Source organism: Pontibacter cellulosilyticus (genome assembly GCF_014306105.1).
Taxonomy (GTDB): Bacteria; Bacteroidota; Bacteroidia; order Cytophagales; family Hymenobacteraceae; genus Pontibacter; species Pontibacter cellulosilyticus.
The window spans coordinates 1-57,671 of sequence record NZ_JACRVF010000005.1 but is presented as its reverse complement, the minus strand read 5'-3'; the positions used below and the strand labels follow the sequence as shown (position 1 = coordinate 57,671).

Annotated in this window: 40 protein-coding genes (1 of these 40 running past the window's edge); 23 read left to right on the top strand and 17 right to left on the bottom strand. The window is 45.8% G+C overall.

Features of this window, described 5'->3' with window-relative positions; translation table 11 throughout:
- From H8S84_RS15765 to H8S84_RS15750, 4 genes are all read left to right on the top strand, one after another.
- Positions 1 to 1,202, top strand: the 3' portion of a protein-coding gene (locus tag H8S84_RS15765; RefSeq protein WP_187068340.1) for a S41 family peptidase. The gene continues 1,984 nt to the left of window position 1, outside the view; the window shows 1,202 of its 3,186 coding nt (coding positions 1,985–3,186); its start codon lies beyond the left edge, outside the window; it ends in the stop codon at positions 1,200 to 1,202.
- 356 nt (positions 1,203 to 1,558) lie between these two features.
- A complete protein-coding gene (locus H8S84_RS15760; RefSeq protein ID WP_187068339.1) occupies positions 1,559 to 2,062 on the top strand; it encodes an RlpA-like double-psi beta-barrel domain-containing protein in 504 nt (167 codons plus the stop codon).
- A gap of 100 nt (positions 2,063 to 2,162) precedes the next feature.
- Complete coding sequence (locus tag H8S84_RS15755) at positions 2,163 to 3,008, top strand: potassium channel family protein (protein ID WP_187068338.1); 846 nt, start codon at positions 2,163 to 2,165, stop codon at positions 3,006 to 3,008.
- A gap of 58 nt (positions 3,009 to 3,066) precedes the next feature.
- Complete coding sequence (locus H8S84_RS15750) at positions 3,067 to 3,630, top strand: HD domain-containing protein (RefSeq protein WP_187068337.1); 564 nt, start codon at positions 3,067 to 3,069, stop codon at positions 3,628 to 3,630.
- Positions 3,631 to 3,659: 29 nt separating this feature from the next.
- Here the strand turns inward: H8S84_RS15750 and H8S84_RS15745 are convergent, their stop codons facing one another.
- The gene (locus H8S84_RS15745; RefSeq protein ID WP_187068336.1) at positions 3,660 to 4,325 is read right to left on the bottom strand and encodes a carboxypeptidase-like regulatory domain-containing protein; all 666 of its coding nucleotides are present in this window, start codon (positions 4,323 to 4,325) and stop codon (positions 3,660 to 3,662) included.
- Positions 4,326 to 4,498: 173 nt separating this feature from the next.
- Positions 4,499 to 4,690, bottom strand: a complete 192-nt coding sequence (locus tag H8S84_RS15740) for a hypothetical protein (RefSeq protein ID WP_187068335.1) — start codon at positions 4,688 to 4,690, stop codon at positions 4,499 to 4,501.
- A gap of 219 nt (positions 4,691 to 4,909) precedes the next feature.
- Here H8S84_RS15740 and H8S84_RS15735 point away from each other — a divergent pair, with 219 nt between their 5' ends.
- Positions 4,910 to 5,866: a sterol desaturase family protein gene (locus H8S84_RS15735; RefSeq protein ID WP_187068334.1), complete on the top strand. Its 957-nt coding sequence runs from the start codon at positions 4,910 to 4,912 to the stop codon at positions 5,864 to 5,866.
- Positions 5,867 to 5,925: 59 nt separating this feature from the next.
- Here H8S84_RS15735 and H8S84_RS15730 read toward each other — a convergent pair whose 3' ends face one another.
- Entirely contained in the window at positions 5,926 to 6,366 is a 441-nt protein-coding gene (locus H8S84_RS15730; protein ID WP_187068333.1) for a hypothetical protein, read from the bottom strand.
- Positions 6,367 to 6,473: 107 nt separating this feature from the next.
- Complete coding sequence (locus tag H8S84_RS15725) at positions 6,474 to 7,523, bottom strand: nucleoid-associated protein (RefSeq protein WP_187068332.1); 1,050 nt, start codon at positions 7,521 to 7,523, stop codon at positions 6,474 to 6,476.
- A 242-nt stretch (positions 7,524 to 7,765) separates the two neighbouring features.
- Between H8S84_RS15725 and H8S84_RS15720 the strand changes: the two genes are divergently transcribed.
- Positions 7,766 to 8,446 carry a porin family protein gene (locus tag H8S84_RS15720; RefSeq protein WP_187068331.1) on the top strand — a complete coding sequence of 227 codons (681 nt, stop codon included), beginning with the start codon at positions 7,766 to 7,768 and terminating at the stop codon, positions 8,444 to 8,446.
- 163 nt (positions 8,447 to 8,609) lie between these two features.
- On the opposite strand, the gene H8S84_RS15715 is transcribed toward H8S84_RS15720, so the two are convergent.
- The 3 genes from H8S84_RS15715 to H8S84_RS15705 form a co-directional block, all read right to left on the bottom strand.
- Positions 8,610 to 9,260, bottom strand: coding sequence for a hypothetical protein (locus tag H8S84_RS15715; protein ID WP_187068330.1), 651 nt, complete (start codon positions 9,258 to 9,260; stop codon positions 8,610 to 8,612).
- A 250-nt stretch (positions 9,261 to 9,510) separates the two neighbouring features.
- Complete coding sequence (locus tag H8S84_RS15710) at positions 9,511 to 10,209, bottom strand: response regulator transcription factor (RefSeq protein WP_187068329.1); 699 nt, start codon at positions 10,207 to 10,209, stop codon at positions 9,511 to 9,513.
- A gap of 101 nt (positions 10,210 to 10,310) precedes the next feature.
- Complete coding sequence (locus tag H8S84_RS15705) at positions 10,311 to 12,485, bottom strand: sensor histidine kinase (RefSeq protein WP_187068328.1); 2,175 nt, start codon at positions 12,483 to 12,485, stop codon at positions 10,311 to 10,313.
- A gap of 263 nt (positions 12,486 to 12,748) precedes the next feature.
- Here H8S84_RS15705 and H8S84_RS15700 point away from each other — a divergent pair, with 263 nt between their 5' ends.
- Complete coding sequence (locus H8S84_RS15700; RefSeq protein WP_187068327.1) at positions 12,749 to 13,852, top strand: T9SS type A sorting domain-containing protein; 1,104 nt, start codon at positions 12,749 to 12,751, stop codon at positions 13,850 to 13,852.
- 90 nt (positions 13,853 to 13,942) lie between these two features.
- On the opposite strand, the gene H8S84_RS15695 is transcribed toward H8S84_RS15700, so the two are convergent.
- The gene (locus H8S84_RS15695) at positions 13,943 to 14,170 is read right to left on the bottom strand and encodes a hypothetical protein (protein ID WP_187068326.1); all 228 of its coding nucleotides are present in this window, start codon (positions 14,168 to 14,170) and stop codon (positions 13,943 to 13,945) included.
- Positions 14,171 to 14,304: 134 nt separating this feature from the next.
- Here H8S84_RS15695 and H8S84_RS15690 point away from each other — a divergent pair, with 134 nt between their 5' ends.
- The gene (locus H8S84_RS15690; protein WP_187068325.1) at positions 14,305 to 15,054 is read left to right on the top strand and encodes a DUF547 domain-containing protein; all 750 of its coding nucleotides are present in this window, start codon (positions 14,305 to 14,307) and stop codon (positions 15,052 to 15,054) included.
- Between the two features lie 92 nt (positions 15,055 to 15,146).
- Entirely contained in the window at positions 15,147 to 15,512 is a 366-nt protein-coding gene (locus H8S84_RS15685) for a hypothetical protein (protein ID WP_187068324.1), read from the top strand.
- A 52-nt stretch (positions 15,513 to 15,564) separates the two neighbouring features.
- Here the strand turns inward: H8S84_RS15685 and H8S84_RS15680 are convergent, their stop codons facing one another.
- On the bottom strand, positions 15,565 to 15,981 hold the full coding sequence (locus tag H8S84_RS15680; protein ID WP_187068323.1) for a response regulator: 417 nt from the start codon (positions 15,979 to 15,981) through the stop codon (positions 15,565 to 15,567).
- 2 nt (positions 15,982 to 15,983) lie between these two features.
- A complete protein-coding gene (locus tag H8S84_RS15675) occupies positions 15,984 to 19,337 on the bottom strand; it encodes a PAS domain S-box protein (protein ID WP_187068322.1) in 3,354 nt (1,117 codons plus the stop codon).
- A 268-nt stretch (positions 19,338 to 19,605) separates the two neighbouring features.
- On the opposite strand from H8S84_RS15675, the gene H8S84_RS15670 reads away from it, so the two are divergent.
- Both H8S84_RS15670 and H8S84_RS15665 read left to right on the top strand, forming a co-directional pair.
- Positions 19,606 to 21,843: a heavy metal translocating P-type ATPase gene (locus tag H8S84_RS15670; protein ID WP_230407216.1), complete on the top strand. Its 2,238-nt coding sequence runs from the start codon at positions 19,606 to 19,608 to the stop codon at positions 21,841 to 21,843.
- A gap of 48 nt (positions 21,844 to 21,891) precedes the next feature.
- Entirely contained in the window at positions 21,892 to 22,104 is a 213-nt protein-coding gene (locus H8S84_RS15665; protein ID WP_187068321.1) for a heavy-metal-associated domain-containing protein, read from the top strand.
- Between the two features lie 44 nt (positions 22,105 to 22,148).
- Here H8S84_RS15665 and H8S84_RS15660 read toward each other — a convergent pair whose 3' ends face one another.
- From H8S84_RS15660 to H8S84_RS15650, 3 genes are all read right to left on the bottom strand, one after another.
- Positions 22,149 to 22,538 (bottom strand): transmembrane 220 family protein, encoded by a 390-nt coding sequence (locus tag H8S84_RS15660; RefSeq protein ID WP_230407215.1) that lies wholly within the window; start codon positions 22,536 to 22,538, stop codon positions 22,149 to 22,151.
- Between the two features lie 122 nt (positions 22,539 to 22,660).
- Positions 22,661 to 23,683: a PorP/SprF family type IX secretion system membrane protein gene (locus H8S84_RS15655; RefSeq protein WP_187068320.1), complete on the bottom strand. Its 1,023-nt coding sequence runs from the start codon at positions 23,681 to 23,683 to the stop codon at positions 22,661 to 22,663.
- A 9-nt stretch (positions 23,684 to 23,692) separates the two neighbouring features.
- Positions 23,693 to 30,913 (bottom strand): gliding motility-associated C-terminal domain-containing protein, encoded by a 7,221-nt coding sequence (locus H8S84_RS15650; RefSeq protein WP_187068319.1) that lies wholly within the window; start codon positions 30,911 to 30,913, stop codon positions 23,693 to 23,695.
- Positions 30,914 to 31,984: 1,071 nt separating this feature from the next.
- Here H8S84_RS15650 and H8S84_RS15645 point away from each other — a divergent pair.
- The 8 genes from H8S84_RS15645 (at position 31,985) to H8S84_RS15610 (ending at position 40,402) form a co-directional block, all read left to right on the top strand.
- Entirely contained in the window at positions 31,985 to 33,379 is a 1,395-nt protein-coding gene (locus H8S84_RS15645; protein WP_187068318.1) for an undecaprenyl-phosphate glucose phosphotransferase, read from the top strand.
- The gene (locus tag H8S84_RS15640; RefSeq protein WP_187068317.1) at positions 33,369 to 34,181 is read left to right on the top strand and encodes a WecB/TagA/CpsF family glycosyltransferase; all 813 of its coding nucleotides are present in this window, start codon (positions 33,369 to 33,371) and stop codon (positions 34,179 to 34,181) included. Before H8S84_RS15645 ends, H8S84_RS15640 begins: the two co-directional genes overlap by 11 nt.
- A gap of 247 nt (positions 34,182 to 34,428) precedes the next feature.
- The gene (gene rfbF, locus H8S84_RS15635; RefSeq protein ID WP_187068316.1) at positions 34,429 to 35,232 is read left to right on the top strand and encodes a glucose-1-phosphate cytidylyltransferase; all 804 of its coding nucleotides are present in this window, start codon (positions 34,429 to 34,431) and stop codon (positions 35,230 to 35,232) included.
- A gap of 46 nt (positions 35,233 to 35,278) precedes the next feature.
- Positions 35,279 to 36,370, top strand: coding sequence for an NAD-dependent epimerase/dehydratase family protein (locus tag H8S84_RS15630; RefSeq protein ID WP_187068315.1), 1,092 nt, complete (start codon positions 35,279 to 35,281; stop codon positions 36,368 to 36,370).
- 8 nt (positions 36,371 to 36,378) lie between these two features.
- Complete coding sequence (gene rfbC, locus H8S84_RS15625; protein ID WP_187068314.1) at positions 36,379 to 36,924, top strand: dTDP-4-dehydrorhamnose 3,5-epimerase; 546 nt, start codon at positions 36,379 to 36,381, stop codon at positions 36,922 to 36,924.
- A 64-nt stretch (positions 36,925 to 36,988) separates the two neighbouring features.
- On the top strand, positions 36,989 to 38,341 hold the full coding sequence (locus H8S84_RS15620; RefSeq protein ID WP_187068313.1) for an NAD(P)H-dependent oxidoreductase: 1,353 nt from the start codon (positions 36,989 to 36,991) through the stop codon (positions 38,339 to 38,341).
- Positions 38,342 to 38,406: 65 nt separating this feature from the next.
- Positions 38,407 to 39,183: a nucleotidyltransferase family protein gene (locus tag H8S84_RS15615; protein WP_187068312.1), complete on the top strand. Its 777-nt coding sequence runs from the start codon at positions 38,407 to 38,409 to the stop codon at positions 39,181 to 39,183.
- Positions 39,184 to 39,190: 7 nt separating this feature from the next.
- Positions 39,191 to 40,402 (top strand): glycosyltransferase family 4 protein, encoded by a 1,212-nt coding sequence (locus H8S84_RS15610; protein WP_187068311.1) that lies wholly within the window; start codon positions 39,191 to 39,193, stop codon positions 40,400 to 40,402.
- 20 nt (positions 40,403 to 40,422) lie between these two features.
- Here the strand turns inward: H8S84_RS15610 and H8S84_RS15605 are convergent, their stop codons facing one another.
- From H8S84_RS15605 to H8S84_RS15595, 3 genes are read right to left on the bottom strand one after another with little or no spacing between them, the layout of a single operon-like run.
- Positions 40,423 to 41,667, bottom strand: coding sequence for a glycosyltransferase family 61 protein (locus H8S84_RS15605; RefSeq protein WP_187068310.1), 1,245 nt, complete (start codon positions 41,665 to 41,667; stop codon positions 40,423 to 40,425).
- Positions 41,668 to 41,724: 57 nt separating this feature from the next.
- Positions 41,725 to 42,840 (bottom strand): alginate O-acetyltransferase AlgX-related protein, encoded by a 1,116-nt coding sequence (locus tag H8S84_RS20325; protein ID WP_187068309.1) that lies wholly within the window; start codon positions 42,838 to 42,840, stop codon positions 41,725 to 41,727.
- A 27-nt stretch (positions 42,841 to 42,867) separates the two neighbouring features.
- Positions 42,868 to 44,340, bottom strand: a complete 1,473-nt coding sequence (locus H8S84_RS15595; RefSeq protein WP_187068308.1) for an MBOAT family O-acyltransferase — start codon at positions 44,338 to 44,340, stop codon at positions 42,868 to 42,870.
- 351 nt (positions 44,341 to 44,691) lie between these two features.
- On the opposite strand from H8S84_RS15595, the gene H8S84_RS15590 reads away from it, so the two are divergent.
- The 4 genes from H8S84_RS15590 to H8S84_RS15575 all read left to right on the top strand — a co-directional run bounded on the left by H8S84_RS15590 (position 44,692) and on the right by H8S84_RS15575 (position 56,613).
- Positions 44,692 to 49,218, top strand: a complete 4,527-nt coding sequence (locus H8S84_RS15590) for an Ig-like domain-containing protein (RefSeq protein ID WP_187068307.1) — start codon at positions 44,692 to 44,694, stop codon at positions 49,216 to 49,218.
- A 6-nt stretch (positions 49,219 to 49,224) separates the two neighbouring features.
- Positions 49,225 to 50,220, top strand: coding sequence for a PorP/SprF family type IX secretion system membrane protein (locus H8S84_RS15585; RefSeq protein WP_187068306.1), 996 nt, complete (start codon positions 49,225 to 49,227; stop codon positions 50,218 to 50,220).
- Between the two features lie 308 nt (positions 50,221 to 50,528).
- The gene (locus H8S84_RS15580; RefSeq protein ID WP_187068305.1) at positions 50,529 to 52,856 is read left to right on the top strand and encodes a LamG-like jellyroll fold domain-containing protein; all 2,328 of its coding nucleotides are present in this window, start codon (positions 50,529 to 50,531) and stop codon (positions 52,854 to 52,856) included.
- A gap of 214 nt (positions 52,857 to 53,070) precedes the next feature.
- Positions 53,071 to 56,613, top strand: a complete 3,543-nt coding sequence (locus H8S84_RS15575; RefSeq protein ID WP_187068304.1) for a PQQ-dependent sugar dehydrogenase — start codon at positions 53,071 to 53,073, stop codon at positions 56,611 to 56,613.
- A gap of 67 nt (positions 56,614 to 56,680) precedes the next feature.
- Here the strand turns inward: H8S84_RS15575 and H8S84_RS15570 are convergent.
- Positions 56,681 to 57,671: Ig-like domain-containing protein (locus tag H8S84_RS15570; RefSeq protein ID WP_187068303.1), on the bottom strand; the 991-nt coding region annotated here is incomplete at its 5' end.

Below are 57,671 nucleotides of genomic sequence, written 5' to 3'. Positions count from 1 at the left end.
ATACCTTTAACCTGGATGGCAACAAAGTGGAGAAGATTGAGGTGAACCATACTTTCCGCAAAAACCTGAAGGATGAGTTTAACCAGATGTTCTATGAGATGTGGGCAGGCGTGGAGGAGAACTTCTACGACGACGCCTTCCATGGCATTGACTGGACGAAGAAGAAAGAGACTTATGCCAAACTGTTGCCATACGTTTCGAACCGCGCTGACCTGCGTACCTTGCTGAACGACATGTTGGGTGAGCTGAACTCCTCGCACATGGGCTTTACCTCCAACGGCACCGAGGAGCAGCCATACTATAAAACCCGCTCATTGGCTACCGGCTTACTGTTTGAAGATGATAAGCCCTACCAGGTAAAGGCGGTGGTGCAGAAAAGTGCGCTGGATGTGAAAGGCAAAGATGTACAGCCGGGCGATGTGCTGGTAAAAGTTGATGGACAGCCGGTAGACCAGAAGCAGAACCGTGAGTTTTACTTTATGAAGCCATCGCTGCAGGAAGAAACAGAGCTTACTTTTGCTCGCAGTGGTAAAGAGTTTACAGTAAAAGTGCACCCGCAAAGCTATGGCAGCCAGCGCGAAAACCTGTACGACGAATGGGTGGCAACTAACCAGAAGTATGTAGACGATGCCTCTGGAAACAAGATAGCTTATGTGCACATGAAGAACATGAGCACGCAGGCCCTGGAGCAGTTCCTGATTGAGATGACCACTGAAGGCTACCAGCGCAACGGACTTATACTTGACCTGCGCTACAACACCGGTGGTAACGTGCACAACGATGTGCTGCGCTTCCTGGCGCAGAAACCATACTTGCAGTGGAAATACCGTGGCGGCGCTTTAACCAACCAGCCTAACTTTACTCCGGCTGCCGGCCAAATGGTGCTTCTCATGAACGAGCAAACCCTGAGCGACGGTGAAATGACAGCCACTGGCTTTAAAGAGCTGGGGCTGGGCAAGATCATCGGCACCGATACTTACCGTTGGATTATTTTTACATCGGGTAAAGGATTAGTAGACGGGTCTTTTTACAGGCTTCCGGCCTGGGGTTGCTATACGTTGGACGGCAAAAACATAGAGCGAGAAGGCGTGCAACCAGACATCTACCTGAAGACTACGTTCAAGGACAGACTCGAGAATAAAGACCCGCAGTTGGAGAGGGCTATCCAGGAAATTATGAACGCCCCACAGACAAAACGCTAATAAATTTAATTAAACAACAATAGCCGGCTATAATTAGCCGGCTGTTGTTGTTTATAGTCCTTTGTGTCAATTCTTTAAGAAAACATATTTCTTTCTCAGGCATCAGTTTTTTAGGTAATTGCTCAGTTTCGGTAAATATACAGCAGGGTATACCTATATAGAAGTTTAAAATTGCACTGGTTGACTGAGCATCAGTAAGTAAGCAAACTATTAATTAGTATAATTATATAAAACATAATTTAAATTAAATTTATGCGAATATAGCTAAATTATATACTTTCGAAAACCATTCTGTGAAGGCACCGTTTAAGCCTGTTGTTATTACCTAAATCGATGTTTCACGAAATGGACTGCTTATGTTTAGGATCAAATTACTCGCTGCCATGCTCTCCATGACAGTAGCAATGGCTGAAGAATTTTCCTTTTTTACTGCTGATTCCCACAATCCGAAAATCGAAGAAAAAGAGCTAGGCTGGCCTCCTGAAGAAACAAGCCAAACAGACTTAGAATTACCTGCTCCCCCTGCCACCATAACAGTTAAAGCTTCTATTTACCATCCCGAGCCGGGCCAGACTGACACAACCCCTTATATCACTGCAGACGGCTCACGTATCAGCAAGCGCAATCCTAAAAAACACCGCTGGATTGCCGTATCCCGAGACCTGCACAGCAAATGGGGCGGAAGCCTCAGCTTCGGAGACTCTCTCTGGGTTACCGGCATTTCTGATGAACTGGATGGCGTGTACGTTGTACGAGATATCATGAACCGCCGCATGCGCAAACAGATTGATCTACTTGTTGGGAGAAATGACCACATCATGGGTATCTGGAAAAACGTTCAGGTAGCCAAACTGGACTAAAGATGAGGCTTCTTTGCTTTTAAACGAACAGGCGCTGCATCCGTACCCTATGCAGTAAAGTATAGCAACAGCAGGCTATGCCAGGTGGAAACAAGCGCCAATGGGAAAAAGTAACTTAAGAAAGAATGCAGAAAAGCGCCTCCTGAACAGGGAGCGGTACGAGCTGCTTAACCGGTTACAGGATGCCCTCGAGACGCCTCTGGTAGTGCTGGGCTTTATTTGGCTGGTGCTGCTTGTAATCGAGTTTATCTGGGGGCTTAACTATTACCTGCAGCTTTTAAGCCTGGTTATCTGGGCAATTTTTATACTTGACTTCGCAGTTAAGTTTATACTTGCGCCGCATAAGCTCAACTTTCTTCGGAGCAACATCCTTACCACCATCTCCCTGATCGTGCCTGCGCTGCGGGTTTTCAGAATTACCAGGGTGTTTCGGGTGGTCAGGTCTGTGAGGGCAGTAAGAGGGTTGAGGCTGGTAAAGGTGGTGGGCTCCATTAACCGGGGCATGCGCAGCCTGGGCAAGACCATGCAGCGCCGCGCGTTCGGGTATGTTGTGGCCTTAACCGTAGTGGTAACAGTAGCCGGTGCCGCAGGCATGTATGCCTTTGAGCAGGAGCATGGGTTAAAGACTTACGGCGAAGCTCTCTGGTGGACGGCTATGCTGCTCATCTCCATCGGCAGCGATTACTTCCCGGTTACGCCTGAGGGCAGGGTACTGTGCCTGCTGCTTGCCTTGTATGGCTTCGCTGTGTTTGGGTATGTAACGGCTACACTGGCAACTTTCTTCATTGGCCAGGACGCTGAAAGCAAAGACGCAGAGCTGGCCGGCGCAAAACAGCTTCAGGAACTGCACCATGAAATTAAGCAGCTGCGTGCCGAGTTAAAAACAGCTAATGCTACCCCACAGCCAGATCGGTTACCACCAGATCAAAACCCCAACCAGGTATAGCACCTTTTGCTAGTTGCCACAAAATGGATATCTTAGGAAGTATAAATCATACTTTATTATGACACGCCAGGAAGCAAAAGACATATTGCATAGCATGACTACCAGCGAAAGCCTGCTGCGCCATGCCCGCACTGTAGAGCTTGTAATGGAAGCCTATGCAGCCAAACTAAACGAAGACACTGTTAAATGGAGCATTGCCGGCCTGCTGCACGATGCCGATTACCAGGCCTACCCGGACCTGCACCCAAACGTAATTTTTAACCTGCTACAGGAAAAAGGAGAAGGCGAAATAGCACACGCTATATCGGCACATTATACAAAGTGGGGCAAAAGCTACGATACCCTGCTGGACAAGGCACTGATAGCCTGTGATGAAATAACCGGTTTTATAGTGGCCTGTGCACAAGTACGGCCGCAGCGCCTGGAGGGGCTTGAGACAAAATCTGTTATGAAGAAGCTGGGCCAGAAAAGCTTTGCAGCTTCCGTAGACCGCGAGGAGGTAAGCAAAGGCGCTGAGCTGTTCGGAGTAGATATGAGGGAGCACATCAGCTTTATTATAGAAGTGCTGCAGAAGCACCAGGAAGAACTACAGTTATCGCCGCAGGTAACAAACCAAGGATAAACGAAAAAAGGAGGCCGCAGCCTCCTTTTTTAATAAGTTATAGTTAGTGGGGTTGGTGTAATGTGATTTACAAAGATGGAGTCAACTTTGGTTTGGCTTTTGCCGTTTTCCTCTATCGTATAAGTATAGCGGGTATACTTATTTGCCGTGGCATCAATTTTATAATCTGTCAGTCCTGTACCTTCAAAGGCTTGAAAATTAAGGGAATGGAGCTTCTTACTCATGTTCTCCAGTTTTAGAGTCAGTTTTCTGCCATTTGGCTGCGGGTGCGCTACATTTAAAACTATTTGTCCTATAGGCTCCATGTCTATTACAAATTCCTGTTTCTTCTTCAGACTTTCTAACAGCTCGTAGTCCGTTACAACAGGAGACAGATTTGGGAAGAGTTCGTTGTATGTTACGCGAGAATATATATAGTTCTGCTTTTTAAACTTAATAGTATAAGGACTATCTTTCCACTCAAACTTAAAGACAAATTTACCGCTGGCGTCAGTCTGTTGTTCAGCAATTACTACTGATCTTCCAACCCATCGATCATCGTCTTCAGTTAAAGTAACTGTAACACCTGATAGAGGTTTGTTAGTTATATGATCTACCACAATGCCCGTGGCCTCTGTGGTAGGATCCAGCATACTGTCTTCGCAGCCGCTAAAAAGTACAGCCGCAAAAAGAGCAGCCCAAATCCTCTTTGTCATAAGTATAAAATGATGTATGCAGTTAGTAGGGGCTAAGCTTCGGGTTTGAAATCTTTACCGAAGTACAGCCTTTCTGCTATAGTAGATGCAAAGATGGGCAAAACAGTTGTACAGGTTTTTAATACGAAGAAAATAAATTTGCTAGGGGCAGTTACTGAGACAGGCGCCCTATGTTATGCGCTATAATCTTTTAGTATTTCAAGGCCTTCCTTATCGTCTTTGGCCTCTACTACTTCGTCAATTACATACTGTACTTCCTGCTCTGTCCAGTTCTCCTTCTCAGCAGCTTTTACAAACGCATCTAAGGCGGCAAATCTTGAGCCTTGCAGTGGCATCTCTGTTCTAACTTTTTTTCTGATGTTCATAAGTCGGACATTTAAGCTACAAATGTATAAAACTTTCTGAAGTAGAATCACTCCAAATTAGATGCCAGTTTTAACCAGAAGCCGTTTAGGGTTAGCCAGTTCATTCTGTCGCTTCGCTTGCTTATCCGGCTTTTTTGCACCTTTTAAGCAGGATGGCAGCCTAACCCTTTGCCAAAACGGCCGTTGATATGGCTAAGTGCAACACCCCCGCCAGTGCCTATGGAAAAAGAGAAGATTACGCTTGAACAGTTACGAGGACTTGACGACCTGACAGTGATGCACTATGCCGTGCCTATTATTGTGCTGTCGGTGGTGGTGGAGTGGCTGGTAGGGGTTTATAAAAAACGGGACTATTACCATAAAAAGGACTTTCTGGCTGCGCTTACCATTGGGGCGGTGAACACCATACTTGGCGGGGCCTTAAAGATATGGCTGTTTGCAGTGGCCATGGTGGTGTACAATTTAGTGCCATGGTCGGTGCCGCGTGTGTGGTGGGCGTTTATACTTTGTTTTTTCGTAGTGGACCTTTGCCGGTACTGGGCGCACCGCATCTCACATGAGCAGCGTTTCTGGTGGGCTACCCACGTTACACACCACTCCTCCGAAAAAATGAACTTCTCTGTATCCTTCCGCACCGGCTGGACGCAGCATATTAAGTTCGTGTTCTTCTTGCCAGTGCCTTTTGTGGGTTTAGATCCATTTACATTCTTCATCTGCCACCAAGTGGCAGTGCTTTATCAGTTCTTTGTGCACACGGAACTGGTCAAAAAACTACCGGCACCCATAGAGTACTTTTTTGTTACGCCTTCGCATCACCGGGTACATCACGGCTCCGATGTAAAGTATCTGGATAAAAACTATGGCTCTACATTTATTATCTGGGATAGGATGTTTGGTACGTTCCAGCGGGAGGAGGAGCATCCTACCTATGGCCTGACTACACCTATTAAATCTTTTAATCCGGTTTACCTGGTTTTTCATGAGTGGGTAGATATTTGGGAGGATCTGAAGCACGCCAGATCGGTGAAAGAAGTATGGGGAATACTCTTTAAGCCACCAGGTGCAGTGGTTACGGAGCACCAGCGCAAGCGACTGCAAAAAACAGAGCAGCCCTTAAGAAAAGAAGAAACAGGAGGGGTAGAAATAGAGCAGATGGGCACTGCAGGTGCCGCCTGAATACAAGAAGTATAAAAGCAGAAAAGCATGGACTACACCATGCTTTTCTGCTTTTATACTTAGTAACTTTCTTGGCTCATTGGCCCTTGCTTTCGCTGGTTAGGGTTACTTTTTGCTTCGTTAGGCACCCCCATTTTCTCTTCGCGGCGGTCCTGGTACTGCTGAAACTGCAGCGGCGTTAGCACATCTTTTATCTGGGATAACCTGGTCTGGCTGATAATGTCAATCTGCTTCACTACCATACGGGGATCATCTTTATACTTTACTTTCGCTTCCTCTACCTGGCGCATGCCCGTAAGGTTAATAGCTTTAACTTTTGCAGTTTGCTCTGGCGTAAGACGCAGGTTTTTGGCCATACCGGCCGTAATGTCGTTGGCGCGTTGTTCCAGGGCTTTATCAGCGGGTGCCTGAGTGGCGGTATTCTGTGTTGCTGCCGTGGTTTGCGCATAGGCTACGCTACCGGCAAAGGCAAACATGATAGCTACAATTAATCTCTTCATACTTTGGGCTTATTTTCTACTGCTTCTAAGAGCAAGTATCGTTCCTGTTTATACTTTGTTTCAAGGTTTGTTAACAACAGCGCCTGGGCTATAGTTTCTGGTAAACGTTAGCTCTCGCTGTAAAAGTATACTTTATAAAAGTGCATGCCGCGTTCCTGGTCAAAGCCGCGCTCTACATACTGCTCGCTTTGCTCTGGGTTATAGCCGCTAAACTTGATCTCGATCTGGGTGTCTAGTTTAATAAAGTTGCGGAATTTGCGCTTCATGTTCTTTACGGTATTCTTATTGATAGTAAAGTCTGTGAAGCCCTCAATGTCACGCTCTTCGGCATAGGACTGACTATAGTTCATAAACCGTTCCTTGGTCTCCGGCTCATCGATCACGCTGCTGGTAAACTCCTCCAGGTCAAAAGTCTCGCTTTTTGAGAAGTAGTCTACCGAGCGGCTGATAAAATCTACCTGAGCTTTCTTGCTCTCCTTTTGCGCAAACACCTCTTCTGAGAAATCTTTACAAAGGTTAAGCACCGCTTTAGTGTTAAAATTTGTGTCCTTTAACTCTGTAACGTTAAGGAAGTCTTCTTTCCAGAAAGCAGCATCATAGCCATTGGCATCTACCAGTTTCACCCTAAAGCCATCCTCAGCCTCGGTGTTAAAGATCATGCAGCCTTTGTCAACACCCTTTAAGTTCACTCCGAAATGGTAGTTCACGTTCAGGTCGTCCTGCTCGTCCTGTATGGTAAGAAAGGTGTCCTTGTTCTCCGATTTAAAAATACCCACTGCATCTACAATGTCGTCCTCCATCAGGCAACCAGAGAAGTGCACCACGTACAGCTCACCGCTTTTAACTTTTGGATGGTCCGACTGCTCGTAAAGGTGGTTAAGAATGTGCACCGAATACTCATGAAACTTGCTTGGCTCGGTAAAAATAAGCGCAGCATAGGCAAACATCTCGTTTAGCGTAAGGTCGGAAGTATGGGTAAACCTGAAAAACTCCTCTTGCTTGAACGGCGACAGAAAGTAATTCAGCAGCAGGTCCGACAGCTGCTCATCGCGCAGTTCTACCAGTTCTTTCGATACCACTACTCCCTCATCTTTTGATTTGTTTCCTACCCTGTGTACGGCCAGTTGTTTCAGGCGCACCTCTAATCTATCCTTCATTATACTTCGGCTTTCAGTTGCAACTGCAAAGGTATGGAATTGATGTTAAGAGAAGTATAAATCGGGTGTGTTCTAAGGAAATCTAAAAATTATTAAGAGGTATTATTCTGATTATCAATAATATATTTAAAAACAAATGAACTTTTTTGAAAAGAGTAAATCTTTTTGGCATGGTTTTTCCATTGTGCAAAAGCAAGCAGCGCAGCTTACTTAATCCAGACGGAACATTAAAGATTACTACCATGAAAAAGATATTTTTACTTATAGCTGTTGTCTTGGGCTTTGTAGCCACAAAAGTAAATGCGCAGCAGAAGAGTCCAGTTAGGTTTGGTGTAAAAGCCGGTGTAAACCTTGCAGAGTGGCAGGGCGAAACAGTAAACAGTGCCCAGGATCTGATAGACCTTACAGATGGCTCTGTGAGCCGCAAAATGCGTGAAGGCTTCCATGTGGGAGGCTATGTAACTATACCTGTTGCACCAGGTTTCGAGATCGAGCCAGGCCTGCAATACTCACAAAAAGGTACCCGCCTGATAGGCAAAATACCTATTGAAGAAGTGGAGTTCCTGAATGCCAACCTTACCCTGACAAACAAAGCCGAGTACATCGACATGCCTATTCTGGCGAAAGTATACGTAGGAGAGGGGTTCCATATTTTTGGTGGTCCGCAGGTTTCTTACCTGGTGTCTAATAAAATACAGGCCGAAGCAGGTGCCCTTGGTTTTAAAGCCCTTAACAGAGAGTGGGATATGAAAAGCGGTTTTAGAGAAGTTGACTTTGGGGTGACAGGTGGCCTTGGTTACAGGTTTGCAAGCGGCTTTAACATAAGCGCAGGGTATGATTACGGTTTAAATACAATCGACTCTAACGGCAGCTTTGAAACTTACAACCGCGTTGTTAAGGCCTCTGTTGGCTTTAGCTTCTAAATAATGAATAATTGAAAGTTTAGATAACTGTGTTTTGGTGATTTAGGGCAGGCTGCTACTTCTGGTAGTAGCCTGTTGTTTTTAAACACAGCGAGCAGCTAACTGATATGTTAGCTGCCCGCTGTGTTTAAGTTTTAAACTATTTGTGCTATCCGGTTAGGTATTAAGATCTTTTGTAAGGGAATTTCTTGGAAGAGTTGCGCATTAAAGCATTTGTAAGTGACTGTCTGCTGCTGCCGATGCTACCAGAAGCCTGGTAATCATATTTCCACATTAGGTCACCTGCGGTGGCTTCGTGTATTGTGATGGTTGTGTTTACGGTGTTTGTTCTTCCCCATACACCTGCACCCATTGCAGAAGTTACAATTCCAACAGCAATAGCTGCACCATCAGACATAGGTTTATACATGGATGTTTTACCGGAAACAACGGCATCCACACCCAATAACTGGCATATCTCATCTTTTGACTTTGAACGCAGCTCATCATACGTGATACCATAGCTGTTCAGGATAGCATTTGTTTTGCTCACATCCTGGAAGTTTACAGTATACTTGTTTTTGCTCATCTCCTTCAGGAAGTAACCATAAACATCGCTCTGTATCCCATAGCCATAGTCGCGCTGCTGGTCCTGGATCATTTCCATAGTTACACCTTTTGGCAATTTTCTGGATTCAATCGTCACTTCAAAAGGCATAACTGCTACCACTTTGTGGTTGTTTTTAACCTCCTTGAAAGAGGCTGCCTGGTAAATTTCTGGGCCACAGCTTGCCATTGTGATACAAAGCAGGGCAAAAAGTAAAAATTTTTTCATGGGCTAAAAGTTGTTTTTCTATATTATTTCCGGAAAGCTCAATTTACTAAACACCTAAATAAGTATAGGCGCAAAAATCCGGTAAATATAATAGTAAAATCGTGATAGTCAGAGCAGATAAACCCTGACTTAAAGAAAAAATTTGCGAAAAATTACAGCCCTGCATTTGATGTTATAGCAACCTATATAAAGCACATATTAACGGTGCAAAACAGGTGCTGCAATAGGGCAGCTTAGAAGTGAAGTAACACTACATCATAACACCGTTGTGCACACATAACCTGTAGCCGCGGCCATGTATGTTTATGATTTCCACGGATGGGTCTTGCTTTAAGTACTTGCGCAGTTTGGCAATGTATACATCCATACTACGAGCCGTAAAGTAGGTATCTTCGTGCCAGATCTTTTCCAGGGCAAGGTCGCGGGGCAATACGTCGTTCAGGTGCAGGCACAGCATCTTAAGCAGCTCAGCCTCTTTAGGAGATAGCTTTACCTCACTGTCGGGGTGAGAAAGAATGCGCAGGTTCGACTGAAACTTGTACTGGCCAATCGTGAAATCATTTTGCTCTTTCTGCTCAGGCTGTACCGGAGATTTTCTGTTTAGAACTGCCTTTATTTTATACAGCAGCACTTCCGAGTCGAAAGGCTTTGTAATGTAATCGTCTGCACCAATCTTAAAGCCTTCCAGCATATCTTCTTTCATAGCCTTGGCCGTCAGGAAAATAAGAGGTGTTTCGGGATTTAACTTCTTTATCTCACGGGCAAGCGTAAATCCATCTTTTTCAGGCATCATCACATCCAGAATGCACAGGTCATACTTGCCCTTCCGGAAAGCAGTTATGCCCAGGCAGCCATCCTTGCAAAGCGTTACATTGTAGTCGTGTAGCTCCAGGTAATCGCGCAGCACAATCCCAAAATTAGGGTCGTCTTCGGCAAGTAGTATGTTCATGGCTTTGTTAGTTGCTGGTTGTTGATTTATTATTTGTTTAGTTAGTTGTACTTCGCTTCTTCGTAGCGTGTAAGACGCTAAAGACTGCATCTGTACCTCGCTCAGCTTAACGGTAAAAATATTTCGAAGCGGCTTCCTTTGCCGGGCTCACTCTTTAAGCGCACGTTTCCTTTATGTGCCTGAACAATGGCTTTAACATAGCTTAGGCCAAGGCCAAAGCCTTTTACATTGTGCAGGTTTCCTGTCGGCACTCTGTAAAATTTATCAAATACGCGCTGCTGTGTTTCCTTGCTCATGCCCATGCCTTTATCCTCAACAGCTATTAACAGGCCACCCGCTACGTTCTGCGTCACAAGCTTAATATCAGGAGAAGTAGGGGAGTATTTGTTGGCATTGTCCAGTAAGTTACAGATTACGTTAAACAAGTGCACCTCATCCGAGTTGAGTTCGTGCTGCAGCGCATTCAGCTGTATATGAATCTGCCCTAATCGCTCCTCAACCTGTAGACGTATACTTTCAATGGCTTTTGTGATAAGTATATGCACATCAACCGGTTTAAAGTCGAGTTTAAAGTCATTCTTTTCCAGCCGGGCAATTTGCAGTACGTTCTCTACCTGCACGTTCATGCGCTTGTTCTCTTGCTTTATAATGCCGGTGTAATGCTTAATCTTTTCCGGATGCTCATAAATCTTCGGATTGGCTATGGCATCTGTGGCAAGCGAGATAGTGGCTATTGGGGTTTTAAACTCATGCGTCATGTTATTGATGAAGTCATTCTTCATCTCCGACAGCTTTTTCTGCTTATAAATAATATGGATGGTGGTGCCAAAGGTGGCAATCATTACCAGCGTGAACAAGGCAGACAAAGACAACATACCCCACAGCGATTTAATGGCATAGGTACGACTATCTGCAAAGTATAAACCAAGGTAATCGGGCTTGTCAAAGATATCGTTCGGGAAAAGGCTGGCTTTATACTTTGGCACATCAAGCTTTTTTAGCGGCTGTAAATTGTTGGTGGCTACGGTGTCGTTTTGGCCGGATACTACCCAATATCCAAAATCAAGGTTAATGCCTTTGTTCTCAAGTTCAGATTTAAGCAGTTCCGGGAGCGTCTGCAGGTTCAGTCGCTTTTGCAGCGGCTCGTCCTTTACAACATATTCCACTACCATTTTCTGTACTACATCATTTAGCATGTCCTTTTTAACCTCGATCTTGTTTATAGCAGAGGTCTTTATGTTCTTATTTGGTGCCATTGACGGCTTCAGAGGTGTAACGGCAGCCTGCATAGAATCTTTGTACACAAATCGTCTAGTTGTGCCGGGCGAGGTGCTCGCAGATGTCCGAAAGCTGAAGATATGGGTTTCCGGCTGCCCCGCCGCATGCTGCAGTTCCCGTGTCTTGTTTTTAGTAAGTGGTGTGCCGTTATGTTGAGCCGAAGGGTTATGGGTCACATAAACTGGCTTTTCCCTTTCACCCTTAATGATGAAGATACTGTCATTCCGTACGTCTATGGAGGCTATCTCTACCGGGCGAAAGCGTTTAGGTTGCTTACTTAGCCGAAGCAGGCTATCCATTCTTACAGCCATATTCTTCAGGGTATCCACAGAAATCCTCACGGGCCTCTTGTCAATCCTGAAAAATTTGATCGTATCGGTTACCGGCTCCAGTTGGTAAATGCCGCCCTTGCGCAGGTGGGCAACGCTAAGCGATTCCGCTGCAGCAGGTGTAAGGCGCTGGTACTGCATAGCATCGCCGTGTATGGTAGACGGAACAATGGTAGTCTTGGTACCGCTTATTCTGCTTATTGCCTGCTTTACCTTAGCAGAGTCCGCCTTGCTGAAGTATAGCTGAATTTTTTTAGGGGGAGATGAAGTGCTGCCCCCATTCGCAGAATTCCTGGTAAATTGAGATACGTTTTCTGCTTTACGGATTTGATGCCCAGCTACATCTGTATTTTTAGAGGCAGCTATACTTGTAGCAGGGGCAGCTTTGGCTGCGACTACTTCCTGTTTTACCGGTTTAGCTGGTGCTGGTTCTTTTTGCAGGGCAGCAGAGTCGTTTTGCAGCGACGAAAACTGGTTTGCCACCACATTGGCTGCTTCCTGGGTTTCCAATTTCTCCACTACTTTGGCCAAGGCTTCGTTCACGCTGCGGTCAAACTCTTCCTGCTTTACATGTATGGCATCGGTTATCCAATAGAGTTGCAGCCCCACCACACCTAGCAGGGAGATGCTCATCAGCACCAACACTCCGATTATTACATTCTTGCTCACTTAACAAATTTATACTTTTGAAACGGTAAGTGCTCTAATTTTAACTTTTCTTTAACGCATTTTAACTCAATTTAACTATTCTATTTATATTTTATAAGTGTCTGTTTATGATTGTCTTGTAAACCCATATACCGTTGCAGGGTAGGAGCGGGTGTGCCTGTTGTTAACTTTAACTTTTCCTTAACACACTTTAACGAAGCCTTAACTATAACCGGTAGGTTCTGAGCGTACCTTTGAGTATCAGAAATCAAAAACCAGATGTTATGGACGTTGTTACTGCAATTCAGAATTTTATCAAGTTTGTTCTTGGCCTGTTGTTGGCCTTGCTGCCACTTTATACAACAATAGCCCAGGACGCTACAGGCCCCGAAAAGAAAATCAGGTTCCAGTATTTTAAAATGGAAGACGGGAAGCGTGTTATGGTTGACACCACCCTAACAATAACAGATCACGCAAGTCTGGTACAGGGGTTGAAGGGTTTAAAAGTGGATACAGCCGCTTTCAGGAGGCTAAGTTCAGCAAAGTTTAACAGCATCACATTTGATACAGCTCCTTTAAACACAAATGATAAGGAATTCAGGGTGATGCGCTTAAACGGGAATCTGACAAAAACTGAAAAAGAAGAGCTTGTAAAAAAGTTAAACAGAATGGAAGGCGACTCTATTGTACAGGAACTGATTCGTACGGGGACACTTAAAACTGCTGTGTTAGACACTTTTACAATACGTAGGGGCGCGCAGTACAGAAGGCTGAACGCATCTGTTATTGCAAGCAGCAGCACCGACTCTGTACGCGTTTTCCGGTTTGAACGTGGAGATAGTATTGCCCATATAAAACCAGCCAGAATTGAGCGGGTTATTGTTGACAAGACCCACGGTGACGCCTTAATACTGAGGCCTGGTAAAGTTTATGGTGACACCACCACAAAGAGGGAAGTGATCGTTTACAAATTAAAAGAAAGTAAAACAGACCAGCAGTTCAAAAGAACGGAAGATGGAGAGGTAACAATTATACTTAAGAGAATTGTTACAGTAAAGGATTTGACTACAGAGGATGTTTCTGCTCTTAAAAAAACAGGCACACCCGTAGAAACTAAGCCTAAGGAAGAACTGGAACTGGAGCAGATAGAGTATTATCCAAATCCGAATGATGGCAGGTTTAACCTGCGATTTAAGCCGGAAAACAAAGGTACTACTGTAGTCCGCGTGCTCGACAGCAAAGGGCAGGAGGTTTTTGTGGATACTATCGAAAAGCTCAGCGGCGAATACGAGAAAGAGATAGATCTGAGACCTTTCGGCAAAGGCTTATACTTTCTGCAGATCGCGCAGGGCAAGCGCTACCACACCAAAAAGATTTTAGTCAGATAATTGTTTAAGTGAATTGATTTGAAAGGCCTGCAGACTATCTGCGGGCCTTTTGCTTTGTACAAGCTTGAAAATATAAACTTAGTATAGCTGTTAGTGGTGGTGGTGGTGATCGTGGTCCCCGGGTTTGCTGTTATAGTTGGCTATGGCGCCAAGTATAAAAAATACGGTCCAGCAGGCATACAGCGCCATAAAGTTCTCAATACTCTTACCGATCAGCATCAGGATTATATGTGCTACTAAAGTCATTACAAACCCAGTGGCTGCAACAAACTGGTAGGAGTTCATTTCCCTTGGGTCGTAAATTTTTGATAATTTCATGTTGATGCTGTTTGTATCTTAGGGTGCTAACAGTTTAGAGCAGTTTCTGGTGCCATAAACCTGAAAATTTGGGCAAATATAACAGAACGGTGCAGTTGTTGTTATAAATACCACGACCATTATTCCCGGATACTATGTTTAGATTACTCTTCCTGTATGTGTTGCTGTTTGGCGCTGTTACAACTGTAGATGGCAGCAATAAGAGCACTGCTTCTTATGAAATGAGGCAACAAGGCAGTTTTTATACTTCTGTTACTAACCTGCTTCAAAAGTATGTAAAAGATGGGCAGGTAAAGTATAAGGCTTTACAGCAAGACGTGCCCAGGCTGGAGCAGTTAGCAAAGCAGATCGCAGCTTATGACCTGAGTAAGGCATCTGGTGCCGAGAAAAAAGCCTTCTATATAAATGCATACAATGTGCTGGTGTTGAGGCAGGTGATGGAGCATTATCCGCTAAAGTCGGTGATAGATGTGCCGGGCTTCTTTGATAAGCAAAAGTATAAAGTGGCAGGTGAGTACCTAACGCTTAATGAGCTAGAAAAAAAGAAACTCCTTTTACCTTATAAAGATGCCCGCATACATTTTGCCCTTGTATGTGCCGCAAAATCATGCCCGCCGCTTTTAGATGAAGCCTATACACCCGAACTAGTTGAAAAGCAACTGGAAGCGCAAACACGGCTGGCATTAAATAACTCAACCTTCATGAAAGTGCAGCCGAAACAGGTACAAGTGTCTGAAATATTTAAATGGTACGAAGCTGACTTTCTGGCAGAGGCGCCGGGTATACTTGCCTACATCAATAAGTATAGAAATAAGCCCATTCCGAAGCAGAATAAGGTAGGTTACTATACCTATAACTGGGCACTGAATGAAAGTGTAGAGTAAACATAGGCTGTAAATTTATGTTAAGTATAAGTACCCCTTCGAACACCAACGAGTGGGCAGCGTATACTAAAACAGTAACTAAATTTAAAATTATGGCTACGAATAAAGATGAAAGAGATCGTGATGATCTTGACAATATAAACAGTGACTACAACAAGCGAGTATCTCTAGGGAATCACCCTGATCCATCTGCAAAGCGCAATATTGGACCCGGGGGCATTACAGAACGTCCCGGACAAAAGGATAAACTTGAGAACCTAAAAATTGAGGGAAATGAAACTACCGGATATGGAGGCAACAACTCAAAAAGTGTAGAGGAATTTGCTCAGGGCCCCGGCTTTGAATACGAAGGCAGCGATACTGGCATGGACGATAATGTGGCCGGTATAAGGAGGGGAGACCAGCCTTTAGGGGAAGACAAAGAAAAACCAGACGACGCGGATTATAGCCGCCGCTAAAAATAAAAGGGAGCCTGTAAGCTCCCTTTTTTAATTTTTGATAACTGCAATATTACTGCTGTTCTGCAATAAACTCTTCTTTGATAATAGCCAATATCTCTGGTGAAAGTGGTTTGGAGAAAAAATCTTTCACTTCTATATGGCTTTTCGCACAGATGATATCTTTCCTGTCTACAGCGGATGATAGCATAAACAGACTGCAGCTGTGCGTTACGTTCTCAGATAGCTTTCTGTATTCCTGGATAAAAGCCCATCCATCCATGCCCGGCATGTTAATGTCAAGGAAAATAAGATCTGGAAAATTGCTGGGGTCTTCTGTGCAGGTATGCTGCAGGTAATCCAGCGCATCCTGAGCCCACTCAAAGCTAATCACCTCATCTGCAAATCGCTCACCTTTAATGATGCTTTCGCACACAAAATTACTAACCTGATCATCATCTATCAATACAACCCGTCTCAATGTATTCATTTCTACACTTGATGCTTTAAATACACTTTAAATTTACTTCCCAGATCTGGTTCACTGTCTACTTCCACCTTGCCGCCTAAAAGTTCAGCCTGTGTTTTTACAAGGTGCAGGCCAATTCCTTTGCCTTCCTGATGTTGATGAAACCGTTTATAGAGGCCGAAGATCTTGTCTTTATTTTGCTCCATGTTAATTCCCTGGCCGTTGTCCTGGACTTCGAGACAAATATAATCAAGTACTCTAAAAGTTCTAAGTTGCAACTTTAGTTTTCTGGCCTCCGAACGGTATTTTATTGCATTTGTCACTAAGTTAAGCATAATACTGTACACATAGCTCCTTATAGCAATAATATCGGGGGCCTGACTGAAATCACTGTCTATATCTGCCTCTTCTGAACCGGCCGTACCCGCAACACTCGCAATAATGTGCTCCAGCGTCTGGTTGAAGTCTACTACCTCTTTGCTTTCGTTTATCTGGTTCCTGATGCTAAGGATGTCATTCAGGTCCCGGATGGTACTGTCCAAAAGCTGTGCCGATTTTGTTAAATTATCGATTACGCGCTGATTAAGTACTGCCTCCGGCCTTCTGTGGTCATAAATAGAGGTAAGTCCTATAATGTTTGCAATAGGCGCGCGCAGATTGTGCGATACAATATAGGTAAACTGCTGCAAGTGGTGATTTTGCTTTTGCAACTGCTCAGTTAGCAACATACGGCGTACCTCCTCCAGCTTTTTATCAGTAATATCAGCAGCCGATCCATCTGTTCGCAGCAGCTTATTATTTGCATCCAGAACAGGAGAACAGCGAAGTTCAATCCACTTTGTTGCGCCCTCTTTTGTCACAATTCTTAGCTCATACTGTAGCTTGTTGCCAAGCAGCAACGCTGGGGTTACATGGTTTAAAACCTGCTCAATATCATCTTGATGTACAATTGTTTTCCAACTTTCGGGGTTTCCAAGCAGGTCTGCCTCTCTGTATCCTGTTATTGTCTGTACCTGAGGACTTATATAAGTAAATGTGTGCCGTGCATCCGTTGAAAAGATAATTTCAGGAATGTTCTCCAAGGTAGCCTGCAGCTTTTCTTTAGCCTCGATCAACTCTTGCTCTTTTAGCTTGAGCTCTGTTATATCCTGTGTTGCGCCGGAAATTTTTACAGGTTTACCTTCCAAATTATGGAGAATCTCACCTACGGTATGTAAATGCCTTAACTGTCCGTTCTTCAGAACTATCCGATGGTCAAACGTCATACTGGACTCGCCAGCAGCAGCCTTCTGAAATTGGATAGAAGGCAGTTCTGCATCGTCTGGATGATACAAAGACTCAAAATGACTATAAGGTAGTGATGTTGTTCCGGTGGGCAATCCGTATATCTCGCACAGTGACTCCGATGTGCTTAAGATTTTGTTTTCGATATCGTATTCCCAACTACCTAACTTGGTAAGTGTTTGTGCCTTTGTGAGCTGCGCCTCACTTTTACGGATTGCCTCGATTATATCGCGTTGCTCTGTAATATCATGTATACTCAGTGCTACCGCCAACACTTGATTATCTTTGCTGATGGCTGGTTTATAGGCTATCTCATACCACTTGCCGGCAGTGCCTGTTTCAAATGAAATTTCATGTCCCTGCATAGCCATTGCATGATCTTCTTTCAAATCAGGGAACAAGTCTTTATCAAAAATCTGACATAAATCTTGTGAGGCAGTTAGTGTTATCTGGCATTCGCTGAGTACGTAATCCGCGGCTACTTTATTGAACGACATTACCAATAGATCAGCATCCAGTAAGAAAATGGCTTTATTAGAGCTGTCGAGAAGCGCTTTAAGATTTGCTTCGTTCTTCACTAGTTCCTCCTGTGCCTCCTTTTGATTGGTGATATCAATGAAGGTACCATTCCACTGCACACTGCCGTCGCTGCGCTTTGTAGGTAGGCTATGTCCGCGCACCCACAGGTATTTTTTGTGCTCTGCCTGCCATACCCTGAACTCATGTATCCAAGGCTTCAGTTCTATATAAGAATCCAGGGTAGTGCGTTTAATAGCTTCTACATCTTCTGGGTGCACATTTTTATAGGCAATAGAAGGTGTTTCATATATCTCCTCTGGTGTAACGCCATATAGTTTCTGAATACCAGCACTCACAAAAGGAAAGCTATACTTCAGCTCTTTTGTCATCCGGAACTGATATACAGCTCCGGGTATGCTAGAGCTGATCTCTCGTAATTGCATTTCGTTGCGCTCAATTTTTTCGTGGGCCATAAATTGTTCGTCAACGTTTACAGCCACTACTAACCTGGGGCAAATGTTGTCTTCCTCTGGTAAAGCGTGCGAGTGTACCTCCACCCTAAATTCGCTTCCGTCTTTGCGCTTATGCTTAATATTTTGAAATACACTGTGCTGTTTAGGGTTAGAAAGGATGTTATTGAAGTAGTGCTCCAGGTCACTTTCCAGTTTTAAGTCTGAAATTTTTATTTCCAGGAATTCCTCAAGTGTATAGCCGTATACTTCAGATGCCGCATTATTTGCTTTAAGAATACGGAGCGTCTTAAAGTCATAAATCCACATAGGGATTGGGTTGCTGTCGAAAAGCGTTTTATAGATATGCTGGCTCTTGAATAACTCATTCTGTAATTCCTGCCTGATCGTTATTTCGTTGCTCAAATCAAGGTTCTCGCGCTTTAGCTTTCTGAACAGGTATTGTATTAAAAATATGGAGCAGGCAGTAGCAATTAAGATAAGTGCAAGTATAATTTCTTGATAATCAACGAATGAAGCCAGGAGTTGGGCTGCCTGGGTGTCACGCTCATCAACAACTTTCTGAAAATTGGCACTTAGCCTATTCAGAAGTAACTGGTGCTGATCATCGACAGGAGCAAGGTAAAGATCGCTATATAGCTTGGCTCCGTAAATCCTGCCATTCAGGGCGAGCGTGGTAATGCTGTCTGTATGGGTGTAGTATGACTGGCGGTAAACTATAAGCTGGCGAAGTATTTTTTTGTTTTCCTTCAGAACAACTATATCGTTTAGCTTTTTGATTAACCTCGTGTTTTCATCGTGTGCAGCCTTAAGTTGAGCTGAAACACCAGATCTGTTCTTATTTTCAGGTGTTGTCAGATCTGTAATCAGCGACCTTACATTATCATTGTTAAGATGAAGTTGGTTAACTAACTCCAGCTTCTCTATTGTTTTAGAAAGGTGCAGGCTATAATTTTTCTCAATTTCGCGGGCGCCAACAAAAGAAACAGTGCCAACCCCTACCAGTAAAACAGCCAACACTGTAAAAATAATAACTACAAGGTTTACAGTATAGTCACGATGGCCACTGAAAATAAGCTTCTTATTTCCTGGAGAAGTATGCATTAGGTTTTGGCTATTAGTTGGGTACCGGCAATTACTGTCCAAGGTAAGTCAAAATACCTTCTCCATGCAAAAAGCCGGTCCTAATTAAGCTTAAAAAAATAATTTTAGTTCCGGTTACTGCCCTGAAAGTGCTATGGATTTCTGCGCAAAGTGCCAAAACACGGGTGAACTACCCTAATTTTAAAGAATATGTAACGGATGCTCGTAATTGTGTAATACATAGGCTTAGGTGCCTTGCTACCTTTGTAATGTAAAATGGAACACAACAATGGCAGAGCTAAAAGATAAAAAACTTACTAGGGCCAGCTTTCCGGTAGAGGGAATGACCTGTGCCTCTTGTGCCAGCAGCATCGAGAGCATGTTAAAGGCTACTGATGGAGTAAACGAAGCCAACGTGAATTTTGCTGCTAAAACGGTACAGGTTACTTATGCACCTGATGTTACCTCTCCCGCAAAACTTAAAGATACCGTTCAGGAAATTGGTTTCGAATTGCTGGTGGAGGATACCACACAGGACGAACTAGAGGAAAGGCAGGCGAAGGCGCTGGCCGATCTGAAGCGCAAAACCATCGGTGCCATTATACTGGCTGCTCCGGTATTTGTGCTGGGCATGTTCTTCCACGACACCTTTACCTGGGGTAATTGGGCCATGTTTATACTTACCATACCTGTTCTATTTTGGGCCGGGCAGCGGTTTTTTGTAGGGGCATGGGCCCAGGCAAAGCATTTTAGGGCAAACATGGATACGCTGGTGGCTCTAAGTACAGGCATTGCCTTTATCTTCAGCGCCTTCAACACGATTTACCCGGAATTCTTTTTAAGCAGGGGACTAATGCCGCATGTATACTTCGAGGCAGTGGCTGTGATCATCGCATTCATACTTTTGGGCAAATACTTAGAAGAGAGTGCCAAAAACCGTAGTTCTGCAGCCATTAAAAAGCTGATGGGCATGCAGCCTAAAACGGTTCGTATACTTCGCGGCGGCACAGAACTGGAGATAAAAACGGAAGAGGTGCGTATTGGCGATACAGTATTGCTACTGCCTGGAGAGCGGGTGCCTGTAGACGGAGAAGTAATAGCCGGATCTACTTACGTGAATGAAAGTATGTTGAGCGGTGAGCCGTTGCCGGTGCAAAAGCAGGCTGGAGATACCGTTTATGCCGGTACCATCAACCAGAAAGGTAGTGTACAGCTAACTGCACAGAAAACAGGTGGCCAAACCATGCTGGCCCATATCATTAAACTGGTGCAGGAGGCGCAGGGCAGTAAGGCACCAGTGCAGAAACTGGTGGATAAAATTGCCGGCATCTTTGTACCAATTGTGCTGGGCATTGCCATACTTACATTTGCCGCCTGGATTATACTTGGTGGCGAGGCATACTTAACGGAGGCACTGCTATCTACGATTTCGGTGCTGGTAATTGCCTGCCCTTGTGCGCTTGGTCTGGCAACGCCAACAGCCATCATGGTAGGAGTAGGCCGCGGAGCGGAGCAGGGTATACTTATAAAAGATGCTGAGAGCCTTGAACGTGCACAGCATGTGAACGCCGTTATACTTGATAAAACAGGTACGATCACGTTGGGCAAGCCTACTGTAACAGATGTGATCTGGGCTGAAAATGTGGCCGAGAAGCAACAGGCAGAGCAGATCTTCTACTCCATGGAGTCACAGTCGGAGCATCCAATTGCACAGGCCATTTATACTTACTACAAAGAGCAGGGGCAGACAACGCTACAGCTAAACTACTTCAGCAGCCTGACAGGGCAGGGCATAGAGGCTGACTTTGACGGTACACGCTACTATGCCGGTAACGAAAAGCTGCTGCAGGAGCATAAGGTTATACTTCCGGAGCACCTGAAAATGGCTGCCATGCAGCTACAGGAGGAGGCGAAAACAGTTATATACTTTGCAGATGCTACACAGGCCTTGGCAGTATTTGCAGTAAGCGATCCTATTAAGCCAACAGCTGCAGAGGGTATAAAAGCCATGCTGGATGCAGGAATCGAACTGTACATGCTGACAGGGGACAACAAGCAAACAGCCGCTGCGGTATCAAAACAGGTTGGTATCACAAACTACAAGGCTGAACTGTTGCCAAGCGATAAAGGAGAGTTTATCAAGCAGTTGCAGCAGGAGGGTAAGATAGTAGCCATGGTGGGAGACGGCATAAACGACGCGCAAGCACTCGCCCTGGCCGATGTAAGTATAGCCATGGGACACGGCACCGACGTAGCCATGGATGTGGCAGGTATCACACTGATGCGCTCTGACTTGAAGCAGATTGCGAATGCCATTAAACTATCAAAGGCAACGGTGAAGACTATTCGTCAGAACCTGTTCTGGGCATTCTTTTACAACGTAATTTGTATTCCGATAGCTGCAGGTGTGCTGTTTCCGTTCACAGGCTTTCTGCTTAACCCGATGATTGCCGGTGCAGCCATGGCACTTAGTTCCGTATCCGTAGTTAGCAATAGCTTACGCTTAAAGGCAAAGAAGCTTGATTAGTAAAGGTGATTAGTTGGTAAATTATGTTAAATAAAAAATAGGTAAAAGATGAAAACGCATAAATTCAAAACAACGATAAACTGTGGCAGCTGCATAAAGGCTGTAACACCTCACCTGAATAAACTGGAAGGGGTAGAGGAGTGGAATGTGGATACAAACAACCCAGACAAGATACTTGAAGTGAAAACAGAAACGCTGGATGCCCAGGAGATAAAGACTGCAGTAGAAAAGGCCGGTTTCAAGGCTGAACCGGTGCAGTAAGCTGCTTGTGTTGATTAAGTGTGAAGTGGGTTTGGCCGTGGTGGCTAAGCCCACTTTCTTTTTTGCGCCAGTTCAGCTGCACTCCTGGAACGTTGGCTATACTTGTCAGCAAGTATAAATCCTCCGAAAATAACAGCGATCATTAAAAGACCAAGTGCCTCCCGTGCTTCTTCAATGTTCTTGATGTCTCCGCCTCCCACGCTCAGGCCTTCATATTTTTCAGGCCACATGTAAATGCCTCCGGCCACGCAAAGTATAACTGCGATCCAAAGTATAGCATGAGGTACTTTATTGAATGCAGCTAAGAAGCAAAGTATAGCAGCGGCGCCGTAAATGACCATCCAGACAGTAGGGTCCGGATCGTTGTACTGCACTGCTACAAAAGACAGAAAGGCTAAGCCAAAAAAGATAGCGAGGATTTTCTTCAGCATCATGAGAGTAAAGGTTAGTACATAGCTATACTTCTATTTTAGTAAAAAGTTTACATGCAAGGAGGCGGCCTTTTGAGCCGCCTCCCATAGCATTACATGTAAAACGAAATGGTTGTATAGAGCGATTACCAGGCCCATTTCGGGCAAAGTATTTTACGTGAATTACGAAGTTTGAAACCTAATACCACCTCATGGCTGCCTGCATTTGTACCAGCTAGCGGCGACGTGCTGGCATCATAGGAGTAAGCCAGGTCCAGCAACGGACTGATGTTGATACCTGCCATAGCTGATACAGATTCCTGGTGACGGTAAGAGGCTCCTGCCCACAGGCGATTGCTGTACAGTACTTTTACAGATGCATCTACAGAGACCGGGCTTGGTTCTGCTATTTTTACCATGACAGAAGGTATAACGGCCACATAGGGCGTTACATCCAATCTGTAGCCGGCAGTGGTAAAGAAGTGCTGCTGCAGTTGCCCGTTATTATACTCCGGTGATCCTGTGGAAATGGCATACTCTCGTTTGCTTGGCACCAGCTGTGCTCCGGCAACCCCTACATAAAAGTTCTGTGAGTAGAGCCACAGGCCCATGTTCAGGTCAAACTTAACCTCGTTTATGCGTCCGTCCATCACAGCAGGGTCGTTTTGGTTTACCACCCTCACATATCCCGGATCCAGGCTATATTGGATAAGTCCTGGGGCTACACCTGCAGACACCCTCAGATCGCGGGTGATTGGCTGGTGGTAAGCATAGCTGAAACTAAGGCTGCCACGCTTTAAAGGACCTGTTCTCGTAGACATGGCCATGGCACCGATACCATGGTGTGGCCTTGCCCGGCGATACCCGTTTCCTTTTTTAGAAGTAGACTCCTTTGCTACCTGGCCTCTGCTTCTGCTGCTGTATGACGAGCTTGCACTCATGTTTATCGGCATGTGCAGCGTAGCATAGTATGATTCCGGAGCTCCCTCCAAACCAGACCACTGGTGCCTGGTACCCAGCTTCAGGTCGGCATAGTTCTCAATGCCGGAGATAGCAGGGTTAAGCAGGTAATTGTTTAATGTATATTGTGAGTACTGTGGTTTTTGCTGTGCCATCGCCTGGCCAGCAAACATAAGACACACAAAACCTAGGGCTAAAAGTTTGTTCATAGAGTTGATTTACTTAACAATGGTAACGCTACCGGATATTGGTTTTTCTGTTCTATCTAACTGGATGATATAGTAGTAGGTGGCTATTGGCAGTTCTTTGCCCTGCTGTAGTCCATCCCATGGCTGTTTGTAACCCTCTGACACAAATACCTGACCACCCCACTGATTAAGCACCTGTACCTTACAGTTCGGGTACTTCTCGATGTTCAGGATCTCCCAATTATCGTTTACACCGTCACGGTTAGGCGTAAAGGTGTTCGGGATAAACACGTGAGGCAGCACCGTAACCGTAACCTGGTCTGTGAATGTACATCCGCCTTCCGTTTCTGCTGTTACCGTGTAAGTGGTGGTCACTTCCGGAGAAGCTGTTGGGTTGGCTGCATTAGCATCGCTCAGCGTTTCGGCCGGAGACCAGGTATACTTCACGCCACCGGTAGCCTGTAATTCCACGCTTCTGCCGTTTACTACTGTCATGTCCGGACCTGCATTTACATTCGGTTCCTGTACTGTTACCTTCACCTCTCTGCGCTCGCTGGCACAACTCTGCGACACTTCCTGCACATAGTAAGAAGTAGTATGCTGTAAAACTGGCGTAGTATAGCTGCTGCCCATAGCAATCGGGTTGCCACCTGCTGCGCTTGCAAACCACTCCAGTCTGCCGCCTTCGCTAACTGCAGTAATCGTAGCCTTTGCACCGGCGCATATTATGGTGCCTTTCGCCTCTGGAGTCTTCGGCAGCGGTGTAACCGTGATCTTCACCGCATCACTCACCAGCCTCTCACACGACTCAGAAGTAACAACCCTGCGTAGCCATACCGTTTTTGTAAGCGGATTGCTGGTGTAGTCTTGCCTGTTATTGGCACCCGGAGCTGTAGTAAAGCCCTTATCCGGTCCTTCGGTGCTGATCTCCCACAGGTAAGTATAAGTGCCGCTACCTCCGGTTGGTAAAGTACCCGTAATAGTTGACGGGGCCGTGTTAAAGCAAATGGTCTGGCTGGTGCTGATTTTGTTGTTGCTCATGGCAGGCTTCACTGTGATCATCACCGCGTCACTTGTGCTGGTATTAGGCCCTGAGATTACGATGCGGCGGTACCAGGTATGCTGGCTCAGCGCCGGAGCGTTGTAGTTTTGCGTATTGTTTATACCTGTAGCCGTTGTCCAGCCGGCATCAGGGCCAACTGTGCTCTGCTGCCAGATAAACGTATAATCTCCCTCGCCCCCTGCCGGTGTGGTACCTGTAAGCGTAGCAGGTTTGTTGCCGAAACAGATGATCTGGTCTGCCTGTATATTGTTATTGCCAACGGCAGGCGTAACCGTGATCTTTACCGGCTCTGATACATGCTCACAACCACCTGAGTATACTATTCTTCTAAACCAGGTATCTTTTTTCAGGGCACCCGGTGCATAGTTCTTACCAGTATTCAGAGCAGCTGCCGGCATAAAGTCGGTGCCGTTTTCGCTGTATTGCCACAGGTAAGTATAAGTGTTGTTGCCTCCCGCAGGAGCAGAGCCTGTAAGCGGAGCCGGAACCTGTCCCGAATAGATCGTCTGTGACAGCGTTACAATGTTCTTGCTGATAGCAGGGTTTACTTCCACCTTCACTACATTCGATAGCATAGAGCAGGCACCAGAAGTTACTACTCGTCTATACCAGGTGGTGGTAGAAAGCTCAGCAGGAGCATAATTTATACTTGTACCATTTGATGCCACTGCTCTAAAGTCTGTAGCATCAGCGCCTGTAGTGGAGTACTCCCAACGATACGTATAGCTGCCTGTGCCGCCAGTCGGCTGCGAGCCGGTTAATGGCAGCGAAGCTGTGTCGGTACAGATGGTCTGACTTTCTGAAATCTCGTTGGCTGCAATAGGAGCGTTAACCGTTACTTTGATGGCTTCAGAATAGCTTTCACAGCTGCCTGATGTAACTTTTCTGCGGAACCAGGTAGTCTGATTCAATGCCTGCGGCTGATAGGTGGCATTGGTTCTGGTGCCCGGTGCTTCGCTAAAGCTTGTGCCGTCTAAGCTGATCTCCCAGGTATAAGCATAGATATTGTTTCCGCCTTTCGGGGCAGCACCTGTTATACTTGCCGGAATAGCGCCGGCGCAAATTATCTGGTCGCCGGAGGTAAGAGTGTTGCCTGTGATAGCCGGTTGTACTGTTACTTTAACCGCTGCACTTACATCCTGCTGGCATGGGCCTGACATAACAATTCTTCTGTACCACGTAGACTGCGTAAGCGCTGCCGGAGCAGTATAATTCTGAGTGTTGTTCACACCTGTGGCCGCTGTAAAGGTGCTGCCGTCGGTGCTGCTTTGCCATAGGTAAGTATAAGTACCGTTGCCACCTGCCGGTGTTGTGCCTGTAAAGGCAGCCGGTACATCGCCTTCGCAAATTGTCTGGGCAGTAGTTATACTGTTGTTGCTGATAACTGGCACTACCTCGATCTTCACCGCAGGGCTTATACTTTCAGCACAAGGACCAGACACTACCACTCTTCTGAACCAGGTAGTTGTGCTTAAAGCCTGTGGCTGGTAGGTAGCTGCCGTAGCTCCGGTTATACTTGTAAAGCCGTTATCCGGACCGGTTGTGCTGCGTTCCCAACGGAAAGTATAAGTGCCATTGCCATTTTCCGGCTGCGAACCAGAGATCATACCCGGTACTTGGCCTGCGCAGATCGGTTGCTGCGCCGGTGCCGTAATAGTGTTGCTGCTGATGTTTTTGTTAACCGTAACCCTTACAGCTGCTCTTTGCGGGCTACCGCAACCGTTCGTGCTCACCGATTCCACATAATAATTAGTAGTAGCATCAAGTGCAGGAGTGGTAAAACTCATGCCTGTATGTACTGCATCAGTAGCCGTAGCCGAAGTATACCATTTGTATGTTCCGCTTGTCGCTACCACGCTAAGTGTTGCTTTGGTATTCTCGCAGATCGTAACAGGGTTCACCGTAGGCGCAACAGGCAAAGGATTTACCGTTACCTCCACAACTGCCGATGTGCTGCTGCAGGCTCCTGAAGTAACCTCGCGCTTGTACCAAGTAGTCTGGGTAAGTATACCCGGATTGTAGGTTGATGCTGTGTTGTTGCCAGGTGCGGCTGTATAGTTGCCGTTTGCACCGCTGGTGCTGTAAAGCCACTTGTAAGTATAAGTGCCGTTTCCGCCCTCAATAGTTGCCGTCGGGTTAAGCACAGGTGCCTGCTGTCCGCTACAGATGGAGGCAACCGCTGTGATGCTGTTGTTTTGGATGCGCGGGTTAACTGTTACTTTAACTAGGTTACTGATATTAGTACCGCACGGGCCGCCGCTTACCACACGTCTGAACCAGGTGGTAGCCGTCAAAGGGCCTGTTGCATAGTTAATACCGTTATTGTCGCCAATCGCAGTCTGGAAATTAGTGCCGTCGTGGCTCATATCCCAACGATAAATGTAATTGCCGTTGCCCTCAGCAGGCTGTGAACCCTGAAGTACGGCAGGAGTCTCTGCTTCGCAGATAGTTGATTCTCCTGAAATGCTATTGTTCGTGATCGGCTTGTAAACCGTAATTTTTACCGGCTGGCTGTAATGGTTTTCGCAGGTGCCGGATGTAATCACACGCCTGAACCAGGTAGTTACAGCAAGTGCGCCGGGACTATAATTTTGCTGATCATTAGTGCCTGTTGCGGCTCTGTAAGGTCCCTCTGCACCTGCTGTGCTGATCTCCCACAGGTAAGTATAAGTTCCGCTGCCACCTTCCGGCTGCGAGCCTGTAATCTCATCGCCTACGCTGTTTTCGCAGATGATGGTGTTGGTGCTTGTCTTTACAGAGTTGTTAGAAATAACCAGAGTTACTTTAACCTCAACGGCAGGGGATGTGCTGGTGCAGCTGGCAGATTTAACCGTTCTTCTGAACCAGGTAGTTCTCGTTAATACATTTGGTGCATAGTCCTTCTGCGTAGCTCCGTTGATCTTTGTAAAGCCTGCTGTAGCACTTTCAATGCTGCTTTCCCACTCATAAGTATAAACTGCATTTCCGCCTGCAGGAGTAGAGCCAAGTATACTTGCAGGCTTCTGACCGGCACAGATAGTTGGTACACCTGTTAATGTATTGTTGCTTAACACAGGATAAACTTCTACTTTGGCCTCTGTTCTTGGGCTGATACAGCCATCAATTATGGCCTGCACAAAGTATGATCTGCTGCTGTTTACAACGCCTGCGTCAAAGGTTCTTTCCGAAGAAATGATTTTTGTGCTTGTGGCTGTCTCGAACCATTGGTAGCTTGTGGCGTTGCCTTCTGCTACAAGTATGGCTTTGTTGCCGGTACCGCAAAGTATAACCGGCTGCACAACCGGGGCAGGAGTGGCCGGGCGAACCGTTACTTCTAACGCGCGACGTGGGCTGGTACAACCACCTGGTATGGTTGTCTCTACATAGTATGTAGTCGTTTTATCCAGGACAGGAGTCGTAAAGCTTTCGCCTTCGCCTACTTTTTTACCGCCTGTTGCTGCATCATACCATACCAGCGTCCCGGTTGGGTTCTGTACCTGGAGTGTGGTACTGAAGCCAGGGCAGATCGTGGTGCCTGATGCTACCGGTGCAGTTGGCAGAGCGTTTACCGTTACCTGAACCTGGTCTGTAGTGCGGCAGCTGCCGGTGCCATACGTATAAGTAAGCGTAAAAGTACCTACCGCAGCAGGTGTAAATGTACCCGATGCCGTTACATGCGAACCAGACCAGGTGCCGGCAGCCGGCGAAGCCGTCAGGTTAAAGCTGCCAGAGTTCAGGCAAACTACCTTATCCTCACCTGCATCAGCTACCGGAGCCTGATCTACGGTAACCACCATCTTATCGGAATTAACACAGCCAAGGCTATTGGTGTAAGTATAGGTCAGTTCATACTTGCCTGTTTCTGATGGAGGTGTAAAATTACCGTCGGCTGCTACGTTTGCACCAGACCATACACCGCCAGCCGGAGAGCCGGTAAGTTTGGTAGGCACAGGGTTGTTGCAAACACTAATATCAGCACCGGCATTTACCTGTGGCAGCGGGTTTACCGTTACTGTTACCGTTTTAGAGGTAGCGCAACCTGTTTGGGCATTGTAGCCGGTAACTGTATAAGTTGTAGTGGCAGCAGGAGAGGCTGTAACAGATGCTCCCGCAGTGGCGCTCAGGCCTGTAGCCGGCGACCAGGTATACGTATCTGCACCGCTTGCTGTAAGTGTGGCTTCATCCTGCCCCTGACAGATAGCGGCTTTATCAGCAGCCACTGTAACAACTGGTAATGGATTTACCACTACCGTATATGTGGTAGTGCTGGTACAGCCGGTGCTGCTGTTGGTGCCTGTAATAGTATAGGTTGTAGTTTCAGTTGGTTTTGCAGTAACGCTATTGCCGGTGGTTGCACTAAGCCCTGTAGCAGGAGCCCAGGTATAGGTATCGGCACCTGTTACACTGATGGTTGTGCTTTCGCCGAGGCAGACCTCCTGCTTCGGTGAGCTTGCCACTAACTCCGGCAGCGCATTTATTCTGATCTGCTGGACTGCATGTTCTGAATCGCCGCAGGCATTGGTCGCCACTACGCTTACCTCATAGTCGCCGGGTGTAGTGAATCTGATAGATGGATTAGCCGAACGTTGGGTAGTATTGTTTTCATAAGCTATACTTCCAGGGCCGGTAACCTGCCAAGTGTATCCTGTAATAGCAGACTCCCGGTTATCATATGCAGGCGCATGTTTTGCGTTGTCAGCACTAAAGTTTATACTTTGCGGACCACAATACGTCTGCTGTGCCGGCAGGGTAACTATTGGCTTTTCCTGTATGGTGATGGTCGTGTCTTTCAGGCTGGTTTTACAGTTGTTGCTGGCCGTAAGTAATACCACATACTTCCCTGCTTTGCTGAATGTAAAAGCCGCATCCTTAGAGCCGGCATTTTTACCATTTGCATAAGCCCAGCCTGTGGCTGGTGTTACCTGCCATACATACTGCAGGTCGTCTCCTGTAGAGGAATTTGTAGCAGTAAAAGTTGCCGGAGCGCAGTTGCTGCTGCCGTTCAGTTTAAATTTGGCTTCTGGCAGGGCGTTGATCTTGATAACCTTCTGCGAAGAGTCTGCAGCACACTTAGTACCCGATCCTGTTGGCGTAGAGATAATTCGGATAGTGTAGTCGCCGGGCTTTGTAAACTTTACTGCTGGGTTTGATGATTTAAATGTTCCGGATACAAACTCCCAGCCAGTGTCCGGTAATATCTTCCATTGCACTGAGTAAGTAGCCGTTGCATTTGGGTTTGTCGAATTAGCGTTGAAACCGCTAATGGTTTGGTCTGTCAGTTTTATGGGCTCATCCACGCAGCCAATCGTTTTTTCAACACCTAAATCTGCGTCCGGACCTTTAGAGATTTTTATACCACCTACTGTAGCTGGGGTTATACCACAGGGGTTCTCGGCAGTAGCCGATAAGGTAAAGGAATTAAGTGATTTTCCTTTAGACGATTCTGTAAAGGTATGCTCAATTGTTTTAGGCAAGTTGGCGTGCGTAAAGCGCAACGGCGCACTGCCATCGTCAAACTGGAAAGTATAAATGGTTTGTGGCGAGTTGCCTTCTGTATTTAGAATATCGAAGGTAAAAGTAGCAGGAGCACAGTCGTTGGTGTTGCCGCGGCTGGCAAGGCCAAGGCTGGGATTACTTCCAATAAATACCCGCTCCGTTTTTTTGCTAACGCATCCGTTATCTCCTGTTACGGTTACCTCTAAATTAAAAGATCCGGCCGAAGTATAAGTATGATCGGCTGTTTCAAAGTCCTTTCCGAGTGTGGTCGTGCTGCCATCGCCCCAATTAATTTTGTAGCTGGCGTTGGTGCTTTTTGTAGTAGAGATATTTTCTACGGTAAGGCTAAATGATGACTGATTGCCTGAGTAACTGCAGTACGTAAAGAAATTGACAGGATCGGCAATGCTGGCATCTGGCTTACCTGCAATGGTTATACTTTCGGAAGTGCCCTCACAACCATTTGCGTTAGTGGTTTTTACCCAGTAAGCTCCGGGTTCTATAACAGTGATTGAACGGGTGGTGGCACCGTTAGACCACGCATAAGAGCTTGCCTCACTTGCTGTAAGTATAACCGAACTGGAGGTGCAGAGACTATTTGATCCCGAAAAAGTTATAATTGGCTTACAATCTGAAACTGTGGCCGGAGACTCCCAGAGTCCGTTCAGTGCAAAGAGAAGAGGCAGCAAAAAGCTGACTAATAATGGCTTCATGGCTAAAAGCTGAAAAAGTTTGCTGTTATAGTTAAGCGTTTGGTTTGAGTGCATTGCTCACTCAATAGCTTGGGTAACTGTTCTAAGACAGCAGTAGCGTTGGTAGCAGAGATATAAGGCGTGCTGGAGTATGTATGGCAGCATTACTGCAAACAACGCCCATCGTATTTAGGAGATTCTTTAACTGCCTTGGCTTTTAGCGCTAATGTGCAATAAGAGATTGGAGTAGTAGTATGACATATAAATTGTAATTATAAAAGCTTACTGATTTCGGTAATTGGTTCAATGTCGCTGCTTGAAATGCAGCGCTGTCAAAACATTAAGTTGATAACTATGTGTAATGTGTTAATATTTAATGTTTTCGTAGAATTACAAATATGGGGAATTAGTTCATAATTGTTTGTCTATTTTAATTTTTTTTTGATCACAGATATAATTATGTGCAGAAGTGTTACACTTAACAAAATTTGCAGCTATAGGAATTGTATTATTATATGATAAATATGCTTTGGCATTGGTGAATAATTATGGAGTATAAATACATAGGATAAATTTAATATAACTACTAGAGCTTGATAATTTTCAGAAGTTGATCTAAACTTTGGTTACTAAATGAGGTGGTATTGTTCGCAGGAGCAGGTGAAGTAAAGGTGTGTTTCTGAAAAATGCAATTGTTGTTTTGCTATGTCAGAAGCTGTTTAAACAAGCGTAATTGAACTAATTATAATAAAATTGCGATAAATGGCTACAATTAGAATATATAAGTATGGTTATTTTGCAATATTATAAAATAAAGTTTTTTTAATGAATATTGGCAAAATTATAAACTTTCGATTTCCATCCGCCGTAATTTAGGTTGTAAGTTATCTAAACATAGCCAATGCCTATGTTCTGAATGATTCCTTGGTAGTTAATTAGAATATATAACATTTTTAATATTCCTGATTATTAACTTAAAAGACATGTGCAAAACATGCAATGAAAGTTGGGGAGAGACTAAGATATTGGCTAAGTGCAGATAGTATGAAACAAAGTTTCTTTTAGTATGATAGCAAAATTACAGGCTTAACCATGAATAAATACCGCCACTACTACAGTTTTAACAGGGTACTGCTGTTAATACTGGATATCACCCTCATTACCTTTGCTTTTAAGATTTCAAACCTTTTCAGGTATGGTAGTCTTGATTTCGATTACCAGTACAGTGTTTTCTTTGTGTTATTTGCACTGGTTTGGTGGATTGTGTCAGGCTTCTCTAACTTCATCTTCAGGATAGATGGCCTTTTCTCCTGCGAAAAGAAATTAGCCAACCTGATCAACTCATTCATTTTACATGCCTTTATACTAGCAAGCTGTATTGTAGTCTTCAACTTGGAGCAGCTTTCACGATTGTTGCTGCTTTATACTTATATCTCTACAGCTTTATTGATAACCATAAGCAGACTGCTGATGCAGCAACTGTTCGGGTACTTCACTAAATCAGATGTTGCGCATACAAGATATGTTATAGTAGGGGCAGGCCAGGCAGGAATGTCGCTTTACCAGACGCTGAACAATAACGAGAACCTAGGCACGAAGTTCATGGGTTTCTTTGAGGATAACCCGGATACCCTAAACCCATATTACAGCCAGGTACAGGGAGGCATAGCCGATCTGAAAGACTATTGCCTGCAACACAGCATTGACGAAGTATACTATACTTTGCCCCTGACTGATCGCGAACAGCTGGATGATCTGTCGCAGTTTGCCGATGACAACTTCGTATACTTCCGTATTGTGCCGGATTTTAGCGCCATTGTGCAGCGCGACGTGAATATGTACTTCTATCACAACGTGCCAATGCTGAGCATTCGCAAAGAACCACTTGAGTTGGCGTCTAACAGGGTTGTGAAGCGTGCTTTTGATGTGGCATTTTCACTGGCAGTATCGCTGCTCATCTTCCCTTGGCTGATGCCGCTGATCGCTTTGGCTATCAAAATTGAGTCTAACGGTCCGGTTTTCTTTAAGCAGCTTCGTCCGGGCAAAAAGAACAGATTGTTTGTGTGTTACAAGTTCAGAACCATGCATGTGAATAATAACACAGAGCTACAGGCAACAAAAAATGACCCAAGAATTACCCGCGTAGGCCGTTTCTTACGTAAGACTAATCTTGATGAACTGCCGCAGTTCTTTAACGTGCTGCTCGGCGATATGTCGGTAGTTGGTCCGCGCCCTAACCTGGTGTCGCAGTTAGACCACTACTCAAAAGTAATTTCGAAGTATAAAATGCGCCACTTTGTTACCCCTGGCATTACCGGCTATGCGCAGGTAAGCGGATATAGAGGCGAAACAAAGGAGCTGCGCCTGATGGAAAAACGTATAGAGTACGATGTACAATATATGGAGAACTGGAGCTTTATGATGGATATGAAAATAATTTTTCTGACAGTCTGGAATATGATTAAAGGCGAGAAAAATGCTTACTAGTAATATAACCGAACCTACTACCTACACAGCTGAACCACCCTTAAAGGAGAAGCGCAAGTTAATTACCTCTCTTATTTCAGCTGGCTCGTTCAACGACTTCATTAACCACATTTTCTGGTTAACGGAAAACAAAGCCTCCTCTTATGTATGTTTCGCGAATGCGCACATGCTGGTAGAGGCCTACCGCGACAAGGAGTTTAACGAGTTGTTAAATAACGCTGACGTGGCCACTCCCGACGGAGGGCCCCTTTCCAAGCTGATGAAACTAATGTATGGGCAGGAGCAAGACCGGGTGGCAGGCATGGACGTACTGCCCCGGTTGTTGCAGGAGGCAGCTGCACGTGGTAAGTCAGTGTACTTCTATGGCTCCACCGACCAGGTTTTAGAGGCTGTAGTGGCAAAAGCCAAACATGAATTACCGGAGCTCAAAATTGCTGGCCATTATTCTCCCCCTTTCCGGAAGCTAACTCACATAGAAGATACCGCCATTGTCAACATGATCAATGAGGCAAACCCGGACCTGGTGTTTGTGGCGCTGGGTTGTCCGAAACAGGAACGTTGGATGGCAGAGCATAAAGGCAAGGTAAAGGCTTGCATGCTGGGTGTAGGCCAGGCATACATGACTTATGCTGATCTGGAGAAACGTCTGCCAAAGTGGGCCAGAAACCTGTCGTTGGAGTGGACGTACAGATTATGGCAGGAGCCGCGCCGCCTCTGGAAGCGATATCTTGTAACAAACAGCATGTTTATACTTCTAACGCTAAAACTGTTTTCACAAAAGCAGATTCAAAGATCACTTTAGAGTAGCCGGCTCTAAAGTATACTTTTCAGGCACTTACTTTATCTAAAATTTAAGCTTACCGCATTAAATAAATTTTAGCCAAGCCAAGAGCTGGCTTTAAATTTAAGTTGAATAAGTTTTGGCTAAAAAGTTAGCCTGTTAAACATCAAAATATAGCTATTCCCGTATCAATCAAAAAACACCCAATCAAAAGAGTGCAATTATACGCTGATCCAGTGTTCATACATTAACCTAAACCCTTATAGCAATGAAAGCAGTTATACTAGCAGGTGGCTACGGAACCAGAATAAGTGAAGAAAGCGGTGTGCGTCCAAAGCCAATGGTAGAAATAGGCGGAAAGCCAATCTTATGGCACATCATGAAAATCTATTCGCACCATGGCATCAATGATTTCGTGATCTGCTGCGGATACAAAGGCCATATCATTAAAGAATATTTTGCTAATTATTGCCTCTATAACTCAGATGTTACCTTTGACATGCGCAAAAACAGCATGGAGGTGCATCAGAATAATACAGAATCATGGAGAGTTACCTTGGTAGATACAGGGGAAGGAACCATGACGGGCGGCCGCCTGAAGCGCGTGCGCGACTACATTGGCAATGACACGTTCTGCTTGACATATGGCGACGGCGTTAGCGATGTAGACATTACAGAACTCATCAATTTCCATAAGCAACAGGGAACCATGGCTACATTAACAGCTGTGCAGCAGCCTGGCCGTTTCGGAGCTTTTAACCTTTCTTCAGGCGTAACCAAGATAAACCAGTTTAAAGAGAAACCTACAGGAGGCGATATGCCTTGGATCAACGGTGGTTTCTTTGTGCTGGAGCCAGGTGTAATCGACTACATTGAGGATGATAGCACTATCTGGGAGAGAGGACCAATGGAAAGATTGGCCGAAGAAGGAGAACTATCAGCTTACCGCCATACTGGCTTCTGGCAGCCGATGGATACACTTCGCGACAAACATGTGCTGGAAGAGCTGTGGCAGAAGAACCAGGCCCCATGGAATGTTTGGCAAAAGATGCTGTCTAAGGCCATCAATTGATCTACTCCGAAAACTAAACCCAACCCTTTAACCAACACTTTACACTATGAGAATTCTTATAACCGGAAATATGGGGTATGTAGGGCCCGGTGTGGTTGACCAGCTGCGCAAGGCATATCCTAACGCCACACTGATCGGCTACGACATGGCCTACTTCGCCTCTTGCCTTACAAACGCGCCTGTGCTGCCGGAAAGCAAACTGGACATACAGCTGTTTGGAGATGTAAGAGAGATCACAGCCAGTACACTAATGGGTATTGACGCTGTGGTGCACCTGGCTGCCATTTCCAATGACCCGATGGGCACCCGTTTTGAAGATATAACACTGGACGTAAACTACAAGTCAAGTATAAGAATAGCCAAACTGGCGAAAGAAGCAGGAGTAAGCAACTTTGTGTTTGCCTCTAGTTGCAGCATGTACGGGGCCGCCTCTGAAAAGGCCAAAACGGAAGATTCGGAGCTTAACCCGCTTACAGCCTATGCCCGCTCTAAAGTATTTACAGAGAAAGAGCTGGAGCCATTGGCCGGCGATGGTTTTACAGTTACCTGCCTGCGATTTGCAACAGCCTGCGGCATGAGCAATAGACTGCGCCTTGACCTGGTGCTGAATGATTTTGTGGCTGGAGCCGTGGCAACAGGCAAGATAAACATACTTAGCGACGGTACGCCTTGGCGACCACTGATACACGTAAGAGACATGGCACGCGCTATTGAATGGGCTGTTACAAGAGAAGCCAATAACGGAGGCGACTTCCTGGCAGTGAACACAGGCTCAAATGAATGGAACTACCAGGTGCATGAACTGGCTGAGGCTGTGGCCGATGTAATTCCGGGTACAGCGGTAAGTATAAATCGCGATGCCGCTCCGGATAAACGTTCTTACCGCGTGAATTTTGACCTGTACAAGCAGCTTGCACCAAACCATCAGCCGCAATATTCGCTTAAAGAAGCCATCCAGGAGTTGCGCGACGGTTTGATGGAGATGGAGTTTAAAGACGGAGACTTCAGAAACTCACTCCTGATGCGCCTGAAAGTACTAACCAGCCTGCAGGAAACTGAAAGAATCAACGATCAGCTGCAGTGGGCACACCAGACTGCCAAGGCATCTAGCAAAGAATCGGAGTTACAAACTGCATAAAACAACTTATGATATTTACAGAGACTAAACTAAAAGGCGCCTATATTATAGATGTAAAGCGACTGGAGGATGAGCGTGGCTTTTTCGGACGTTCTTACTGCGAAAATGAATTTGAAGAGCTAGGCCTGACTACGGGTATCAAGCAAACCAACGTTTCCTATAATAAAAAGAAAGGCACATTACGAGGTATGCACATGCAAAATTCGCCTTACGAAGAAACAAAGTTGGTACGTTGCACGCGCGGCGCTATTTATGACGTGATCATTGATATGCGCGAAGATTCTGAAACGTACAAACAATGGATAGGAGTAGAGCTTACTGCTGATAACTACCGCATGTTGTTTGTGCCTGAAGGTTTTGCTCACGGCTTTATCACTTTAGAGGATAATACGGACGTGACATACCAGGTAACTCAATTCTACACACCGGGCTCGGAGCGCGGCATCCGCTGGAACGATCCTGCTTTTAATATTCAATGGCCAATGGAGCCGGTTGTGATCTCAGAAAAAGACCAGGCGCACCCGGATTTCGAGAATGCGCTGACACAAGTATAATGGAAAGCTGCTGGTTTTATGCCGGCAGCTTTCTTCTCTTAAACCTAAAAATCTAAAGTATAAAATGATATTAGTTGATAACGCCCTTGCTAAACGCCATGCCGAAGGCAACCCGATTAAAGTAGCTATGGTTGGTGCCGGGTTTATGGGCCGTGGCATTGCGCTGCAGATCTGTAAGTATGTACAAGGCATGGAGTTGGTTGCCATCTCTAACCGTAAAACAGAAAAGGCGAAACAAGCCTATACTGAAGCCGATGTGCAAGAAGTGCAGGAGGTAAGCACAGTTGCGCAGCTGGAGGAGAACATCCGCCAGGGCAAGTATAGCATTACCGACGATGCCATGCTGCTTTGCGAGGCCGAAGGCATTGACGCTATTATAGAAGTAACCGGTGCAGTGGAGTTTGGTACAAACGTGGCCATGCGCGCTATCCAGAACGGTAAGCACATCATTATGATGAATGCTGAGGTTGACGGTACGGTAGGTCCGATCCTGAAAGTATACGCTGACAAAGCCGGTGTCATCTTCACAAACGCTGATGGCGACCAGCCAGGCGTGATCATGAACCTGGTTCGCTTTGTGAAAGGTCTCGGCGTTAAACCGGTAGTGTGCGGTAACATCAAAGGCCTCCACGACCCTTACCGTAACCCAACCACTCAGGAGGGCTTCGCGAAGAAATGGGGACAGAACCCATCTATGGTAACTTCTTTTGCAGATGGCAGTAAGATTTCGTTCGAGCAGGCTATTGTGGCAAACGGTACCGGAATGCGTGTAGCCAAGCGTGGCATGCACGGCCCTACGGTACTGAGCGGAACCTCTCTGAAAGACTGTGTTCATAATCTGTATCCGCTGGAGGATGTAATGGAAGGTCCGGGCATTGTAGACTACGTAGTAGGTGCAGAGCCAGGTCCGGGTGTGTTTGTATTAGGCACACACGATCATCCTTCACAGCAGCACTACCTGAACCTGTACAAGCTGGGCGAGGGACCACTTTACTTATTCTACACGCCATATCACCTGTGCCACTTCGAGGTGCCAAGTACTGTAGCCAGAGCCGTATTGTTTAACGATGCAGCCCTTGCGCCAATTGGTAAGCCTTATGTAGAGGTAGTTGCTACTGCTAAAACAGATTTGAAGGCAGGGCAGGTGCTGGATGGCATTGGCCATTATATGACCTATGGCCTGTGTGAGAACGCCGACACGACAGCCGCAGAAAATCTGTTGCCGATTGGTGTGGCAGAAGGTTGTGTGATGAAACGCGACATCCCGAAAGACCAGGTTCTGACCTATAACGATGTAATACTGCCAGAAGGCCGATTGGTTGACAAGCTGCGCCAGGAACAGGCCGAATACTTTGGTATGAATGCGGCAGCACAAAATGCTGCCAAACCAGAGGCTGCAGCCACAACATCAGCTTAAGTAGAAACTAAAGTATAAAGTTCGCGCATCGTAGCTTTTGAGTTGCGGTGCGCGATTATTTTAACATGGACACACCGCTGCCTATTGTTGGACTTATACCTGCCGCGGGCTTAGCCACACGTCTGCAGCCCTTGCCGTTTAGCAAAGAGCTTTACCCGATTGGCTTTGGGAGTGAAGGGGAAATTATAGGTCATCCTAAAGTAGCTGCAGCCTACCTGGTAGAGCAAATGGCCGCAGGCGGTGCAGAGCAGCTATACTTTATACTTCGCAGCGGCAAATGGGACATACCAGCTTATTTCGGCGACGGAAGCAGCTACAGCCTAAATATAGCTTACATGCTGATGGGGCTACCCTTTGGAGCTCCTTACTCAGCAGATCAGGCATATACGTTTGTGAAGGATAAGCTGGTGCTGTTTGGGTTCCCGGACATACTCCTGGCTGAGCCAGGTGCCTTTGCTCACCTGGTTGCTAAACAGGCAGAAACAGAAGCCGATGTAGTGCTGGGTGTGTTTGAAGTAGATAATCCTGATAAGTGGGATGTAGTGGAATTACATTCTGACGGAAGTATAGCCAACGTTTATCCGAAGCCACATCAATCTAAATCAATTTATGCCTGGGCGTTTGCCTGCTGGTCACCGTCGTTTACAGCCTTTATGCATGCTTATCTGCAGCAAATACAGGAAAGTATAAGTACAAGTGGCAAAGAACTAAGTATAGGCGCCGTTTTACAGGCAGCTATAAAAAACGGTTTAAGGGTGCAGGGCGTACAGTTTAGCAAAGACAGCTGCCTTGATATCGGAACACCCGAAGACCTCAGAAAAGCAATCATAAAGTATACTTGATCAAACCATGCGCATCCTAATCATACACAATCATTACAAAGAGGCAGGCGGAGAAGACACTGTGTTTTTTGCGGAATCAAACCTGCTGGAGGAGCATGGGCATGAGGTTCGCCGGCTAACATTTTCTAACAAGGAAGTAAAAAGTATAAATCAGAAACTGGAAGCTGCCCTTGGAGTAGTATACAATCCAAGAAGTGCTAAAATCGTGGAAAGAGAGCTAAAGGCTTTTAAACCTGATGTGGTGCACGTGCACAATTTCTTCCCACTATTATCGCCGGCTGTGTTTTATGTGTGCCAGAAGTATAAAGTACCCGTCGTGATGACGCTGCACAACTACCGGCTGATTTGCCCGAGCCGCTATCTGCACTACAACGGACAAGTACAGCTAGAGAATATTCAGCATGTTTTTCCGATAAATGCAATCAGGAAGAAGGTATACCGTGATTCTGCTTTACAAACAGCATCGTCAGTATTGGCAACAGGTGTGCATAAGGTACTTGGTACCTGGCGCAACAAAGTCTCTAAATTTATTGTGCTCACACCTGGCGCAGCCGATCTTTTCCTGAACTCATCGCTACAGCCAAGGCCGGAGCAGCTAATGGTAAAACCAAATTTTAGCGAAGATCCTGGAATAGGAGATGATACTAGGGAGGACTTTTACCTGTATGTGGGCCGTTTATCGCCGGAGAAGGGTCTAGAGACGCTATTAAAAGCACAGCAGCAAGCTCAGTTTAAGCTCAAAGTAATAGGTGGTGGCCCGCTCCAAAGTATGGTAGAAGAGTATGCAGCAGCCGGCACGGGAGTAGAGTACCTTGGTTTTCTGAAAAGAGAGCAGGCAATGGAGGTGCTAAAAAAAGCAAGAGCACTTGTATTCCCATCTGAGTGGATGGAGACGTTTGGCATGACCATAGTAGAAGCTTTTGCCACCGGCACTCCAGTTATAGCAGCCAAAATTGGCGGTGCAGCCCATCTTGTGCAGCACAGATACAATGGCTTGCATTATACCCCACAAATGCCAGGCGAGTTGGCAGAGCAGGTAGAGCTGCTGGAACAAAACCCTGTACTGGCACACGAGCTTGCCCAGAATGCCCGAAGAACCTATGAGCAGCATTACACACCAGAAGTAAATTATAGGTTGTTAATCAAAGTATACGAGGCTGCCATGGGGCAAAAGAAAAGGCTTGCCTCCGATGCCTTAACAGCGGAAGCAAGCCTTTAGGGCAGAAGCAGTAATAGCTTTTAAGCCACCTCTGCCTGCTTTGTTGATTTCTGATTCTCCTGTTCCATATTTTCAAGTATAGCCAGCACCTTGTCGGTTTCAACAAACAAGTGCTCGCGCTGCCCCTGAGCCGCATTTTTAACTTTGCGCCTGTTCTTGCAGATCATATACTCATAATCCAGGTCCAACTTGGTGGCGATGTCATAGAACGGCTCTACAACAAACCCTTCATTGAATATTTCGATAATTTTTGTTCCCGGTTTGCAGAAGAACATGCTGATAAGTCCTGCGCCGGTAGCTCCTAAAACTACTTTTGCCCTGGAGAACAGCTTGATCTTTTCGCGGATGCTCAGTTTGCTTGATACAATTGATTTAAAGCCATATGGCTCTAGCGCATTCAATAGCTCTTTCTCGTTAAGCACATTTCGTATGCTGGAGTCGCTGCGGCTGATGTATAGGTAAGGTATTTCTGGCGTAATAATATCACCCTCTTCTTCGGCATATGGCAAAAAGGACTCCTGTATATAAGCGCACAGCCATTCAGGAATTAATGTGTGGTTACCTCTCGGAGCAGTTGAGGCAATAATGCAATCAGCAGCAATGTGCGGATGCTTGTCGCCTTCAATCACTTTAGAAAGGGGAATTCCGAGCAGTTCCAATGTCTCCACCTGGTAATCGTAGCGCAGGCTCGGCATCAGGAACCAGTCTACTTTATCATAAAGGCCACTCTGGCGCAGCAGGTGCAGGCGTGGCAGCACATCTATAAACCAGTGGCCAATGTTGTTTATGCCAGCACCCCCGGTCAACAGCGAGAATACAGTGCCCTTATACTTTTCTGGCACAGTAAAATAGCGCTGCTCAAAGATGTTGTTTAGGTTTGGTTGCGTTACTTTGCCACTTACTAGGCTCAGGGATACGTTCTCAATTACCCTGTTGTAACGCGATATAATAGCTACACTGCTTTCGTTGTCTGTATATACTCTTCCGTCCGGTACTTCCAGTACCATATAGTTGGTTACTACCTGCCGCTTCGGCTTCCAGTATTCGGAGCAGGCATGAAACAAATCATCAGAAATATTGAGTTTTGTCTCATAGTTAGGGTATATCTTATGTACCGTTAGTTCACGGGTGTTATTTCGGTTAGGGTGATCCAGGTTTACACTGCATACGTCTCCAGGCTTGTAGTGCGTGTTGTATGGGATAATGCGGCCTAAAATCTTTTTAGTACGCTTTAACCCTTTGCGGTAGAAGGTCTTTATATCCATGAGAACGGGTCGGGGTTATCTGTAATATTGTATATTAAGGATGTTTTATAGCTAGCATTAATTCTGCATACGTTTTTCGTCGGAAAACTGGACAAAATAATTTGGGTCTTTATTTTGCGCGGGCCCTTCACTTTGTAATCTTGCCGTAACAAGTCCTGCTGCTACCTTTACTGCCACATGGTTCCAATGGGCATCATCAGCAGGGTAGAGTGGTACTTTTTGGTCCTGGTACAGCTCCTCAAAGTTACTTTGCAGGTCCACGGCTTCTACCTCTCGCCTGCGCAACTCGGCCATTAACCTCGGCAGAAAATCAGGTTTCTTTTTGGAAGGCAGCAACTGGTAATAAATGTTCTCTTTGTTTGGGATCGGCATGAACAGGAACCTGATGCCACGCTCTTGCAGCGCCAGTTTATAGCCTTCCAGCACATCGGCAATATACTGTATCTCATCCTCGCTGTAAGTGCGGTTAGCGGTGTCGCCTTCTATAAAGAACTCGTTGTTATAGCTGATGTACTCTTTCTTGCCAAATGATCGCTCTATGTTTGCCAGTGTTTTGTGATAGAGCCCCAGTTTGGAGATACGGTCTGCAGTAACGGCCATCCAGGTAAGCGCAGGGGAAGAGTTGATAATATTGCCGGAGATATTGCGCAGCTTTGAATTTAAGCCATTATCGCCAACAGGTGGTAGCTGCAGTATGCGGCGTTCTATACTTGACACGATTACCAGTTCCGGTGGCGTTTCCTGAAATCGGTCTGTTGCCAGGAAGCGGTTCATAGTGGCAGGTGCGAAAGAGTAAACATCTTTGCCTAACTGTCGCTCCAGCACTTCGGCCAGCGTTTCTTCCTGCGATAGTTTTGCCCCGGTAATGTTAGAATCACCAATCAACAGCACATCGCACTTGGAATCGCGGTTGCGATAGCCATATTCATCGGTGTACCACTCTACCACGCGTTTTTCAGCAAAAGCAGTATGAGGTGCGAGTTCTCCTTCTTCTTCCATTTTCATGTGCATGTTCGGGTAAAATGGACCGGACATCACGCGCATGGTGTTCACAGAAATGGTTTCCCAGATCCTGAACGTGAAGAAATTCATAGGCAGAAAAAATACTTCTACTAAAGGCCAAAGTATAAACGGCAAGGCCAGCAGGCCTAGCTTTCCGATTAATCTTTTCACTCCTCTGTTCATTATTCTTTTCATGCACTAAAATTGGAAATAAATAAATTCTTGGTTTCCAAACTGCCCAAACAACAGCACCGCGATGATAGCCAAATAGTATACGCTCCAGCGTATCCAGGCAGGACGCTGCATGATCAGCTGCGATACGCTGCCATTGCGCTGTATCAGGTGCACCATCTCCATCAGGATGATCGCTAACACCGAAACAGTAAATACCTTCAGCCCCTGGTCCATAAATACGGTGTGGTAAACATTCTGAAGCGACTCACCTACATTGTTTAAACCGGTAACCATATGCGTAATGATGTACAAAGCATCTGCCAGCGAGTTTGCTCTGAAGAATATCCAGGAAAAGCACACCAGCGCAAAAACAGTGAGCACCTGCGTCCATTTGAGCAGTTGAGGGTGTTTGGCCAGGCCGGTAGCCTGTGCCAAGGCCTCACGCTGCTTGGCAGTTACGATAGCAAAGATCAGGTAGAGGCCGTGTAGCGCACCCCAGATCACAAATGTCCAGTTGGCGCCGTGCCATAGGCCACTTACCAAAAAAGTAAGAAACAGGTTATAGTACCAGCGCCATTTTACCACTCGGTTGCCACCCAACGGTATGTACAGGTAATCTCGGAACCAGGTGGAAAGCGAGATGTGCCAGCGGCTCCAGAACTCTGAAATAGACTTTGAGAAGTAGGGGCTTCGGAAGTTCTCCATCAGCCTGAAACCCATTACCTGCGCTGCGCCAATGGCAATATCGGAGTAGCCCGAGAAATCGCAGTAGATCTGGAACGCAAAGAATACGGTGGCAATGGCAAACGAGATACCGTCAAAGTCGGTGGGGTTGTTGTATACCTGGTTCACCATCAGGGCCAGGTTATCGGCTATCACTAATTTCTTAAAAAAGCCCCAAGCCATGCGTCTTAAGCCAGCCACCACACGATCGTAGTTAAAGTCGTGGTTTTTGTGCAACTGACCCAGTAAGTTACCTGCCCTCTCGATTGGGCCTGCCACCAGTTGTGGGAAAAACGTAACAAATAGGGCAAATATCCCCAGGTGCTTTTCCGGTTTAATGCGTCCATGGTACACATCTATACTGTAGCTCATCGTCTGGAAAGTATAGAAAGAGATACCCATGGGCAGCAGCAGCTCAAAAGCCGGCATGGCATAGCCCATGTTCAGGGCAGAAGCGATGCCGGCGGCACTATCGTTAAAGAAGTTATAGTATTTGAACAGGAGCAGGATGCCAAGGTTAGAGGCAAGGCTCATGTACAGGAAAGGCTTGCGCTTTTGCTTTTCCTCGTCGGTATACCTGCCCATTGCTTTGCTGCAGAAATAATCAACAAGGGTAGATATAACGAGAATGATCGTATAGGCTGGTTTCCAGGAAGCGTAGAAATAATAACTAGCCAACAAAAGTATAAGCCACCTGCGGTTGGGTGAAGTAAGAAAGTAGAGCGTAACTACTACCGGAAAGAATATAAAAAATTCAGTAGAGTTAAATAGCATAGAAACTTAGATTAAGGGTGCTTCGTCTTGTTTTTCTCCGCGTCGTCATCAATTGCCTATAGCAACAACAGTAGCACGTTTGGCTTAGGTAAGCGCAAAGGTTTACCCTCTGCTGATATTCAGTTATATAGATTTTGGGTAAAAAGGTTTAATGTTTTCACAAATATTTTTTTACAGAAATATAGAAACGTTGAGATAATCGGTTATTGAGGCTATTTAATGTCTTGTGAAGATATCTGGCATGTGTGTTTTTGAACTTTACCGTGTTTTTGATAAGTGATTTTCTACAACCTTATACTTTGTATATCGTTAAGGAGTGGGCTTGCGAATGAAAAACACGATACTGTAAGTATGCCAAACATCTACCTACAGAAGCTAACACGCCCTTTACTTCTGTTATTTTTCTTATACCTGCCCTCTTTTTCTGTTGAAGCACGCGAAATGCCTTCAACAATCAACTCATTATACTTAATAGATGCACCTCAGTTGCAGGCAAAGCCGTCGTTGGTGGGAGCTATATACCTTACCTGGACGCCAGTGTCCGATGCTACGAGTTATGTGCTGGAAATGTCGAATACAGGCCTTCCGGCAACATTTGTAACATTAAAAACTTTCGGAACATCCGAACGAAGCTTCAGGCACACTGGCTTATACTATAGCCAAAAAGTATACTACAGGTTAAAAGCAGTTGGCAGCAGCGGAGATGAGGCTTACAGTCCCGTAATCAGTGCCACCACACATGCAGCGGGCAAAGTATTTAATATTATGCCGCTCGGAGATTCTAACACAGAAGGAGGCAGCGGCAGCACAGACGCTAGTATCAAAATAGCATACCGGGCAAAACTGGCCCAGCTTCTGAATACCTCCCATTCAAACGGAAAGTATGACTTTGTCGGTAGCCAGCGCTCAGGAAGCAGCCTGGCAACCGATATCGACCATGCAGGATTTGGCGGCGCTACCATTCAAAATATTACTGACCTTTTACGAGACAGAAGCTATGGCGGAACAACTAATGGCCAGGGGTTAACTTATTTGCAGGAGTATCAGCCTGATATTGTACTGCTGCACATTGGCACAAATCAGGTAGACGGCTCTGATGCAGCCATTACACGGTTGGAAAGCCTGCTGAACGAAATTGACAAGTATGAGCACTCCTCTGGTAAAGATGTAACTGTTATACTAGCTAAAATCATCAAACGTGTGTGCTATGATGATGTATTTGTACAAAGCTCCAACTGCTATACGCCTGCAGAGGCTGAGGCTACGCTGATCTTCAACAGTAAAATGGCGACCATGGCGCAAAGGCGGCAGGCAAACGGCGATAACCTGTTGCTGGTTGATATGCAGGACGGGGCAGGTATTATTTATAAATGGGCCACAGACGGCGGAGACATGGCAGATCCGCTGCACCCTACACAGGCAGGCTACGACAAAATGGCTCCCGTCTGGTTTGCAGAGCTGGATAAACTGCTGAACGTGCAGCCTGTTAGCCCACCGGATACCGAAGCTCCCGAAACCACCATTGCCTCTAAGCCAGCAGCGCTTACAAACCAAAAATCAGCGACTTTCAGCTTTACGAGCAACGAAAGCAATGTAGTATACTTAGCAAGTATAGACGGAGGTGCTTTTGTGGAGGTAAGTAATCCTTATACTTTAAGCAACCTGGCAGATGGTGCGCACACCATTGAAGTAAAAGCCAGGGATGAAGCCGGTAACATAGATGCCAGCCCCGCCACCTATACCTGGACTATTGATACACAGGCTCCTGCTGCTCCAATTGTACTTAATCCGGCAGAAAATGCTGTTCTGAACAACAATAAGCCAGCTATTTCGGGTACGGCGGAGGCAAATGCCGCTATAACGCTATTTAGCGGCTCCACGCAGGTTGGCACAGCAACTGCAGGAGCAGACGGCAATTGGAGTATTACGCCAACCACGGCATTACCCGAAGGTGCTCAGCAGATAACAGCTAAGGCCACCGATGCCGCAGGCAACAGTAGCAATGCCAGCAGTGTTCGCAGCTTTACAATAGACGCTAAAGCACCGGAAACCACCATTGCCACCAAACCCGCTGTACTTACCAACCAAACTACTGCGCAATTCAGTTTTAGCAGCAACGAAACAAATGTAACCTATGAGGTAAGCCTTGACGGAGGAGCATATACAGCAGCTACAAGTCCTTATAATTTAAGCAACCTGCAGGATGGCAGCCATACGATTGCAGTAAGAGCCACCGATGCCGCCGGAAACATAGATAGCACCCCCGCCAGCTATACCTGGACAATAGACACGCAAGCCCCTGTAGCACCTGTAATTGCAAGTATAAGCGATGACAGAGGACCTGTGGCAGATGACCGTATCACTGCTGATAACACTCTGATATTGAAAGGAACAGCAGAAGCCAACGCGAAAGTGCAACTGTACCAGGGCGGAACAGCCATCGGCGAGGCAACCGCAAACAGTGCCGGTAACTGGGAGTTTGACTATACTGCAACCACACTTGCACAAGGCGCACATACTTTTACGGCTTCAGCCACCGATGCGGCAGGCAACACAGGTCCGCGAAGTACAGACTTTGCTGTTATTATAGACCTGACTGCACCGGGAGTAACAATTGCAACAACACAGACTTCTCCGGCTAAAGCAGCTTTCGAGGTGGAAATAACATTTACGGAGCAGGTATATGGGCTGGCACTCGCAGACTTCAGCGTAACCAATGCCAGCTTAAGCAACCTTACAAGTATAAATACCACAAAGTATAAAGCCACTGTTACTCCGTCAGCCGATGGGGCAGTTCGAGTAAGTTTGGCGGCCAACAAAGTTACAGACTTGGCAGGCAACTCGAACACAGCTGCTGAGGTGCTGGAGGTAACGTACGACGGAACCAGGCCGCAGCTAAGTATAAGTACGGATGCTCCGGAGATTGTAAAAGAACCTTTTACCGTTACGTTTACTTTTTCAGAGAACGTAGATGGCTTTGAGGCAAGTGACGTAACAGTAGCCAATGCTTCCCTTTCTGCTTTAACAGCCCAAAGCGGAAGTGTTTATACCGCGCTGGTTACACCTGCCTCAGACGGTGAGGTAAGTATAAAAGTAGCCGCAGACAAAGCTTTCGATTCAGCCGGTAACGGTAACGTGGCCTCAGAAGAAATTAATCGCATCTATGATGTACAGCAGCCGGGAGTGGTGCTGGCAACCGCTGCCACTAGCCCTATCAACCAACCTTTTACCGTAGAAGTTAAGTTTAGCGAAGGCGTTAAAGGTTTCGAACTTTCAGACCTTACGGTTACAAACGGAACAGTATCACAGCTGAATAAGCAGAATGACCTTACGTATACTTTGCTGATTACGCCAGCTGAAAGCGGGGAGGTGCGTGTAGCTGTTGCAGCTGGAAAAGCAGAAGATGTCGCAGGCAACTTGAACACAGCCTCTAATGAGCTAATACTTACTTACGATGCCTCCAGGCCTGCTATAGCGCTAAGTACTGCTGCAGCATCTCCTGTAAATAAGCCTTTCACGGTTACAGTAAAGTTAAGCGAGCCTGTAACAGATTTTAGTATAGCTGCTCTTGAGCTAACCAATGCCGGGGCTAGTAACCTGAAAGAAGTAAATGAGCAGGAGTACGAGGTGTTAATCTCACCAACAGCAGACGGCATAGTTAAAGTGCAGCTGCCGGAAAATCGAGTGCACGATGCTGCCACAAATGGAAATACTAACTCCAATGTACTGGAAATGCTGTATGACGCTACAGCTCCTGACAAGTATAGCGTAGCCTTTACAGTAGAACTGGTGGATGTTACAAACCAATCAGCCGTAGGACTTCAGGTAAGTGGAGCAGAGGCAGGAGCAACCTACTTCTACAGCGTTAAAAGCGAGAATGGTACCGAAGAAGTAACCGGCACAGCCACTGTAAGTACAGGAACGTTTACGATACCAGGTGTAGACCTTTCTGGTTTACAAGATGGCAAACTGATAGTCTCGCTATACTTGGCAGATGCCGCTGGAAACAAAGGCACAGCAGTGACGGATGAGGTGGAGAAACGCACGAAGAATATTGTAACTGTAGAGCAGCCTCAAAGTATAAAAGTGCCTTTCAGGACGAATTTTGACAAGCTGCCACTGCCGGAAAAAGTTAACGTTACCTACGCCACCCAGGAGAGGGAAAACATCAAAGTAAACTGGAAGAAAGGAAATTACAATGGTCTGGAGCCAGGTGTGTATGTGCTGGAGGGTATACTTGAACTGGCTCCTAAAACCTATAACACCGAGAATAAGAAGGCAAGTATAACGGTAGAGGTGGAGCCGAACAAAGCTCCAACCGGGCTTACTTTAAGCGCCAATGCCTTTAAACCTGACATTCTTCCAGCTGAGGTAATAGGCACTTTTACTACAACTGACCCCGATGATACAGACTTTACCTATGCATTGGTAGCCGGAGCCGGCGATGCTGACAACAATATGTTTGAACTACTGAACAACAACGAGTTGCATCTGAAGTCAAACAGAGGGCTATCGGGTAAAACTAAGTTTAGCATTCGGGTACAAAGTATGGATCTGTTCCAGAACGTGATCATCAAAGAGTTCGTGCTAACCAAATCACCGTTCACCAAACCTGACATCAAGCTGGTAAACGCCTTCTCCCCAGACGGAGATGGTATTAACGACACCTGGACCGTTCCTGAGCTCAGGTTCTACAATAATGTGGAGGTGGCCGTGTACAATCGTGCGGGAGAGCAGGTGTTCCATACACTTAACCCCGAAGAAGGCTGGGATGGCAAAGGAAAAGACGGCAAAGTGGTACAGGGATCTTACTTCTACGTGATCCAGATAAAGGACTTAGGGCATGTGCAAAAAGGAGTAGTGACAGTACTTAATTAGACAATTATGCAAAGAACTATACTTGTAACCTGCTGTTTGTTGATGCTGGCTTTTTGCTCCACTGCACAGAGTAGAAAGCAGTTGGCTAACTTCTCGCAGTTTCAGCATTACTATAACCCGTCGCTAACCGGTTTTGAGGGGGCTGGTGTAAAAACGCTTTACCGTAACCAGTGGACCGGATTTGAAGATGCACCCAAAACCATACTTGCCACTGCAGAACTGGATGTTAAATCCTTTGGTAAAGATAAAGGGTACAACTTCGGAAACCAGGACAACGGAGACTACTTTAAAAGTATAAGTGCAAAGCACGCTGTAGGTTTATCTGTGCTCCACGACCGTTTTGGGCCTTCCAAAGAAACACAACTTTTCTTAAGCTACGGCTCTGGGGTAAGGCTGTCAGAGAAGCTGAGTATGCGGTGGGGCACGGCACTTACCTACCACAGCCAGCAACTCGATGGCAACAGCCTGACCGTGGACCAGGAGAATGATCCTCGGTACGCTAACCTGCTCGGGCAAAACAACCACATCGGCAAAGTAGATCTAAACCTCGGCTTGTCCCTGTCGGCGGCCAATTTTTATGTGGGGTACGCCATGCAGGACATTACGAAAGGTAAGTTAGTTACAACCGGCGACGATTTTCTGCAAGACTTCTACACCCAAAAGCACATAGCGCAGGCCGGTTACCGTACCCATCTTATTGGTATGCTGGGCCTCACCGTAAATGGCATCTACCAGTACGACAAAAATTATGCAGGCACTATAGAAGGTCAGTTAAAGGCGGTTTACAATAATATGTTCTGGGTAGGTGGTGGCTACAGAAACGACAAAGCTTACCACCTGACTGGAGGCATTAGGCTAAACCAGCTAAGTATACACTATGCATATGAATCGCCGGTAAAAGAGGCGCGCTATATAAACAAAGCCACAAACGAAATTGCACTTAGCTACAACCTGAGGAAATTAAATAACATCGATACTAGGAAGCAAATCTTGCTCTGGTAGGCTGGTTAAGATCATAAAATTAAGTTGCCTGAAGAGATATTAACGCTGAAAATCTGGGTGTTATTATAAAATGATAGTAGCGAAAACAAAGTAAGCAAGCTGTTAACTTTCTTTCTTCGCAGGCACAAAACCAACCAATTGAATCAACGTAATATAACTAAATTCTAATAATTTAATTCAGCTGAGTTTGAAGATAAGTGCTTCTTACTTAATGCGTTTCTGGCCTAACGTTGTTTTTCTATTCTTGCTAACGTGGCTTTTCTTAAAACGCCCGCTGATTTCATACTTCAATTAGATCTCTTTTACCCATGATATACAAGTACAGTGCATTCAAACAGGGTAACAAGTATAGCAATGCGAGTAGCGCTTATGCGCTTACAAATTCATTCGCCTTCACCCTTACCGTAACCTTCTTTATACTTTCTGCACTTTTCTTTAGCAGTGGATTGGCTGTAGCGCAAACTTTAGGGCAATGTCCTGCCGGTTTGGTGCATTATTTTGGTTTCGATGAAACAGCCAGTACCATAGCTTACAAAGATTATATTTCTGCTACCACAGCAGATTGTTCTAATTGTCCAAGCCCGGCAGCAGGGCTTTTTGCAGGGGCACAGCAGTTCGATGGGAAAGACGATGGCCTTAACCTGAGCTCCGTTTCCAATTTTGAGTGGGGGCCGAACAGCGACTTTACAATTGAGTTATGGATGCAGGTAACAGGCAGTGCAGCTACAAGCCGCGTAATGATTGGCCGCAACGCAACCGACTCCCGCATGATTTGGTGGATTGGTGTAGATGTGAATGGATACGCTGTGTTTGAGCTCCGCGACAGGCAGCGCAACGGCTTTATCATGGGACATGACGGAGTTAAGGTAAACGATGGCAAGTGGCACCACATTGTGGTAGTGCGGGATGGCCGTGTGCGGCGTAATAAGTTATATGTAGATGGCTATGCTGTTGGCAATTTTGAGTTTGACTACAATGATAATTTTGAAAGCATATCCCCTGTAAATATCGGCTACCTGAACTTGGACAACCAGTACCGTTACAATGGTAAGCTCGATGAATTGATGGTGTATAACCGCGCTCTGGAGGAGCCGGAAGTGCGCAACCGCTACAACAACGGCATGGGCAACTACTGCGGTCCGGAACTGGTAAAACCAAGTATAGTTTCCGAGCCTATTACATTTAGTGTTGTCGGCCAAAACTACATCTACGATGTAAATGCTACAGGTAAGCCTGCACCAACATACAGCATAGTGTCAGGCCCTGCCGGTTTAAGTATAAACGCCACTACCGGCGAAATCCGCTGGATACCAAGTGCTACAGGTACTTTTGATGTTACTGTAAAAGCTGTTAATGGCAGTGGAGAGGCAACGCAATCATTCAAGATCGAGGTTAAAAAAGATATCGGAGAGGCTGCCGGGCTGGTGCATCATTGGATGCTGAACGAGACAAGCGGCCTTCGCTATAAAGATTTCTACACACCATATGATGCTGCAACTGAAGGCGATTATAAGCCAAAGCCAGTGAAAGGAGCAGTGTCGGGTGCCCAGCATTTCGACGGAAAAGACGATAGATTGATCGTAGACGAAGGGCGGAATTTTAATTGGGCACCAGGCGCCAGTTTCAGCATTGAGCTTTGGATGCGTACTACAGCAAGTACATCCGGTAACAGAGTGCTGCTGGGCAGAAACGCTCGGGAGTCTAATGTGCACTGGTGGGTTGGCGTAGACAACAATGGGCAGGCTGGTTTTCAGATGCTTGATTTCATGTATGAAGGAGCTTATGTGGGCAACAGCGGACCTGTGCTGAATGATGGTAAATGGCACCAAATAGTGGCTGTTAGAGACGGGGCTTCAGGTAACACACTGTTGTATGTAGATGGTCAGCAACGTGCTTCTGGCTCTTTTAACCACAGATATGGCTTCGAAAGTGTATCTCCAGTAACTATGGGGTATATTGAATCCGGGCAGGGGTATCATTACGAAGGTGACCTGGACGAAGTAAAACTGTTTGGCCGCGTGCTCACACCTGATGAGATACAAAGCAGATACCAGAAGGTGTATGACGCAATTACTGAACTTATCAGCTTTACCGGCGAGTACAGTAACGGCAGCGTATATTTGGATTGGGCAACTGCTGCTGAGGCTGACATGAAGAATTATGAAATAGAGCGTTCTGAAAACGGAGAGTTCTTTGAGAAGATAGGTGAGGTGCAGGCTGCCGGAAATAGCAACATACGTGTAGATTACGAACATATCGATCCAAACCCACTGCCCGATAAGTCATACTATCGATTAAAGATCAACAAGATGAATGGCGCCTTTATCTACTCTAACATTGTTGTGATACAGTACGGAGGGCTGACTTCATCCACTTTTATACTTTATCCCAACCCAGCTACAGTAAATGAGGAGGTAGCTGTTGAGATCGGCAATATGCCAAAAGATGAAGAGGTTAAAATAGTTATTTCGGATGCAAGAGGAAGAACATTGGCCCAGGAAGTTATAGTTGTTCAATCAGACGGTAGCCTTAAGTTCACAATTCCAGTTTCAGACAACTTCACGTCAGGGATATACAACGTTTCTGTGGTAAGCGATAAGAAGATAATTAGCAGGAAACTCGTTATAGCAAGATAACCTTAACAGGGACATTGTAAGGCAATGGCCTATGCTAATCGTGCTATTGATTTATGAATTTTTTATATAACAAGCGCTGGGCAATAGCGTAAGATTAATATAAAATAATAGGTATACTCCAATGTGATCAGTAATTCATATCACTGTCATTCTTCAAATTCTATGATCTTTATTCAGGCCGCCTCAGTGTGCCAATAACCTTTAATTTTAAAATATGATGTATTTATACAAAGTGTGGGGCAAAACTGCGTCGCTCTTTAACCTACATTGTGCCCTTACATATTTTAAGTCTAGTCGAACTTATACTTTGTTCAGAAGTTCTTTTCTGATCATTTGTTTTGCTTTATGTGGGCGTATATCCTTTGCACAGCCAAGTGGCTTTGTAGAAGAACAAATTGGCGATAATTGGGAAGCTGCCGTTGGACTTGCCTTCTCTAAAGACGGCAACAGCATGTATGTTTGGGAGAAAGCCGGTAAAGTATGGATTGTAGAAAATGGACAAAAGCTGCCTACTCCGCTTATTGATATCAGCCAGGAGGTAGGAAACTGGGGCGACCACGGATTGTTAGGATTTGCCCTAGATCCCAATTTCGAGAGCAATGGTCATTTTTATTTGCTGTATGTAGTTGATCGTCATCATCTCATGAATTTTGGCAAAGGTAGCTACAACCCTACTACCAATGAGTACTTCGATGCAACCATTGGCCGTTTAACCCGCTATACCGCCCCCAATAAAAAAGTTGCAGACCTAAGTACCCGCAAAATTTTACTAGGTGAAACGCTCTCCACTGGTGTTCCTGTTTTATATGAGTCTCACGGAATAGGTTCTTTGATATTCGGAGAGGATGGCTCACTGTTGGTCTCTACCGGCGATGGCGCTACTGCCGGCTGGCTTGACAGAGGCTATGATCCAAGCCAGCCCAACGACACGTATGTGCCTCAAGCACTTCAGGACGGCATAATAACTGCCGGAGAGGATGTAGGAGCCTATAAAGCACAGCAGATACAGTCGCTGAACGGTAAAATTCTTCGTATTGATCCTAATACGGGCAGCGGCCTGCCTTCTAACCCGTTTTACAATTCATCTAACCCAAATGCACATCAATCCAAAGTATGGGCCTTGGGCCTTCGCAATCCGTTCCGGTTCACACTACGTCCCGGAACAGGCAGTGCTGATTTTCCGGGAGTACTTTATGTAGGTGACTCCGGTTGGCAAGATTGGGAAGAGGTAAATGTTGTAACCAAAAAGGGTATGAACTTTGGCTGGCCTATGTATGAAGGACTGGAAGGACAGCTATACTATTTAAACACTGGTACTGCCAATCCGCTGGCTCCAAATCCGCTTTATGGACAGGGCAACTGTACGCAGCAGTTCATCAACTTTCAGTTCCTGTTAGTGCAACCTAAAAAAACAGAAGCACCATACTTCGGAAACCCTTGTAAATGGGATACCCCAATCCCTAGCAGCATCCCAACCTTTGTTCATTCTCGTCCAGCCATTGACTGGGTGAACGATATTGTAAAAGACGGAGTAGAACCAGCTGCTAATGCACGCACCGGATCATTCGATGGAGAGAACCCAGTCGCAGTCAAAATTGGATCAGCGGGTTCGCCTGTAACAGGTCCGCAGTTCTATGGCAGTTCTTCTACAGGCGGCGTTTGGTACACAGGCGATGATTTTCCGGCAGAGTATAAAAACACCTACTTCTTTGGTGACTACGGTGCAGGCTGGATTCGCAATGCCTCTTTTAACACAAGCGATGATCCGACCGCAGTCAGAAATTTTATAAACTCAAATGCCAATGTGGTTGCAATTACCACTAACCCTGTAACAGGAGGTTTATACTATATCAACTACGCAACACAGATAAAGAAAGTATCTTACTATAGTGGCAATACCCCACCAAAAGCAGTAGCCGAGGCAGATAAGCTTTTCGGTACAAGTCCGCTGACAATCCAGTTCAGCAGTGCGAAATCTACAGATGCAGAGGGGCAGGCGCTAACCTATGAGTGGGATTTTGGCGATGGGTCTGCTAAATCGACTGCTGCGAATCCAACACACACCTTTAACGCTACACAAGTTGGGCAGCAGTTTACTGTTACTTTAAAAGTAACCGATGCAGGCGGTTTAAGCTCAACTGCAACGCTCAAAGTTTCGGTTAACAATACACCACCGGTTGTAAACATCACTAGTCCAGCCGAGGGTACAAAATATCCTTTGGCAGATAAAACAGTTTATAACCTGCGTGCAACTGTTACAGATAATGAGCACAATGACAGTCAACTGACTTATGAGTGGCAAACAGTGCTACACCATAACACGCACATTCACCCTGAGCCTATAGATAACAAGAAAGAAACAACCACAACTATTACCCCAATAGGCTGCGATAGCGAAATATACTTTTACAGAATAAACCTGAAGGTAACCGATGCGGGTGGCTTATCCTCTACAGACTATGTTGATCTGTATCCGGATTGCAATGGAACTGTGGTAAAGTCGGTAAATTTAAGCTCTCCGGCTAATAACAGCACCTTTGCGCTAGGCGCACAAATTCCGCTTAAAGTTAGCTTTGCGGACGCTAGCAGAGTTTGGAATAAAGTAGAGTATTATCAGGGCAGTAGCCTGATTGGTACAGTTTATACTTCGCCTTACGACTATAGCTGGACTGGAGCATCAGCGGGCAGCTACAGCATAACTGCTAAAGCCTATGACAACGAAGGGCACGTTGAAACATCTAACCCTATAAGTATAACAGTGGGCAGCTCAGCCCAAGTAGACCTTCCAAACTGTTTGCCAGGTGTAGTACATTATTTTGGTCTGGATTCTGAAGGTACGAATCAACATCGTGATTTTGCATCTTCTGCAACTGCTTCCTGTGCAACTTGTCCGCAAAACACGGCAGGTAAATTTAACGGGGCACAGCAGTTCTCAAACACCTCTACCGGGCTAAATATTGCAAATGTGGCCAACTTCAACTGGAACAAAGACGTGAATTTTACGATCAGTTTCTGGATGAAGAGCAGCACTCAAAGTAGCACAAACTCTGTAATTATCGGCAGAAATGCAGTTAACAGCAGAATGCACTGGTGGGTAGGATTAAACCCTCAGGGTCAGGCAATGTTTATGCTGAAGGATGTAGACCATACTGGTATATATTTGGGTAACCGTGGCCCTAGCCTGACAGACGGACAATGGCATCAGGTTACAGCCATACGTGACGGCAGCAATCAGAAGAGCAAGCTGTATGTAGATGGTGTGCTGTTGGAAGAGGTAGATTATTTTTACACTAAAGGCTTTGAAGGGCAGGCGCCTGTAAACGTGGGTTACATGCAGCTAGATCATGGTTACCACTATGCAGGAGCCCTGGATGAGCTTAAAGTATACAACAGAGCCTTGCTTGCTGATGAGGTAGCTTCTACTTACAACAGTGGTAACGGAAGTTACTGCGGTAGCAATGCTTTAGGCTTAGATGATGAAGAGAATTTTGCGGGTACTTTTGAAATTTATCCGAATCCGAACAATGGCGTTATGGGTGTTTATGTTACAGATCTTATGCCAGGTGAGGCTATAAGGTTAACTTTAACAGACATGACTGGCAGAAAAGTTTTCTCGAAAGAGGTCGTTGCTACATCCAAAGGTGTTGTTCAGGTGAAATTGAACTCTGATGCAGGGATAAGCTCCGGATTATACAACCTCGTACTAACTTCTCCGGATAGAAGTATAAGCAGAAAGGTTGTAATAGTGAAGCAATAAGGAGAAACTAAATCCTATACATGAGAAAAGGGGCCAGATATCTGGCCCCTTTTCTCATGTATAGGATTTAGTTTTTAATAACTTTTATAGATTCGGTTTTGCCTTGCGTATCGGTGTAGGTTACAAAGTATAAACCACGTTTTAGCTTCATATCAGAAAGATTAATTTCTAATTTATCGCCAATTAAGTTTAAGCTACCTTTCTCTTCATACACTACTTTTCCGGTTTGGTTCTTCATCACCACCTGCTGTAGTTTTGTCTTCGTTGCACTTACATCTAATACAACCACATCTTCAAATGGATTAGGATAAACAGTGGCAAAATCAAAGTTCATATCAGTTCCTGTCGTGTCTGCAGTACTGCCTCCAGTAGATCCACCAGTTGCACCGCCAGTGCTGCCACCAGTTGCACCGCCAGTGCTGCCACCAGTACTGCCTCCTGTAGAACCGCCAGTGCTACCTCCTGCAGATCCATCTCCTGATCCTGCCGGGGGAGGTGTTGTTGCGGCAGTGCTAGCAGGCGAAACCGTTACTGTAACTGCTGCTGAAACCTGTGATAATCCCTTGTCGTCTGTAGCTTTGGCAGTAAGGCTATAAGTACCAGCAGCAGCATTTGTCCAGTTATAGGTAAAAGGTGCTTTTGTGGCTTCGCCTATTTTCGTAGGTCCTACAAAAAACTCCACTTTAGCTACTGTACCGTCAGCATCAGCTGCGTTTGCTGTAATCGTAATTATGTTACCAACTACAAATTTAGCATCTGCAGTAGGAGCAGTTATGGCTACACTCGGAGCTTGGTTAGGTGCAGGCGGCGGAGTAGTTGCAACAGGTGGTGTGGTTGTTGACCCAGACGTACCGTTAGGACCAAGTTTTATACCCTTCTGCTGTAGCTTTTGGTTCCAAAGATTAAATTCATCAGCTTCAACCTGTGGGTTAATGGCCCCAGCAGGGAGAAACGTGTTGTTCGAGAAGGATGCGGCCTCGGCCACGGACACGTCGTTGCGGTTGTTGGCGTAGCCCCATGCCGTGATGCCGACGGTGTTGTTGTCGACCGAGTTGTTG

Bases quoted from the DNA above. Each gene is read 5' to 3' on its own strand.
- H8S84_RS15610 (WP_187068311.1), top strand. From the start codon at position 39,191: ATGCGCATCCTAATCATACACAATCATTACAAAGAGGCAGGCGGAGAA.
- H8S84_RS15680 (WP_187068323.1), bottom strand. From the start codon at position 15,981: ATGAATACATTGAGACGGGTTGTATTGATAGATGATGATCAGGTTAGT.
- H8S84_RS15615 (WP_187068312.1), top strand. From the start codon at position 38,407: ATGGACACACCGCTGCCTATTGTTGGACTTATACCTGCCGCGGGCTTA.
- H8S84_RS15685 (WP_187068324.1), top strand. From the start codon at position 15,147: ATGGCTACGAATAAAGATGAAAGAGATCGTGATGATCTTGACAATATA.
- H8S84_RS15630 (WP_187068315.1), top strand. From the start codon at position 35,279: ATGAGAATTCTTATAACCGGAAATATGGGGTATGTAGGGCCCGGTGTG.
- H8S84_RS15750 (WP_187068337.1), top strand. From the start codon at position 3,067: ATGACACGCCAGGAAGCAAAAGACATATTGCATAGCATGACTACCAGC.
- H8S84_RS15585 (WP_187068306.1), top strand. From the start codon at position 49,225: ATGCAAAGAACTATACTTGTAACCTGCTGTTTGTTGATGCTGGCTTTT.
- H8S84_RS15760 (WP_187068339.1), top strand. From the start codon at position 1,559: ATGTTTAGGATCAAATTACTCGCTGCCATGCTCTCCATGACAGTAGCA.
- H8S84_RS15660 (WP_230407215.1), bottom strand. From the start codon at position 22,538: ATGATGCTGAAGAAAATCCTCGCTATCTTTTTTGGCTTAGCCTTTCTG.
- rfbC (WP_187068314.1), top strand. From the start codon at position 36,379: ATGATATTTACAGAGACTAAACTAAAAGGCGCCTATATTATAGATGTA.
- H8S84_RS15670 (WP_230407216.1), top strand. From the start codon at position 19,606: ATGGCAGAGCTAAAAGATAAAAAACTTACTAGGGCCAGCTTTCCGGTA.
- H8S84_RS15710 (WP_187068329.1), bottom strand. From the start codon at position 10,209: ATGAACATACTACTTGCCGAAGACGACCCTAATTTTGGGATTGTGCTG.
- H8S84_RS15690 (WP_187068325.1), top strand. From the start codon at position 14,305: ATGTTTAGATTACTCTTCCTGTATGTGTTGCTGTTTGGCGCTGTTACA.
- H8S84_RS15620 (WP_187068313.1), top strand. From the start codon at position 36,989: ATGATATTAGTTGATAACGCCCTTGCTAAACGCCATGCCGAAGGCAAC.
- H8S84_RS15580 (WP_187068305.1), top strand. From the start codon at position 50,529: ATGATATACAAGTACAGTGCATTCAAACAGGGTAACAAGTATAGCAAT.
- H8S84_RS15655 (WP_187068320.1), bottom strand. From the start codon at position 23,683: ATGAACAAACTTTTAGCCCTAGGTTTTGTGTGTCTTATGTTTGCTGGC.
- H8S84_RS15755 (WP_187068338.1), top strand. From the start codon at position 2,163: ATGGGAAAAAGTAACTTAAGAAAGAATGCAGAAAAGCGCCTCCTGAAC.
- H8S84_RS15665 (WP_187068321.1), top strand. From the start codon at position 21,892: ATGAAAACGCATAAATTCAAAACAACGATAAACTGTGGCAGCTGCATA.
- H8S84_RS15695 (WP_187068326.1), bottom strand. From the start codon at position 14,170: ATGAAATTATCAAAAATTTACGACCCAAGGGAAATGAACTCCTACCAG.
- H8S84_RS15740 (WP_187068335.1), bottom strand. From the start codon at position 4,690: ATGAACATCAGAAAAAAAGTTAGAACAGAGATGCCACTGCAAGGCTCA.
- H8S84_RS15725 (WP_187068332.1), bottom strand. From the start codon at position 7,523: ATGAAGGATAGATTAGAGGTGCGCCTGAAACAACTGGCCGTACACAGG.
- H8S84_RS15590 (WP_187068307.1), top strand. From the start codon at position 44,692: ATGCCAAACATCTACCTACAGAAGCTAACACGCCCTTTACTTCTGTTA.
- H8S84_RS15730 (WP_187068333.1), bottom strand. From the start codon at position 6,366: ATGAAGAGATTAATTGTAGCTATCATGTTTGCCTTTGCCGGTAGCGTA.
- rfbF (WP_187068316.1), top strand. From the start codon at position 34,429: ATGAAAGCAGTTATACTAGCAGGTGGCTACGGAACCAGAATAAGTGAA.
- H8S84_RS15715 (WP_187068330.1), bottom strand. From the start codon at position 9,260: ATGAAAAAATTTTTACTTTTTGCCCTGCTTTGTATCACAATGGCAAGC.
- H8S84_RS15575 (WP_187068304.1), top strand. From the start codon at position 53,071: ATGATGTATTTATACAAAGTGTGGGGCAAAACTGCGTCGCTCTTTAAC.
- H8S84_RS15645 (WP_187068318.1), top strand. From the start codon at position 31,985: ATGAATAAATACCGCCACTACTACAGTTTTAACAGGGTACTGCTGTTA.
- H8S84_RS15595 (WP_187068308.1), bottom strand. From the start codon at position 44,340: ATGCTATTTAACTCTACTGAATTTTTTATATTCTTTCCGGTAGTAGTT.
- H8S84_RS15745 (WP_187068336.1), bottom strand. From the start codon at position 4,325: ATGACAAAGAGGATTTGGGCTGCTCTTTTTGCGGCTGTACTTTTTAGC.
- H8S84_RS15735 (WP_187068334.1), top strand. From the start codon at position 4,910: ATGGAAAAAGAGAAGATTACGCTTGAACAGTTACGAGGACTTGACGAC.
- H8S84_RS15650 (WP_187068319.1), bottom strand. From the start codon at position 30,913: ATGAAGCCATTATTAGTCAGCTTTTTGCTGCCTCTTCTCTTTGCACTG.
- H8S84_RS15720 (WP_187068331.1), top strand. From the start codon at position 7,766: ATGAAAAAGATATTTTTACTTATAGCTGTTGTCTTGGGCTTTGTAGCC.
- H8S84_RS15640 (WP_187068317.1), top strand. From the start codon at position 33,369: ATGCTTACTAGTAATATAACCGAACCTACTACCTACACAGCTGAACCA.
- H8S84_RS15700 (WP_187068327.1), top strand. From the start codon at position 12,749: ATGGACGTTGTTACTGCAATTCAGAATTTTATCAAGTTTGTTCTTGGC.
- H8S84_RS15675 (WP_187068322.1), bottom strand. From the start codon at position 19,337: ATGCATACTTCTCCAGGAAATAAGAAGCTTATTTTCAGTGGCCATCGT.
- H8S84_RS15605 (WP_187068310.1), bottom strand. From the start codon at position 41,667: ATGGATATAAAGACCTTCTACCGCAAAGGGTTAAAGCGTACTAAAAAG.